Annotated in this window: 51 protein-coding genes (2 of these 51 cut by a window edge); 16 read left to right on the top strand and 35 right to left on the bottom strand. The window is 68.3% G+C overall.

Features of this window, described 5'->3' with window-relative positions; all coding sequences use genetic code 11:
* Together CFB18_RS05920 and CFB18_RS05915 are read right to left on the bottom strand one after the other, a co-directional pair.
* Nucleotides 1–1139: the 5' portion of an adenylosuccinate synthase gene (locus CFB18_RS05920; protein ID WP_088570877.1), read on the bottom strand. The gene continues 178 nt to the left of window position 1, outside the view; 1139 of the gene's 1317 nt are visible here — the first part of the coding sequence; it begins with the start codon at nt 1137–1139; the stop codon falls past the left edge of the window.
* Between the two features lie 112 nt (nt 1140–1251).
* Nucleotides 1252–1722, bottom strand: a complete 471-nt coding sequence (locus CFB18_RS05915) for a bactofilin family protein (protein WP_088570876.1) — start codon at nt 1720–1722, stop codon at nt 1252–1254.
* Between the two features lie 73 nt (nt 1723–1795).
* On the opposite strand from CFB18_RS05915, the gene mobA reads away from it, so the two are divergent.
* The gene (gene mobA / locus CFB18_RS05910; RefSeq protein WP_088570875.1) at nt 1796–2407 is read left to right on the top strand and encodes a molybdenum cofactor guanylyltransferase; all 612 of its coding nucleotides are present in this window, start codon (nt 1796–1798) and stop codon (nt 2405–2407) included.
* On the opposite strand, the gene CFB18_RS05905 is transcribed toward mobA, so the two are convergent.
* From CFB18_RS05905 to CFB18_RS05895, 3 genes are all read right to left on the bottom strand, one after another.
* Complete coding sequence (locus CFB18_RS05905) at nt 2362–3318, bottom strand: ROK family protein (protein WP_088570874.1); 957 nt, start codon at nt 3316–3318, stop codon at nt 2362–2364. The genes mobA and CFB18_RS05905 overlap by 46 nt on opposite strands.
* Before the next feature lie 58 nt (nt 3319–3376).
* Nucleotides 3377–4327 (bottom strand): patatin-like phospholipase family protein, encoded by a 951-nt coding sequence (locus CFB18_RS05900; protein ID WP_088570873.1) that lies wholly within the window; start codon nt 4325–4327, stop codon nt 3377–3379.
* Between the two features lie 83 nt (nt 4328–4410).
* Nucleotides 4411–5562, bottom strand: a complete 1152-nt coding sequence (locus CFB18_RS05895; RefSeq protein WP_088570872.1) for a glycosyltransferase family 4 protein — start codon at nt 5560–5562, stop codon at nt 4411–4413.
* Between the two features lie 254 nt (nt 5563–5816).
* Between CFB18_RS05895 and CFB18_RS05890 the strand changes: the two genes are divergently transcribed.
* Nucleotides 5817–10490: a DUF2298 domain-containing protein gene (locus CFB18_RS05890; protein WP_159461600.1), complete on the top strand. Its 4674-nt coding sequence runs from the start codon at nt 5817–5819 to the stop codon at nt 10488–10490.
* Between the two features lie 41 nt (nt 10491–10531).
* Here the strand turns inward: CFB18_RS05890 and CFB18_RS05885 are convergent, their stop codons facing one another.
* Nucleotides 10532–11089 (bottom strand): Uma2 family endonuclease, encoded by a 558-nt coding sequence (locus CFB18_RS05885; protein WP_088570870.1) that lies wholly within the window; start codon nt 11087–11089, stop codon nt 10532–10534.
* Between the two features lie 78 nt (nt 11090–11167).
* Complete coding sequence (rsgA, locus tag CFB18_RS05880) at nt 11168–12085, bottom strand: ribosome small subunit-dependent GTPase A (RefSeq protein ID WP_088570869.1); 918 nt, start codon at nt 12083–12085, stop codon at nt 11168–11170.
* Between the two features lie 287 nt (nt 12086–12372).
* Between rsgA and CFB18_RS05875 the strand changes: the two genes are divergently transcribed.
* The gene (locus CFB18_RS05875) at nt 12373–14217 is read left to right on the top strand and encodes a glucosyl-3-phosphoglycerate synthase (protein ID WP_159461599.1); all 1845 of its coding nucleotides are present in this window, start codon (nt 12373–12375) and stop codon (nt 14215–14217) included.
* Between the two features lie 80 nt (nt 14218–14297).
* Here the strand turns inward: CFB18_RS05875 and CFB18_RS05870 are convergent, their stop codons facing one another.
* From CFB18_RS05870 to CFB18_RS05860, 3 genes are all read right to left on the bottom strand, one after another.
* A complete protein-coding gene (locus tag CFB18_RS05870; protein WP_088570867.1) occupies nt 14298–15206 on the bottom strand; it encodes a thiamine pyrophosphate-dependent enzyme in 909 nt (302 codons plus the stop codon).
* Nucleotides 15191–17077 (bottom strand): 2-oxoacid:acceptor oxidoreductase subunit alpha, encoded by a 1887-nt coding sequence (locus CFB18_RS05865; RefSeq protein ID WP_088570866.1) that lies wholly within the window; start codon nt 17075–17077, stop codon nt 15191–15193. Before CFB18_RS05865 ends, CFB18_RS05870 begins: the two co-directional genes overlap by 16 nt.
* 192 nt (nt 17078–17269) lie before the next feature.
* Nucleotides 17270–17788: a MaoC/PaaZ C-terminal domain-containing protein gene (locus CFB18_RS05860; protein WP_088570865.1), complete on the bottom strand. Its 519-nt coding sequence runs from the start codon at nt 17786–17788 to the stop codon at nt 17270–17272.
* A 189-nt stretch (nt 17789–17977) separates the two neighbouring features.
* On the opposite strand from CFB18_RS05860, the gene CFB18_RS05855 reads away from it, so the two are divergent.
* From CFB18_RS05855 to CFB18_RS05805, 12 genes are all read left to right on the top strand, one after another.
* Nucleotides 17978–19009, top strand: coding sequence for an SIS domain-containing protein (locus tag CFB18_RS05855; protein ID WP_088570889.1), 1032 nt, complete (start codon nt 17978–17980; stop codon nt 19007–19009).
* Between the two features lie 34 nt (nt 19010–19043).
* On the top strand, nt 19044–20276 hold the full coding sequence (gene xseA / locus CFB18_RS05850; RefSeq protein ID WP_088570864.1) for an exodeoxyribonuclease VII large subunit: 1233 nt from the start codon (nt 19044–19046) through the stop codon (nt 20274–20276).
* Nucleotides 20273–20443, top strand: coding sequence for a pseudouridine-5'-phosphate glycosidase (locus CFB18_RS14985; RefSeq protein ID WP_143597533.1), 171 nt, complete (start codon nt 20273–20275; stop codon nt 20441–20443). The genes xseA and CFB18_RS14985 overlap by 4 nt, the downstream gene beginning before the upstream one ends.
* Nucleotides 20444–20567: 124 nt before the next feature.
* Entirely contained in the window at nt 20568–20774 is a 207-nt protein-coding gene (locus tag CFB18_RS05845) for a hypothetical protein (protein WP_088570863.1), read from the top strand.
* Entirely contained in the window at nt 20771–21238 is a 468-nt protein-coding gene (locus tag CFB18_RS05840) for a type II toxin-antitoxin system VapC family toxin (protein WP_159461598.1), read from the top strand. Before CFB18_RS05845 ends, CFB18_RS05840 begins: the two co-directional genes overlap by 4 nt.
* Before the next feature lie 74 nt (nt 21239–21312).
* On the top strand, nt 21313–22269 hold the full coding sequence (locus CFB18_RS05835; RefSeq protein WP_234977015.1) for a pseudouridine-5'-phosphate glycosidase: 957 nt from the start codon (nt 21313–21315) through the stop codon (nt 22267–22269).
* Between the two features lie 18 nt (nt 22270–22287).
* Nucleotides 22288–22950, top strand: coding sequence for a class I SAM-dependent methyltransferase (locus tag CFB18_RS05830; RefSeq protein WP_088570861.1), 663 nt, complete (start codon nt 22288–22290; stop codon nt 22948–22950).
* A 259-nt stretch (nt 22951–23209) separates the two neighbouring features.
* A complete protein-coding gene (locus CFB18_RS05825) occupies nt 23210–23920 on the top strand; it encodes an FkbM family methyltransferase (protein ID WP_159461597.1) in 711 nt (236 codons plus the stop codon).
* Nucleotides 23920–24867, top strand: a complete 948-nt coding sequence (mvk, locus tag CFB18_RS05820) for a mevalonate kinase (RefSeq protein WP_088570887.1) — start codon at nt 23920–23922, stop codon at nt 24865–24867. The genes CFB18_RS05825 and mvk overlap by 1 nt, the downstream gene beginning before the upstream one ends.
* A 22-nt stretch (nt 24868–24889) precedes the next feature.
* Nucleotides 24890–26275, top strand: a complete 1386-nt coding sequence (rsmB, locus tag CFB18_RS05815) for a 16S rRNA (cytosine(967)-C(5))-methyltransferase RsmB (protein ID WP_159461596.1) — start codon at nt 24890–24892, stop codon at nt 26273–26275.
* A gap of 366 nt (nt 26276–26641) precedes the next feature.
* Nucleotides 26642–26914 (top strand): hypothetical protein, encoded by a 273-nt coding sequence (locus CFB18_RS05810; protein WP_143597532.1) that lies wholly within the window; start codon nt 26642–26644, stop codon nt 26912–26914.
* A 259-nt stretch (nt 26915–27173) separates the two neighbouring features.
* On the top strand, nt 27174–28565 hold the full coding sequence (locus CFB18_RS05805) for an aspartate kinase (protein WP_088570857.1): 1392 nt from the start codon (nt 27174–27176) through the stop codon (nt 28563–28565).
* Between the two features lie 42 nt (nt 28566–28607).
* Here the strand turns inward: CFB18_RS05805 and CFB18_RS05800 are convergent, their stop codons facing one another.
* The 21 genes from CFB18_RS05800 to kamA form a co-directional block, all read right to left on the bottom strand.
* Complete coding sequence (locus CFB18_RS05800; RefSeq protein ID WP_088570856.1) at nt 28608–29432, bottom strand: DUF5656 family protein; 825 nt, start codon at nt 29430–29432, stop codon at nt 28608–28610.
* A 16-nt stretch (nt 29433–29448) separates the two neighbouring features.
* Nucleotides 29449–30075, bottom strand: coding sequence for a GNAT family N-acetyltransferase (locus tag CFB18_RS05795; protein ID WP_088570855.1), 627 nt, complete (start codon nt 30073–30075; stop codon nt 29449–29451).
* A gap of 43 nt (nt 30076–30118) precedes the next feature.
* A complete protein-coding gene (locus CFB18_RS05790; RefSeq protein ID WP_088570854.1) occupies nt 30119–31006 on the bottom strand; it encodes an LLM class F420-dependent oxidoreductase in 888 nt (295 codons plus the stop codon).
* A gap of 78 nt (nt 31007–31084) precedes the next feature.
* Nucleotides 31085–32917, bottom strand: a complete 1833-nt coding sequence (locus CFB18_RS05785) for a glycosyltransferase family 39 protein (protein WP_088570853.1) — start codon at nt 32915–32917, stop codon at nt 31085–31087.
* 91 nt (nt 32918–33008) lie between these two features.
* Complete coding sequence (locus CFB18_RS05780; RefSeq protein WP_088570852.1) at nt 33009–35228, bottom strand: DUF2142 domain-containing protein; 2220 nt, start codon at nt 35226–35228, stop codon at nt 33009–33011.
* 23 nt (nt 35229–35251) lie between these two features.
* The gene (locus CFB18_RS05775) at nt 35252–35704 is read right to left on the bottom strand and encodes a secondary thiamine-phosphate synthase enzyme YjbQ (protein WP_088570886.1); all 453 of its coding nucleotides are present in this window, start codon (nt 35702–35704) and stop codon (nt 35252–35254) included.
* Nucleotides 35705–35805: 101 nt separating this feature from the next.
* Nucleotides 35806–36159, bottom strand: a complete 354-nt coding sequence (locus tag CFB18_RS05770) for a MerR family transcriptional regulator (RefSeq protein ID WP_088570851.1) — start codon at nt 36157–36159, stop codon at nt 35806–35808.
* Nucleotides 36160–36187: 28 nt separating this feature from the next.
* On the bottom strand, nt 36188–37372 hold the full coding sequence (locus tag CFB18_RS05765; protein WP_088570850.1) for a S1C family serine protease: 1185 nt from the start codon (nt 37370–37372) through the stop codon (nt 36188–36190).
* A 21-nt stretch (nt 37373–37393) separates the two neighbouring features.
* On the bottom strand, nt 37394–38566 hold the full coding sequence (locus CFB18_RS05760) for a S1C family serine protease (protein ID WP_088570849.1): 1173 nt from the start codon (nt 38564–38566) through the stop codon (nt 37394–37396).
* Between the two features lie 57 nt (nt 38567–38623).
* A complete protein-coding gene (locus CFB18_RS05755; protein ID WP_088570848.1) occupies nt 38624–39535 on the bottom strand; it encodes a DnaJ C-terminal domain-containing protein in 912 nt (303 codons plus the stop codon).
* Between the two features lie 179 nt (nt 39536–39714).
* Nucleotides 39715–40275 carry a 2-oxoacid:ferredoxin oxidoreductase subunit gamma family protein gene (locus CFB18_RS05750; protein WP_088570847.1) on the bottom strand — a complete coding sequence of 187 codons (561 nt, stop codon included), beginning with the start codon at nt 40273–40275 and terminating at the stop codon, nt 39715–39717.
* 48 nt (nt 40276–40323) lie between these two features.
* A complete protein-coding gene (locus CFB18_RS05745) occupies nt 40324–41112 on the bottom strand; it encodes a thiamine pyrophosphate-dependent enzyme (RefSeq protein WP_088570846.1) in 789 nt (262 codons plus the stop codon).
* Between the two features lie 20 nt (nt 41113–41132).
* The gene (locus CFB18_RS05740) at nt 41133–42293 is read right to left on the bottom strand and encodes a 3-methyl-2-oxobutanoate dehydrogenase subunit VorB (protein ID WP_088570845.1); all 1161 of its coding nucleotides are present in this window, start codon (nt 42291–42293) and stop codon (nt 41133–41135) included.
* Between the two features lie 16 nt (nt 42294–42309).
* Nucleotides 42310–42558: a 4Fe-4S dicluster domain-containing protein gene (locus tag CFB18_RS05735; RefSeq protein WP_088570844.1), complete on the bottom strand. Its 249-nt coding sequence runs from the start codon at nt 42556–42558 to the stop codon at nt 42310–42312.
* Between the two features lie 350 nt (nt 42559–42908).
* On the bottom strand, nt 42909–44492 hold the full coding sequence (locus tag CFB18_RS05730) for a glycosyltransferase family 39 protein (RefSeq protein WP_088570843.1): 1584 nt from the start codon (nt 44490–44492) through the stop codon (nt 42909–42911).
* Nucleotides 44489–45706: an AmmeMemoRadiSam system protein B gene (gene amrB, locus CFB18_RS05725; protein ID WP_200808098.1), complete on the bottom strand. Its 1218-nt coding sequence runs from the start codon at nt 45704–45706 to the stop codon at nt 44489–44491. The genes CFB18_RS05730 and amrB overlap by 4 nt, the downstream gene beginning before the upstream one ends.
* Before the next feature lie 139 nt (nt 45707–45845).
* Nucleotides 45846–46913, bottom strand: a complete 1068-nt coding sequence (locus CFB18_RS05720) for a D-alanine--D-alanine ligase family protein (RefSeq protein WP_088570842.1) — start codon at nt 46911–46913, stop codon at nt 45846–45848.
* Nucleotides 46889–47458, bottom strand: coding sequence for a GNAT family N-acetyltransferase (locus tag CFB18_RS05715; protein ID WP_088570841.1), 570 nt, complete (start codon nt 47456–47458; stop codon nt 46889–46891). Before CFB18_RS05715 ends, CFB18_RS05720 begins: the two co-directional genes overlap by 25 nt.
* Nucleotides 47427–48524 (bottom strand): D-alanine--D-alanine ligase family protein, encoded by a 1098-nt coding sequence (locus CFB18_RS05710; RefSeq protein WP_088570840.1) that lies wholly within the window; start codon nt 48522–48524, stop codon nt 47427–47429. The genes CFB18_RS05715 and CFB18_RS05710 overlap by 32 nt, the downstream gene beginning before the upstream one ends.
* Before the next feature lie 24 nt (nt 48525–48548).
* The gene (locus CFB18_RS05705) at nt 48549–49652 is read right to left on the bottom strand and encodes a D-alanine--D-alanine ligase family protein (RefSeq protein WP_088570839.1); all 1104 of its coding nucleotides are present in this window, start codon (nt 49650–49652) and stop codon (nt 48549–48551) included.
* Complete coding sequence (kamA, locus tag CFB18_RS05700; RefSeq protein ID WP_088570838.1) at nt 49652–51019, bottom strand: lysine 2,3-aminomutase; 1368 nt, start codon at nt 51017–51019, stop codon at nt 49652–49654. The genes CFB18_RS05705 and kamA overlap by 1 nt, the downstream gene beginning before the upstream one ends.
* 308 nt (nt 51020–51327) lie before the next feature.
* Between kamA and CFB18_RS05695 the strand changes: the two genes are divergently transcribed.
* Entirely contained in the window at nt 51328–52026 is a 699-nt protein-coding gene (locus CFB18_RS05695) for a PIG-L deacetylase family protein (protein ID WP_088570837.1), read from the top strand.
* Between the two features lie 24 nt (nt 52027–52050).
* Here the strand turns inward: CFB18_RS05695 and CFB18_RS05690 are convergent, their stop codons facing one another.
* From CFB18_RS05690 to CFB18_RS05675, 4 genes are all read right to left on the bottom strand, one after another.
* Nucleotides 52051–52677, bottom strand: a complete 627-nt coding sequence (locus tag CFB18_RS05690) for a site-2 protease family protein (RefSeq protein WP_088570836.1) — start codon at nt 52675–52677, stop codon at nt 52051–52053.
* 339 nt (nt 52678–53016) lie between these two features.
* Nucleotides 53017–54243, bottom strand: a complete 1227-nt coding sequence (locus CFB18_RS05685) for a class I SAM-dependent RNA methyltransferase (protein ID WP_088570835.1) — start codon at nt 54241–54243, stop codon at nt 53017–53019.
* A 68-nt stretch (nt 54244–54311) separates the two neighbouring features.
* Nucleotides 54312–56111 carry an amylo-alpha-1,6-glucosidase gene (locus tag CFB18_RS05680; protein ID WP_088570834.1) on the bottom strand — a complete coding sequence of 600 codons (1800 nt, stop codon included), beginning with the start codon at nt 56109–56111 and terminating at the stop codon, nt 54312–54314.
* A gap of 425 nt (nt 56112–56536) precedes the next feature.
* Nucleotides 56537–57162, bottom strand: the 3' portion of a protein-coding gene (locus CFB18_RS05675; protein ID WP_088570833.1) for a type II secretion system F family protein. The gene runs 301 nt beyond the window's last position; only the last 626 of its 927 coding nucleotides appear in the window; the start codon falls outside the window, past its right edge — the gene reads right to left on this strand; its stop codon occupies nt 56537–56539.

Below are 57162 nucleotides of genomic sequence, written 5' to 3'. Positions count from 1 at the left end.
GTCCATCCCGGAAGGCGCTCATACACCGGGGAGACCTGCTCGAGGATCGGGGTATCCGGGACGTGGGTGAGGACCTCGCCGGAGGGCAAGCGATAGCCCACGCACAGGGGGATCTCCTCCAGCCCGTCCAGCACATCGAGCTTGGTGACGGCCAGGGCGGTGAAGCCGTTCAGCCAGGCCGCGTGGCGCAGGGCCACGGCGTCCGGCCAGCCGCACCGGCGGGGGCGTCCGGTGGTGGCGCCGAACTCCCAGCCCTCCGGCGGCCCGCCCCGGCGCAGGCGCTCGGCCAGCTCCCCGTGGACCTCGGTGACCAGCGGGCCCTCGCCCACCGCCGTGGCGAAGGCCTTCACCACCCCGATCACCTCCCGGATCGCCTGGGGCGGGATCCCGGCGCCGACCGCCGCGTAGCCGGCCAGGGTGTTGGAGGAGGTCACATAGGGATAAATCCCCCAGTCCAGATCCCGCATGGCGCCCAGCTGGCCCTCGAGGAGGATGCGGGCGTCCCGCCGCAATGCCTCCTGAAGCAGCGGGATCGTGTCGATGATGCGGTCCTTCAGGCGCTCCCGCCATCCCTCGCAGCGGTCCATCAGCTCCTCCAATGAAGGGGGCTCGCCGCCGAGGGCGGCGATCCGGGCAGCGATCGCAGCGTGCGCCTGCCGCAGGCGCCGGTGCAACCAGTCCCGATGGAGCAGGTCGCCCGCGCGCAGGCCGATGCGGGCCGCCTTGTCGCTGTAGGCCGGGCCGATGCCCCGACGGGTGGTGCCCAGGGGGCGATCCCCCCGAACCCGCTCCTCCAGCTCGTCGCGCTGGCGGTGATAAGGGAAGACCAGGTGGGCGCGATCGGAGATCCACACCCGCCCGGTGTCCACCCCCGCCGCCTCCAGCGCTGAGAGCTCCTGGAGCAGCGTGTCCGGGTTCACCACGGTCCCCGCCCCGATGAGGCAGATGGTCCCCGGGTGGAAGACCCCCGCGGGCACCAGATGCAGCCGGAAGGTTCCATATTCGTTGACCACGGTGTGCCCGGCGTTGTCCCCGCCCTGGACCCGGATCACGATCTCGGCCGTGCGGCTGAGGTAATCCACGATGTGGCCCTTCCCTTCATCGCCCCACAGCGCCCCCACGACGGCCACCACGGGCATGCCGACCTCCTCTCCGGCTGGGGAAAGGAATAGAAAATCGGGGCGACCGGCGAGCCGCCCCACGGTTTTCGCAACGCGCAGCGAGGTGGAAAGGGGATCGCTGGGTCCAGACCTATCCTTCGCGGACGTCCGGGCCCGCGCTTATGTCGATGACGCGCTCCTCTCGATCCGGGCGGGGAGCTTCCAGCATGGGGAACTCGGGCTCCGCCCCGGGCATCACCGACTGGCCGCGGAAATATCCGCCCTCATCGATCACCAGGGAGCCCGCCTGGATCTCGCCCCACACCTTCCCGGTGGAGAGGATCTCCACCCGCCCGGTGGCGTGGATCTTGCCGATGACCATCCCGGCCACCGAGACGTTGGTCGCCCGCACCTCCGCGCGCACCCGCGCGTTCTCCCCGATGATGAGATGTCCGCTGATCTCCATCGTGCCCTCGAAGATCCCCTCCACCCGGATGGTCCCGTCCCCTTGCAGCATCCCTTTGACCACGCAGGTGGGGCCCAGCACCGTTTCCGATGACACGCTGGGAACCGCCGGCTTGGGAGCCGCCGGCGCCTTCTCCGGCTTGGGTCGCCCGAACATCGCGCTCCTCCTCACAAAGGGGGATATACTCTATCTTAGGGAAGGGTTTCCCGAAGTGTCAAAGGGGCTCCGCATGTATAGCGTGATCCTCCTGGCCGGCGGCCGGAGCCGCCGGATGGGTCGGGACAAGGCCTTCCTGGAATGGCACGGGCGCCCCCTGATCGCCGAATTGGTGGAGCGTCTCCACGAGGTCTCCGACGATGTGATCGTGGTGGCGCCGCACCCCGAGCGCTTCCATGGCCTGGCGGCCCGTCTCCTGCCGGACCCCTCTCCGCCGGTCGGGCCGCTGGGCGGATTGTGGGCCGGATTGCTGAGCGCCCGGCACGAATGGGCCTTCGCCCTCGCCTGTGACATGCCCCTGGTGGATTCCGCGGTCATCCGCTGGCTGTTCGAGCGCCGCTCCGGCGCGGACGCCATCGTGCCGGTGGACATCGAGGGTCGCCCGGAGCCGCTCCACGCTTTCTATCGCGCCTCCTGTTTGAACCCCATCGCCGCCGCCCTGGCGTGCGGGCAGCGGGCGGTGGTCGCCTTCTACCCGGCGATCCGGGTGCGCTACATCCCGCCGGCCGAATGGCAGGCGGTGGACCCGGAGGGCCGGTCCTGGCGGAACATCAACACGCCGGAGGACTGGGCGCGGCTTCAGCGGGAGGAGGGGAGGATGGAGGCCAGTCGCCATCGGGCGTAGGCCAGGGCGCCCAGCAGCCCGACGTCCTCCCCTAGGGCCGCCCGGACGATGGGCGTGATGTAGGCAGGGGTCATCGCCCGCTCCCGGGCGTGCGCCCGGATCCTCTCCAGAAACCAGTCTCCTGCCTTCATCACCCCGCCGCCCAGGATCACGAGGGTGGGGTTGAAGATGTGCCAGAAGGTGGCGATGCCCACCCCCAGGTAGAAGGCGGCCCGCTCCATGATGGCCGTGGCCACGGGGTCGCCCCGGGCCGCCGCCCCCGCGACGTCGGCGGCGGTGATGGACTCGGGGTCCCGATCCGACCCGGGAAACGGCTCGCCGCGGGCGAGGGCCTCCCGGGCCATGCGGGCGATGGCCGTCCCGGAGGCCAGGGCTTCCAGACAGCCCCGCTGCCCGCAGCCGCATCGGGGCCCCTCTCGGGCCTCCACGACGATATGGCCCAGCTCCGCCCCCAGGCCGTGGGCACCTTCCAGCAGCACCCCATGGGTGATCACCCCGCCCCCGATGCCGGTGCTGATGGTGAGATAGACGAGGTGCTCGTGGCCGCGGCCGGCACCATATTGCCATTCCCCTAAGGCGGCCAGGTTAGCGTCGTTGCCCACGAAACAGGGGACGCCGAACCGCTCTTGCAACCGCTCCGCCAGCGGGACGTTCTCCCAGCCCAGGTTGGGGGCTGTGAGCACCACCCCGGTGCGGGGGTCCAGCGGGCCCGGCGCGCCGACGCCGATCGCCTCCACCGGCTCCTCCGCCGGCCAGACCGCCCAGATCGCCCCGGCGATGCGGGCGATCACCGCCTCCACCCCCTCCTCCGGGCGGGTGGGCTGTTCCGTCCGGGCCTGCACTCGGCCCGCCGCATCGCAGCGCGCGGCCCGGATGCGAGTGCCTCCGAGATCCACGGCTACATAGGCCATCGCGTCCCTCCGGATCGAAACCGACGAACTCTATGCCGCACGTTCTTCTTCCCCAGCCTCATCCTTTTGAAGGCCCCATCTCCAGCAACCGCCGCCGGCGCGGCGGCGCATAGGTTCGGCCCCCGCCGGGGACCATCTGAGCCGTTAGGGCCCGGCGGGCCTCGGCCGTGATCGCGCAGATCTGATCGGGATGCGGGTCCTCCAGATAACGGCGCATCGCCTCGTAGCCCGCCTCCAGCATCTCAGCGGTCCGGGAGAAATCCAGGAAGGAGATCTCCCGGAAGGCGGGGATACACACATGATGGAGCGTCACCGGCGCCTGCAACGCATCGTAAAGGTCGTCTAGGGTCTGCTCGTCCAGGAGGGTCTGATACGCGGTCATGGCGATCTCCACGATGCCCCGGCGGGGCGGCAGGATCTGCGGGCCGAAGCTCAGGTCTACCACATAGATCTCCTCCGCCCCCTTCTCCAGGGCGATGGAGACCGGAACCACCGCCACGACCCCGCCGTCCACCAGCTGCATCCCGCGGAAGCGCACCGGAGGATGGATGACCGGGACGCTGGCGCTGGCCAGCACCGGCTCCAGCACCGGGGTGGAGGGATCCTCGCCGAACAGGATGAGGCGTTGTGTGCGCAGGTCCGCCGCCGTCACGTAGCACGGCCGCCGTAGGTCCCCGAAGGTCCGCACCCCCGGCGGGAGATGGGCCTGCAGCACGCGCCGCATCCCCGAGCTATCGAACAGGCTATCCTGGCGGGTGAGGATGCGCCAGAGGATGGTGAACAGGTTGCCGGGGTAGATATCTGCGCGGCGGACGCCCCGCCAGGCCTGGGCCAGGCGCTCCAGGCCCGGGAGGGTGGGGTCGGCGGCGAAGGCCACGGCGTTGATGGCCCCGGCGGAGGTGCCGACGAGGAAGTCGGGCTCGAGCCCCTGCTCCAGCAGCGCCCGCATCGCCCCCACCTGGAGCGGACCCCGGTTGCCGCCTCCGCTCAACACCCACGCCCGTCGCATCGCATCTGCCTCGCCGTAGAGCAGAATCTGTCGTAATTGTAAATACAAACCGAAGATGCAAAAGGAGCCCGACGCGCCTGCCCTCACGCCTCAAGGTTGAGGAGCCGCAAGACGATCTCGTGCCATTGCCGGGCGGCCGCCTCCCAGGTGAAGCGGCGGGCCCGCCCCAAGCCCGCCTCCCGCAACGCCGCCCGCCGCTCGGGATCCTCCAGGGCCGCTCGCAGCCCCCGCACGATGTCCGCCACGGACTCCGGATCCACCAGCACCCCCGCCTCCCCCACCACCTCCGGCAGGGAGGAGACCCGCGAGGCCACCACCGGCGTCCCGCAGGCCATCGCCTCCAGCGCCGGCAGGCCGAAGCCCTCATACCGCGAGACCAGCGCGAACACCGCAGCGGCGGAATATAGCGCCGGCAGATCCGCGTCGTCCACAAAGCCCAGCCAGTGGATCCGCTCCGCCATCCCCGAGCGCCGGATCGCCTCGAAGGTCCCCTCCGCCTGCCATCCTTTTTCCCCCACGATGACCAGATGGCCCTCGGGGAAGATCCCCTCCCGCACCAGGGCCGCGAAGGCCTCGATCAGGCGCGGGTAGTTCTTGCGCGGCTGCACTGTGCCCACCGTGAGGATGAACGGCCACGGCCCCAGCCCGTAGCGCGCCCGAACCCGCGCGTGAAGCGCCGGGTCCTGAACCGGTCGGAAGCGGGATTCCACCCCGCTGTAGAGCACGGTGATCTTCTCCGCCGGCACGCCCCACAGCCGGATGAGATCCTGCCGCGTGGCCTCGGAGTCCGCCAGGATGTGGGTCGCCCGCCGAACGGCGCGGGGGACGTTCCGGCGCAGGTAGGCCACCAGCGGCGCGGGGAGGGTCTCGGGCATCACCTCGAAGGAAAGATCGTGGACGGTCAGCAGCGTGCGCCGCCCGGGCAGCGTGGGCGGGAGCAGGAAATCCGGGGAATAGATCAGATCCGCCACCCCGGTGAAGAGCTCCAGGGGGACCGGGAGGGACAGGCGATGCCAGAGCCAGACCATGCCCTTCTCGGGCAACGGGGCCGCCCGCAGGCGGAGCCCGGGGGCCTGCGCCCACGTCAGGGAGAAGCGCACCGGGCCGGCGTAGAACAGGGTGTAACGGTGCTCCGGGAACGCCTGCAGGATGGCGCGGGTCAGCTCCCGGGCGTAGCGCCCGATCCCCGCGCCCTGCCGCACCGCCGCGGTGACGTCGATGACGATGCGCGCCATTTCTTCGCCGTTCGCGCCGGATAAGGATCCGATCCATAGGGTCGCCTCATCGCCCCGACGCGGAGGGACCCGCCGTCGGCCCCATTATACCGGACTCGCATGGCGGGAAACGCTTCTTCCTCTGGAGGAGGAAGGTTCGGACCGGGACGGCGCATGGAGCACAGGGTGGGCAGGCTGGCCGGGAATCGAGGCCTGTGACTACAATGGGAGGGACTTGCACAATCCGGTTCAGACGCCACAGACGCATGGGCACGATGCCGCGTGACGAAAAGGGTTGGTGGATCGCTCGGCTCCCCCTCATCCTGATCGCCGCCCTGGCCCTTCGCCTGACAGGGCTGAACTGGGACGAGAACCAGCATCTGCATCCCGACGAGCGCTTCCTCACCATGGTCACGGAGGCCCTGGCCTGGCCCCGGGACCTGGGGGAATACCTGGACTCCGCCCGCTCCCCCCTGAACCCCTACAACCGGGGCTACACCTTCTTCGTCTACGGGGACCTGCCCATCGTCCTCACCCGGGGGATCGGCGAGCTGGTCACGGCGCTCTGCCGGGCAGAGGCATGGCTTTGTCCATTCCCCCGCCGCACGGCCCTTGGCTACGATGAGATCACCCTGCTCGGCCGCACCCTCTCCGCCCTCCTGGACGCCGGGACGGTCGTGTTGACCTTCTTCATCGGCCGGGCGCTGATGGGGATCGAAGGGGGGCTGCTGGCCGCCGCCCTCATGGCCTTCAGCGTGATGAACATCCAGCAGGCCCACTTCTACACCACGGACACGTGGGCGACGTTCTTCAGCACCGCCGCGCTCCTGGGAATGGTCCGGATGCTCCGCCGCCCCACGTGGGCCGCCGCGGTCCTGACCGGGACGATGGCCGGGGCGGCCCTGGCCTCCCGCATCAACCTCTGGCCGCTGCTCGCCCTGATGGCCCTCGCCGCCCTCCTGTCCCTCCGCAGCTCCGGGAAAACCCTGCGCTTCTGGATCGCCGCCGGGCTCGCCGCCGCCCTCGCCTTCCGCCTGGGGATGCCCTACGCCTTCGCCGGATGGTTCCTCCCCGACCCCCGCTGGCTGGCCAACATGCGGGAGATCCAGGCGCTGATCAGCGGGGCCGCCGATTATCCGCCCGGCCATCAATGGACGGATCGGGCACCCATCCTCTTTCCCCTGAAGAACATGGTCCTGTGGGGGATGGGCCTCCCCTTCGGCGCTGCCGCATGGCTCGGATGGCTGGGGCTGGGGCTGGCCCTCCGCCGGCGCCTGCGCCGGGAAGGGATCGGGCTCGATCCCATCCACATGGGCTGGCTGCTCCTCGGGCTGTGGACCGGCGGGTATTTCCTGTATATGGGGACGCAGTGGGTGAAATCCATGCGCTACTTCCTCCCGATCTATCCCACCCTGGCCCTGACCGCCGCCTGGGGGCTCCTGCGCCTGCGACGGCTTCCCCAACCGGCCGGACGATGGCTGGCCCTGGCTGGGATCGGGATCGTGGTCGGGGGGACCTCCCTCTGGGCCTGGGCCTTCACCGGGATCTACCGCCAGCCGGTCTCCCGGGTCGCCGCCTCCCGCTGGCTCTACGCCCACGTCCCCACCGCGGTCACCCTTTTGCGCGCGGATCCCCCCGGCGCCCGCTATCCCTTGCCCTTAAGCAATCGCCTTCTGGTCCAGGAGGAACTCGTCCTGACGATCCCCATCACCCCTGCACAGACGATCTCGGGCCTGGAGATCCCGCATCTACGCGCCCTTGGGGAGAGGCCGGGCCTGCTCCACTTGACCCTGGAAGATCCCGCGGGCGCCGTCCGCCTGCAGCTCCGGATCCCCGCCCCCTCCGCCCCCCGCCATCCGGATGGGGATCCCGTTCGGGCGGGGTGGCCGGAGCCTCTCGTCCTGCCGGCCGGGGATTACCTCCTGCGCCTGCGGGCCGAGGGCGGGCCGCTTCTGCTGGCCTCCTCGGTGATCGCCAACGAGCACTGGGACGACGGCCTGCCGTTGCGGGTGGATGGGAAGGACGGGTTCTCGATCTATCAGGGCCTGGAGATGGCCTGGTATGACGACGACAACGAGGAGAAGCGCCAACGCGCCCTGGAGTGGCTGGAGCGGGCGGACTGGATCGTCCTCTCCAGCCAGCGGCTGGTGTGGTCGATCCCCCGCCTCCCCCTGCGCTATCCGATGACCGTCGCCTACTACCGGGCCCTCTTCGAGGGCCGGCTGGGCTTCGACCTCGTCGCTACTTTCCATGCGAAGCCGAGCTTGGGGCCGTTGGAGATCGACGACATCGGCGGGCGGATCGGCTTCGATCTTCCCCCGTTGGGGTTCGAGGAGCCCTTCTGGGGCGCCGAGGAGGCCTTCAGCGTCTACGACCACCCGCCGGTCTGGATCTTCCGCAAGCGGCCGGATTTCTCCCTCGAGCAGGCCCGCCGGGTGCTGGAATCCGTGGATCTGAGCCAGGTGGTCTGGCAGACGCCGCGCCAGTATACCCAGGCCCGCGGGCTCCTGATGCTGGATCCGGTCGCCTGGGCGCGCCAGCAGGCCGCTTCCACATATCGGGCGATCTTCCCGTCCGAAAACCCGTTGAACCGGTGGCCGGCCCTCGGGGTCCTGGCCTGGTGGCTCTTCTTCACCCTGCTCGGATGGGGAGCATGGCCGCTGACGGCCTGGGCCTTCCCCGGTCTGCGGGATCACGGATACGCGCTCGCGCGCATCCTGGGGCCACTGCTGTTCGCCTTCCTCCCATGGCTGATGGCCAGCCTCGGGGTCATGGATTTCAACCGGACGGCCATGGCCCTCACCCTGCTCGCCGGCCTTGTCGTCGACGTCCTCCTGTGGCCTCGAGTGAAGCCGGCTATCCGGGCCGCCCTACGGGATCCCCTCTGGCGGGTCGAGGAGATGGTGGCCGTGGGGGCCTTCGCCTTCTGGCTGCTGGTCCGCCTGGGCCATCCAGACCTCTGGCATCCGGTGATGGGCGGGGAGAAGCCGATGAACCTCTCGTATCTGCTGGCGACGATCCGCTCGTTGCGCTTCCCGCCCTACGACCCCTGGTTCGCCGGCGGATACATCAACTACTACTACTTCGGCTACGTGATCGTCGGGGCGCCGATCAAGTTCCTGGGCTTTGAGGTCCGCTACGCGTATAACGCGGTGATCCCCACCCTGGCGGCCCTGACCGCCCTGGGGGCCTTCGCCGTCGGCGCGCACCTCGCGGCGGCCAGGTGGCCCCAGGCGCATGGGAAGCCCATCGCCGCCGGCCTGCTCGCCGCCCTGTTCGCGACGGGCGTGGGCAACCTGGGGGAGCTGAAGCTGCTCTCCGACCTCTTCCAGGAGGTGGGGGCTCAGGTTACGGAGGCGGAGTCCCCTTCCCTGCGGGAAACCCTCATCGGGATGCGGGAGGTGCTGACCGGCCGCGCCGCGCTTCCTGCCCGCATCGAGTGGTGGTATTGGAACCCCACCCGCATGATCCCGGATCGCGACGTCACGCCCATCACCGAGTTCCCCTATTTCACGTTCCTGTATGCGGACCTGCACGCGCACATGATGGCGTTCCCCCTGCAGCTGGCTGCCCTGCTGATCGGGCTGGCCTGGCTGCGCCGGTCGCGCTGGGGAGAGCCGTCGGGGATCGCCGCCCTCGCCCTGGGGGCCCTGGTCGTGGGCGCGCTGCGGCCCACCAACACGTGGGATTACCCCGCCCACCTCCTCCTGGGGCTGGCCGCCCTCACCCTCAACGCCTGGACCCGCGGGGATCTCCACACGGGGTCCGGCATCGAGGGATGGCTCGCCCGATGCGCCGCCTTCATCGGGCTGGGGGCCCTTCTCTTCTATCCCTACCTCGCCCATTACGCCACCGCATATACGGAACTTGAAGTGTGGAAAGGGGATCGCACCCCGCTGGGCACCTATCTGCTGCTCCACGGCCTCTTCCTGGGGCCGATCCTCACACTGCTCGTGCGAGAGGCCTGGCGGCTGCGCCGCTGGGTCCTCGCGGGTTGGCGGAGCGATCCCTTGGGGACAGTGGGGTGGATCGTGGCGGGGGCCCTCGGCCTGGGCCTGTGGGTAGGAGGCAGCCGGATCGCTCCGGTGGCCGTTCTCGCGATCCCGATCATCTTGCTGAGCGTCGCCCTCGCCCTGCGCCCCTATCAGGCGCCGGAGCGCCGCCTCCTCTGGATCTGGGTTGCGAGCGCGGCGGCCCTGACCCTGGGGGTGGAGCAGGTGGTGCTGAAGGGCGACATCGGGCGGATGAACACCGTCTTCAAATTCTACCTCCAGGTGTGGTTCCTTTGGGCCCTCGCCGCCGCCATCGCGGTCCTAACAGTGGAGGAAGCCGCCCGCCGCTGGGCGCCGGCCGGGCGCGTCCTCTGGCGGGGCTTCCTTGGCTTTTTGATGTTCTCCGCCCTGCTCTACCCCGTCCTGGCCACCCGGGCCCGACTGTATGACCGCTGGGAGGTCTCCGTAGGCCCCACCCTGGACGGCTTCGCCTTCATGGAGAAAGCCATCGCCGACGAGGCGGGGGTGCGCTACCCGGTGCGGGAGGAATTCGAGGCCCTCCGCTTCCTGTGGGATCGTGTCGAGGGAACGCCCGTGGTCATCGAGTCCATCCGCTCGCCGGCCTATCGGGGGCTGCGCAGCCGGATCGCGATGTTCACCGGGCTGCCGGTGGTCTTCGGGTGGGACTGGCATCAGCGGCAGCAACGGACGGTGGTGCCGGAATCCTTGATCCAGCGCCGCGAGGCGGACGTCAACCGGTTTTATGAGACCCCAGATCCAGACGAGGCGATGGCCATCCTGCACCGCTATCATGTGCGCTATGTGATGGATGGATATGCGGAGCGCCTGTATTACCCGCCTGAGGGCTTTGAGAAGTTCCCGCTCCTGATCGAGCGTGGGGATCTCCGGCTGGTCTTCGCCAACGCGGGGGTGCGGATCTATGAGGTGACCCGCTGAGGCGGCGGTGGACCGCGCCGGGGGAGAGGAAGGGCTTGCGCTCACGGCCCGAAGAGCTCGGTGAGGGGGATGGCCAGGCCGGGCAACACATCTTCCCCCTCCAGCACCTCATGCTCCCGCAGGAACCGCGCCGTCCCGTCCGGCCGATACATCGTCACCGTCCGCGCCTCCGGGGCCACCACCCACACCCGCCGCGCCCCCGCCTCCAGGTAGTCCCGCACTTTCTGCTGCAGATCCACCGGGTTGTCGTTCGGCGACAGCACCTCCACCGCCAGATCTGGCGCCCCCTCGATGAACCCCGCCGGGAGCTTCCCCTCCGGCAATCGCTCCGCCGCAACGAAGGCCACGTCCGGCGCCCGCACCCGCTCCGGATCCCAGGGAAGCCTCAAAACAAACCCCACATCGCCCACCATCACGCGGCCCAGGGAATGCCGCCGGACATGCTCAGCGAGCCGGCGGCCGATCTCCAGGGTGAGCTCTCCATGCACGCCGCCAACCGGTGACATCTCGATGACCTCCCCATCCACGAGCTCGCGACGGACATCCCCCTCCCCCATCCGCCACAGATCCGCCGCCGTCAACCGCACCTTCACGCCCATCATCGCCTCCCCACCCTTTTTGCTTGTAGGAGCGGCTTCAGCCGCGACCCTCTAGGCCCATTTTACGCCATCCATGCCCTATGGGGCGCGGGCCGCCTGTTGCTCGATCAGGATCCGCCGGTAGCTCTCGTAGCGACGCCGGCGGATCTCCCCACGGGCCACCGCCCGGCGGACGGCGCAGCCGGGCTCTTCCAGATGGAGGCAGTCGGAGAACTCACAGCGGCCGATATAGGGGCGCATCTCCGGGAAACACGCCGCCAGGTCCTCCGGCCGGATCCCCCACACACCGATGTCCCGCAAGCCAGGGGTGTCGGCCAGATATCCGCCTTCAAAGGGGATCAGCTCGCTGCGGGTGGTGGTATGACGACCCATCCCGGTCCGCGGGTTGATGGACCCCACGCGCAACCCCAGGCCGGGCTGGAGGGCGTTCAGCAGGCTGGATTTGCCCACCCCGGAGGGGCCGATGAAGGCGCTGATCTTCCCCCGCACCCGCTCCCGCAGCGCTTCGAGGCCGGCCCCGGTGACCGCGCTGGTATACAGCACCGGATAGCCCAGCTCCTCATACTCCGCGAAGCGCTCCCGGAGTGCCGAGAGATCCTCCGCCAGGTCGATCTTGTTGAGGACCAGGAGGGCGGGAAGGCCGCTGGCTTCGGCCACCGCCAGATAGCGGTCGATCTGGAAGAGGTCGGGCTCCGGGACGGCGGCGAAGACCGCCACGATCTGATCCAGGTTGGCGGCAATGACGTGGGCCTTCTCCGGGTCCAGCGGCTCACGGCGGACCAGGGCGGTGCGCCGGGGGAGGATGGCGATGATGGCCCCCTCCTTCGGGGAGACCCGCTCGAATTGCACGCGGTCCCCGATCACCGGCCGCTGGGGACCCTCCGTCTGGCGCCGCAGACGCCCCCGCAGCACGCACCGCACCACTCCATCCGGGCCCTGCACATCATACGCCGCGCCCAGCGTCCGGATCACCAGTCCCTCTTCCAGGATCCGCATCCGCAATCTCCCTCCCGTAGCGTATGGATCCCTCCCACGGCTTCCTGAGTGGACACACCTCTCGAGGCCCCAGCAGGTCCCCAGAGCCTTTCCATCTGCCTCCCTATTTGAAACTATACACGATCCGCGGCCTTCCCCACCTGAAAGCCCGAAGTGGCCTGATGCGTCTCCGCCCTTAGATGGGGAGCCATCGGATTGGATCGGATTTAAAATAGAAGAAGAGAACCCGTTTGCCATCCCTCACAGCCTCCCCGGGTTCGTGTCCAACCCCTGACGGTGAAATGGCGATGTCGTTCGATCAGATCTTGATCCCGGTGGAAGAGGTCGAGGCCGCGCGGGGACTGCTCCCGCTGGCCTCGGCGCTGTGTCCGGCGGAGCGGGGGGAGATCACCTTGCTGGGGCTGGTCGCCCTCCCACCGGAGCGCTCCCTCAGCCATGGGGCGGCGGAGGCCCGGGCGCTGCGCCAGCGGCTGATGGCGCTGGCCGCGGAGTTCCCGGAGCTGCCCCTCCGGGTCCGCCCCCGCATCCGCGTTTCCCATTGCCCATGGGAGGAGGTCCTTCACTTCCTCCAGGCGAACCGGGTCTCGCTGATGCTCCTGCCCTGGAACGGCGATCCGGACGGTCCGGTGCTGGGAGCGCCCCTGGCCCGGGTGCTCCAGGAATCCCCCTGCGATCTCCTCCTGGTCCGCGGTCCGATCCGGGAGAGCTGGCGGCGCATCCTGCTGCCGGTGCGGGGCGGGCCGTATACCCAGCTGGCGGTGGAGGTCGCCTTAGCGCTGGCGGAGGCCTGGGATGGGCAGGTGACCTTGCTCCACGCGGCCTCGGAGGCCCGGCGGGTGGCGGCCGCCTTCCGACCGCTGGCCCGGCAGTTCCCCCGCATCACCCGCCAGATGGTCCTGCACGGCGAGATCGCCCAGGCGGTGCTGGAGGAGCTGCGCCACCACGACGGGGCGGTCCTGGGCGCCCCCACCCGACCGGGCCGGGAGGAGGCTCAGGGTCTGGGGCCGCTGGCCCGTGCCCTGAGCCAGGGGACGGAGAAGCCGTTGATCCTGGCCAAGGCCGCCCGGGCCTTCCTCCCCGGCCAGCCCCGACCGCGGGGCGCGCCCGCCCAGCTCCCCATCTCTGTGTTGGTGGACAAGTGGTTCGCGGAGAACACCTTCGATGCCGAGGAGTTCTCCAACATAGAGGAATTGGTGGCCCTCAAGCGAGCTCAGGGGGTGACCATCAGCTTGGGGCTTCCCACCCTCAACGAGGAGGCCACCATCGGCCCCATCCTGGACATCGCCCGCGAGGCCCTGATGGAGCGCTATCCGCTCCTGGACGAGATCGTGGTGATCGACAGCGCCTCCACCGATCGCACCCGGGAGATCGCGCGGGAGAAGGGCGTCCCGGTATACATCCACTCCGAGATCCTCCCGGAGGTGGGCTCCTATCGGGGCAAAGGGGAGGCGTTGTGGAAGAGCCTCTACGTCCTGCGGGGGGATGTCATCGTCTGGACCGATACGGACATCACCAACTACCATCCCCGCTTCATTTACGGGCTGATCGGCCCGTTGCTGCGCTCCCCGCGCATCGGCCTGGTGAAGGGGTTCTACCGGCGTCCCATCCGGGTGGGGGAGCGGCTGCAAGCGGGGGGCGGCGGGCGGGTGACCGAGCTGGTGGCCCGGCCCCTGATCAACCTGTTCTTCCCGGAGCTCTCCGGGCTGATCCAGCCGCTGTCGGGGGAATACGCCGGCCGCCGGGAGATCCTGGAGCAAGTTCCCTTCTTCACCGGCTACGGGGTGGAGATCGGGCTGCTCATCGACATCCTGGAGCGGTTCGGCCTGTGGTCCATCGCCCAGGTGGATCTGCAGGAGCGAATTCACCGGAACCAGGACCTGGAGGCCCTCTCTAAGATGGCCTTCGCCATCATCCAGGTGGTGATCCGCCGCCTGGAGGACCGGCACAAGATCCAGCTGCTGGAAGAAGTCAACCGCTCCATGAAGCTGATCCGCCATGAGCCGGGCCGCTATTACCTAGAGGTGGAGGAGATCGGGGACGCCGAGCGCCCGCCGATGATCACCCTCCCCGCCTACCGGGACCGGTTTCGGAAACAAGAGCCGGCCCTCCTCGGGTTGCCTCCCGGGTCGTGAGAGAGGACCCAGAGGAAAGCTCGCAAAGCCCATTGTCAAACGCAGGCGGGGCGTCCGAAGACGCCCCGCCCCTTTGCGCCTCAGCTCAGCTCGTCCAGCAGCGGGGTGAGATCCCGCTGGTAAATCGGCTCCAGGTCCGCCAGGGCCTTCCCCCAGTGAGGTAGACGGGTTGCCAGCTCGTCCTCCAGGGTCGGCCGCTCCACCCGATAAAAGATCCCGATAGGGATCCGATCTCCATTCTCATAGGCCTTCAACAGCGCCTGAGCCTTTTTCTCCACGATCTCCTTCTCATCCGCCGGATTATGCACCACCGGGTCGTAGCCCGTTTCCTCCAGTTTGTAGACGCGGGCGTTGTAATACTCCCGCGTGTAGATGTTGTTGTAGGTCGGGCAGGGCTGGAGGACGTCGATGAGGGCGGTGCCCCGGTGCTGGATGGCGGCCACGATCAGGTCCCGCAGGTGCCGCACATCATAGGCGTAGCCGCGGGCGATGAAGGTGTAACCCGCCCCCAGGGCCACGGCGATGGGGTTGAGGGCCTCCATCAGGTTGGGCTCAGGCAGCGACTTGGTCTGCACGCCCTTGGGCAAGGTCGGAGAAGCCTGGCCCTTGGTCAACCCGTAAACCCCGTTGTTGTAGACGATGTAAGTCAGGTCCACGTTGCGCCGCCCGGCGGCCAGGAAATACCCGGCCCCGATCCCATAGCCGTCGCCGTCGCCCCCCACGGCGATCACCGTCATCTCCGGGTGGGCCAGCTTGAAACCGGTGGCCACCGGCAGCACCCGCCCGTGGAGCGTGTGCACCCCATAGGTCCCGATGTAGTGCGGCGTCTTGCCGGAGCAGCCGATCCCGGAGAAGACCGCCACCCGATGCGGGGGCAGCTGCAGGGCCGCCAGGGCCTGGTGGATGGCGTTCAGGATCCCGAAGTCCCCGCACCCCGGGCACCAGTCCACCCAGACCTCGGTCTTGTAGTCCTTCACCGCGTAGGCCATGGAATCACCTCCCGGGCTTCGCTGGAGATCATCACGATCCGCTCCTCGTTGTCCTGCAGCGCCCGGCGCACCCCCTCGATGACCTCGTTCACCGTGAAGGGGCGGCCGTCATACTTCAGGACCCGATGGGGGATCCGGAAGCCGGTCATCTCCCGGATCAGGTTCCCCAGCTGACCGGAGTAATTGTTCTCGATGAGGATCACCCGACGGGCCCGCCGCAGGATCGCCCCTACCGGCTCCGCCGGGAAGGGCCGCATCATCCGGATCTGAAGGAAGTTGAAGGTCAGCCCGTTGAAGGCCGACAGCTCCTCCAGGGCGTCCAGGATCGCCCCCTTGGTCGTCCCCCACCCCACCAGCGTGACCTGGGCGTCCTCCGGCCCGTGCAGGGTGAACTTCTTGCTGTCGGGGATCTCCCGGGCGGCCAGCTCCAGCTTGCGCATGCGCTTGTCCATCTGCTCCACCCGGTGGATCACCCCTTCAGAGATGTGCCCCTTCGGGTTGTGCTCATCGCTGGTCGTCCAGAACACCACCCCCTCCGTCCCCGGGACCACCCATGGGGAGATCCCGTTCTCGGTCACCGCGTGGCGCAGGTAGCCGTCCCGCTGGCCATCGGGCCGATAGCGGACCCCGCGGTCGATGACCAGGTTCCGGGTGTTAAAGCGGGGGACGGTGATGTAGCTGCTGGCGAGGTATTTGTCCACCAGCACGATCACCGGCATCTGGTAGCGGTCCGCCCAGTTGAAGGCCTCGAAGCTGTCGTAGAAGGCCTCCACCACGTCCCCCGGGGCGATGACGATGTGAGGGAACTCCCCGTGGGCCGGGTGCAGAGCGAACCCCAGGTCCGCCTGCTCCGTGCGCGTGGGCAGCCCGGTGCTGGGGCCGCCGCGCTGGTAGAGGAACACCACCAGGCCCGGCGCCTCGGTGATGGCGGCGAACCCGACGCCTTCCGGCATCAGGGCGAACCCGGGCCCGGCGGTGGAGGTGGAGGCCCGGGCGCCCGCATGGGCCGCCCCGACCGCCATGTTGATCGCCGAGATCTCGTCCTCCGTCTGGATCACCACCACGTTGTAGCGGCTCTGGACCGCCTCCAGATACGTGCTCTCGTCGGTGGCCGGGCTGATGGGATAGTAGGTCTGCACCCCCAGCCCCGCCTGGAGCTTGCCCAGGGCCACCGCCTGCACCCCGCGGATCAGGATCTGATCCGGCCGCCGCTCCCGCCGGCGCACCTTCCAGGGGAAGTCGTTCCCGAAGTGCTCATGCACGTAGTCATACGTGACCCGCAGCGCCTGGATGTTGAGATCCGCCAGCCGAGCCCGGCGCCCCTTGAACTGTTCGCGGATGACCTCCGCGACCAGATCGAAATCGTAATCCAGGACGGCCAGGGTCGCCCCCAGGGCCACCGTGTTCCGCATGATGTCATACTGCCGGTATTCCGCCGCCTTTCCGAAGGGCTCCAGCGCCCGGCGGATCATCTCGAAGTACGGCACCGGATACAGACGCAGGTCATCCCGCCCCAGCCGCTCTCGGATGTCCCCCAGGTCCGCGTCGTAAATGATCCCCCCGCCCGGGACCACCTCGTGGACATGGCCGTGGTGGGTGGGGAACTCGGGGTTGTGGTGATGGTCGCCAAAGAGGGTCTCTTCATCGAGGGCCGCCAGCAGGTGGACCTCATCCACCGGGGCATGGACGGGCTCCTCCGAGACGCGGACCCGATAGTAGCTATGTTTGCCCATGATGTTGGAGTGGTATTCGATGTTGGCGAAAACGTGAAGGCCCCCTCGGCTGAAGGCCTTGGCCAGGGTCTCCGCCGCCACGTTGATCCCGCTGCCCTGAGGCCCCCCGATCATCCAGGAGACAAACCGTTTGGGCATGGCACACGCCTCCCCCGATCAGATGGGCGGAACGCCAGCTTTCCAGGCCGGCGATGTCTTTTCCTACCAGTATATCCTTCAAGGCCCCCCTTGTAAAATTTGTAACAGAATGCGGCCGCCAAGGCGTTTGTTTCCCCCAAACGGGTGAGACGCTCCCCCTAAATGGGGGATCAGGCGGTCCGGCGCCTCGCTTCATCCTTCCGAAGGACGCTCTGGGGAAGCCGCCGGAGAGGCCTGAGGCGCCCCGGCACCCCGAGCGCGCACCAGAAGGGTCCACTGGCCCCGCTGAACCACCTCGCCCCGCTGGTTGCGGACCTGGACGTTGAAGACCACGAAGCCCGCGCGGCCGTCGGGCGTGGGGCGTTTCTGGGCCACCTCAATCTCGGCGTAGAGGGTGTCGCCGATGCGGATGGGAGCGCGGAACTTCCACTCCAGGCCGGTGAAGGCCTCCACCGTCTCCTCCAGGAAGCCGAGGCGGGTCGCCAGGCCGGAGGCGATAGCCAGCCCCAGCAGCCCGTGGGCGATCCGTTCCCCAAACATGGTGCCGCGGGCGTATTCCGCGTCGGTGTGCAGCGGCGTGTAATCCCCGGAGAGGCCGGCGAACCCCACGATGTCCGCCTCGGTGACCGTGCGGCCGGGGGTGCGGACTTTCCACCCGACCTCCAGGTCCTCAAAGAACAATCCACGTGGTCCTGCACTCCACGTTGTCATCGGTCTCCCTCCTCCGAGCAAGGTGGACCTCAGGATCAAAGGAGAGCCATGCCTTTCCCGCGAAACCTTGAGGATGGCTGAAGTATAATCGGCTCGGGGGAAAGATCCAAGAGGTGGAAGCCCCTCGCTGTGTCGGACGGCGAGGCCTTTTATGAGTTTCGCGAGATTCCCCAGGAGGTTCGCCAGCGGATGTGGGTGGAAGAGGAGATCCGCCAGCAACCGGAAGTGGCCGACCGCCTGCTCCGGGAAGGATGGCCGGAGGCGGAGCGGATCGCGGCGGAGGCGCGGCGCTTTCAACCGGCCCTCGTGATGCTGGCCGCCCGGGGCAGCTCCGATAACGCCGCCCGCTACGGTCAGTATCTGCTCGGAGCGTTCGCCGGGCTGCCCGCCGCCCTGGCCACCCCCTCCCTGTTCACCTTCTACCGACGTCCGCCCCGGCTGGACCACGCGTGGGTGATCGGCATCTCCCAATCCGGCCGCTCCCCGGACATCGTGGAGGTGATCCGGGAGGCCCGCCGCCAGGGCGGCCTCACCCTCGCCATCACCAACGACCCAGGTTCCCCGCTGGCGGCCGAGGCCCACGCGGTGCTGCCCCTGCGCGCAGGGGCGGAGCGGGCGGTGGCCGCCACCAAAACCTACACGGCCCAGCTCGTCGCCCTGGCCATGCTGACCGCCGCCTGGACGGGGGATCGAACGATGCAGGAGGAGCTGCGCCGGCTGCCGGAAGCTATGGCCCGGGCCCTGGAGAGCAAGGGGCCCGCCCGCGAGGCCGCTGCCTCCTGGTGGCGGGCCTCCCACGGCGTGGTGATCGGCCGGGGCTTCAACTACGCCACCGCCTTCGAGATCGCCCTCAAGCTCAAGGAGCTCACCTACATCGTGGCGGAGCCGTATTCCTCGGCAGATTTCCTCCACGGGCCCATCGCCCTCGTGGAGCCGGGCTTCCCGGTCTTCTTGATCGCGCCAGGGCCCACCTTCCACGCGGAGATGCAGGACCTGGCCCGTCTGTTGCGGGAACGGGCGGCCCATCTCACCCTCTGCAGCGAGGATCCGGAGCGGCTCCGCCATGCAGACGTCGGCATCCCGTTGCCTCCCGTCCCGGAGTGGCTCTCCCCGGCGGTGGCGGTGATCCCCGGCCAGTGGTTCGCCGTCTCCCTCGCCCGATGGAAAGGGCTGGATCCAGACCGGCCGCGAGGCCTGCAGAAGGTCACGGAAACGCGATGAACAAGGGGCGCAGACCTTCCGCTGGAGCGTTTTCATGAGCGAGTGGGAGGAACTTGAACAGGCTCCCATCACTTACCTCACGGTATCCCAGCTGGCCGCCCATCTGAAGGAAGTGATCGAATCCCGCTTCGCCTGGGGGGATCTGTGGGTGGAGGGAGAAGTGGGGGATCTCCGCCCTACGGCGCCAGGCCACATCTTCTTCTCACTAAAAGAAGGGCGGGCCCAGATCACCTGTGTCATCTGGCGGACGCAGGCGGCCCGGATGGCCCATCTGCCGGCGAACGGACAGACCATTGTGGCGCGCGGGCGGATCGGTTACTACGAGGATCGGGGGGATTGCCGTCTATATGTGGATCGCTGGCTTCCCATCGGCCTGGGCCAGCGATTCCTGGCCCTTGAGGCGTTAAAGCGTCGGCTGGAGGCGGAGGGGCTGTTCGACCCCACCCGCAAGCGGACGCTGCCTCCGTTCCCCCGCCGGATCGGCGTGGTGACCTCGCCGGCGGGAGCAGCTCTTCGGGACATCCTGAACATCCTCCGGCGACGATGGCCCCTGGCGGAGGTGATCCTCTCCCCTACGGTTGTCCAGGGAGATGATGCTCCCCTTTCGATCGCCACAGCGTTGGAGACCCTCTGGATGGTGGCAGGGGTGGATCTGGCTATCATCGCACGGGGTGGAGGGTCCAATGAGGAGCTGTGGGCTTTCAACGACGAGCGGGTGGTTCGGGCCGTGGCGTCCTCGCCGTTCCCGGTGGTCTCGGGCGTCGGCCATGCCATCGATCTCACTCTGACGGATGCCGCTGCTGATGTGCACGCGCCCACACCCTCCGCGGCAGCAGAGCTGGCCACCCCGGATCGGGACGCGGTGGCCGCTCAGATCGCCGGATGGCGGGATCGCCTGGAGCAGGCGATACGCGCCCGCCTGGAGCGGGCGGGGCAGGCCCTGACGACCCTGCGCGCGCGCCTGCAGGCCCACGCGCCCGAGCGGGAGCTGCACGCTCGTCTGGAGCGCCTGCACCGGCTGCAGACCCGGCTGAGGAGCGCGATCGATCAGCAGATCCTGCAAGCGGAAGCCCGGTGGGGCTACCACCAGGCCCGACTGGAGGCGCTGAACCCCCACGCCGTCCTGGCCCGAGGCTACGCCCTGGTCCGCCGGGCCGATGGCCGCCTGGTCACCCGGGCGGATCAGGTCCAGCCCGGCGAGCCGCTCACCGTGCAGTGGATCGACGGAGAGGTCCCCGTGCGGGTGGAAGGAGGTTCCCCCGGATGAACGCCTATTTCCGCTTCGGCCCCCACGTGAAGGAAGCCCGGGCGCGCCGCCAGCCGATCGTCGCCTTGGAGACGGTGGTGGTCGCCTTCGGCCTTCCCCGACCGGCCAACCTCTCGATCGTTAGCAAAATCCTCCAACCCCTGGTGGAACCCGGGGCTTTATGCTAAAGTGGAAATTCGGGAAAATAGGGAAGGGAGCTCTCCCCCCTGAGCATCGGCCAACGGCATACGCCATGGCCGAAACGCCGCGCAGGCAGGGACCCGGCCCGGCTATCGAAACCGGAGGTGAATTATGACGCTCGAAGATTTCTCCGAATATCTGAAAGGAAAATCGTTCGATGAGATCCTTCATGAAGGACGCAAGGAAAGCGCTGAGCGCATTTTCTCTGAGGCCATTGTGCCTCTGGCTTTGCTGCTATCCCAGGAGTTGTTGAAGATTCTCTTGTTGCCTCCCGCAGTGGAAACTGGAACACCCGCTTCGACGGAGAGGACCCGGTGATCTATCTGGATACCTCTGTGCTGCTGGTCTTCACGCTGGCCCGGAAGCTGGAGCCCACACGATTTGAGGCGGTTTCGAAGTTATTCCAGCTCATCAACCAGGGTGCGGTTAAAGCAGCAACTTCTTTCTATGCGCTCCATGAGCTACTGGTCATCGCGATCACCCGCACGGAGCCAAACTGGGAAGCAGGCAGCGAATTTGCCCGTCAGGCCTTCCTCACGCTTTTGAGCACCCGCTTGCTTTATGTGCCGATCCCTCGCCGCGAGGAGAAGTTGCTCCGGGCCAGGCTCTTCGCAGCGCTGAGAGATCCGACGGATCTTCCTCATGCGATTGCCGCCCACATCGCAGGCTGCACGGCGATCGTGGCCTACGATGATCATTTCCGGGCGATCGAGAATGTAATTCCCTATAAAACGCCGGAGGTCATCGTCGCGGAGCTGGAAGCACGATCATCCCGCTTATAGCCGGCTGGCCGCTGTTTGCCGCCCCTTCCCCGTTCGGGTTGCAGGTTTCGGGAACCAGCTCCTGGAGGCGAGGGATGTCCACGCCTGGATCGGCAGTTGATTTTGAGTTTGGGGCGATGGGTTTTTCCACTAAGAACGCCTATTTCCGCTTCGGCCCCCACGTGAAGGAAGCCCGGGCGCGCCGCCAGCCGATCGTTGCCCTGGAGACGGTGGTGGTCGCCTTCGGCCTTCCCCGACCGGCCAACCTCCAGGTCGCCCATGAGATGGAGGAAACCATCCGCGCTGAGGGAGTGGTCCCGGCGACCATCGGGCTCCTGGATGGACAGATCGTCGTTGGCCTGACGCCGGCTGAGCTGGAGCGATTCGCGGGAGATGAGGGCGTCCGGAAGGTGAGCCGGCGCGATCTCCCGATCGCCCTGGCACGTCGCCAGATCGGCGCCACCACGGTGGCGACCACCGTCTGGGCCGCCGCCCGCGCGGGGATCCGCGTGGTGGCCACGGGTGGGATCGGCGGGGTGCATCGGGGCGCCCCCTTCGATGTCTCCAATGACCTGCCCACCCTGGCCACCGAGCCGGTGCTGGTGGTCTGCGCCGGCCCCAAGGCCATCCTGGATCTGCGGGCGACGCGGGAGTGGCTGGAAACGCATGGGATCCCGATCCTGGGGTGGGGGATGGAAACTATGCCCGCTTTCTACAGCGCCTCCAGCGGGCTGCCGGTGGACGCCCGGGTGGACTCGGCGGAGGAAGCCGCCGCCATCGCCCGGGTCCACTGGACCCTGGGGGGCAAGGGGATCCTGGTGACGGTCCCGCCCCCGGCGGACTTCGCCCTCCCGAGGGAGCGTCTGGAGACCATCTTGGAGGAGGCGATGGCCGAGGCGGAGCGGGCGGGCGTGCAGGGATGGGCCCTCACGCCCTTCCTGCTGGCCCGGGTGGCCGAACGGACGGGCGGGGAGAGCGTGGCCCTGAACCGGGCGCTGCTGATCGAAAACGCCCGCATCGCCGCCCGCATCGCCCGAGCGCTGGAGGCATAACGAACGGAGAACTTCGCGATGGCGCGCGCTTCAGTGTTCGAACGCTACGCAGCCCGTTACGATGCCTGGTATGAAGGGCCGGTGGGCCGGGGAGCCTACCGCTCGGAGGTGCGGGCGTTGGCCCCTCTGCTGACCCGCTGCCCGCCCCCCTATCTGGAGATCGGCGTGGGATCCGGGCGCTTCGCTCAGGCCCTCGGCGTCGGTTTTGGGATCGATCCCGCGCGAGAGCCGCTCCGGATGGCGGCTGCCCGGGGGATCCGGGTGGCTCAGGCCGTAGGGGAACGGCTTCCATTCCGTGACAACGCCTTCGGCGGAGTCCTCCTGGTGGTCACCCTGTGCTTTGTGGAGGATCCCCTCGGGGTTTTGCGGGAAGCTCATCGGGTGCTGCGGGCGGACGGAGGGCTGGTGCTGGGGATGATCCTGGCGGAGAGCCCGTGGGCGGCCCACTATCAAGAGAAAGGCCGCCAGGGACATCCCTTTTATTCCATCGCGCGGTTCTACTCCCGCCAGGAGCTGGAAGCATGGCTGGAGCAGGCAGGGTTTCGGGTGGTTGAATATCGCTCCACTCTCTTCCAGGCTCCGGATGCTCCGGAGATCCGGGAGGAAGAGGCCCGCCCGGGCTTTTACCCGAAGGCCGGCTTCACCGGGATCCTGGCGCGGCGGGTTGAAGGTGTCGGATGAATTCGACCGGACAGGCCTTCGGCCACCGGCCGGCGTGAGGGTCGAATGAATTCGACCTCCAGAGGCCTTCAGCCAGCGGCCGGCCTGCGCCGGCCAGAAAGCATTTTCGCGTCGGCGAAAGACCCAGCGGGCAATGCGCGATCTGGGAAAGGACCGGATGGGGGACAAACTCACAAAAGCACGAGAGGTTTTCCAGAAGGAAGGGTTTCGCGGCTTCGCCCGGGAGGCCTTCTGGTTCCCCTATCGAAGAGCAATCTCCATGCTCGCCGCAATCCGCGGACAGCAACGCTTGAGGATTGGCAAAGTCGCTCTCCTCTTCCATATTCAATCCTACGCGGAGGCCCTCCATCTGATCCAGACCTTTCAAACCGAGAACGAATGCCTGCGATATCTGGCGAGCCGCCTGCATGAAGGAGATGTGTTCTGGGATGTGGGAGCCTATCACGGCCTTTATGCCATGCTCGCCGCCCGCCTCGGTGGCAAGGTCATCGCCTTCGAACCATACGGGCCCAATGCCCAACGGATCCGGGAGAACGCCCGACTTAACCGGTGCGAAGATCACATCCAGGTTATGACGCTGGCACTCTCCGATCGACATGGCATGGCCTCCTTCGATGTCCGGGGCGGGCAGCGATCGTTCATGATGGGGCACATCACCGCCGGCCCTCGATCCGCCCTGAACGTTCGAACGGTCCCGGGGGACAGCCTCGTGGCTTCCGGGATCCCGGCGCCGGACATCGTCAAGATCGATGTGGAGGGCCATGAGCTTCATGTGCTGTGGGGGATGCGGGAGACCCTGCGTCGTCACGTGCACGCCATGATCTGTGAGGTTCACGCGGAATATCTGGCCCGACATGGCAAGTCCGGATCCGTGGAGCGCTTTTTGCAAAGCCTGGGGTTCAGGGTCTTCCGCATCCGCGATCGATGGACCGAGTATTTCCTCGCTGCAGAAAGGGTTGCCGGGCCATGATGGCAGAGACCCGCCTTCCGGTGGAAGCTTCCGCCTGCGGCAAGGTGATCCTGCTGGGGGAGCATGCGGTGGTCTACGGCCGGCCCGCCCTCGCCGCCCCGGTGTGCGGGTTGCGGGCCCGGGCGCGGGCGGAGCCCCTTCCACCTGGGGCCGGCTGCTGGATCGAAGCGCCGGACACCGGGGAAAGGCTCCGGCTCTCCGAGGCGCCGGATCACCCCCTGGCCCGGACGGTTCGTCTGGCTCTGGAGCATCTCGGGCTCCCGGAGCCAGACCTCCGGCTTGTCCTGCGCTCCGAGCTCCCCGTCGCCGGGGGGCTCGGCAGCAGCGCGGCGGCCTCCGCCGCGCTGGTGCGGGCCCTTTTCCGCTGGGCCGACCGGACACCGGAGCCGGAGATCGTGTCCGCCCTGGTCTACGAGATCGAGAAACTGCACCACGGCACCCCCAGCGGGATCGACAACACGGTCATCGCCTACGAGCGCCCCATCCGCTTCGTTCGGGGCCGGCCTCCCGTGCTTCTGCGGATCGCCCGCCCGTTCACCCTGGTGATCGCCGATTCCGGGGTCCCCAGCCCCACCCGGGAGACCGTGGCCGCGGTCCGCGCGGGCTGGGAGCGGGAACCGGCCCGCTACGAGGCCCTGTTCGACGCCATCGCGGATTTGGTTCAGGAGGCGGAGGCATGCCTGCAGGCCGGGGCCATCGAAGCCCTGGGGCCCCTCCTGGACGCCAACCATCGGATCCTGCAGGAGCTGGGCGTCTCCTCGCCCCTTCTGGATCATCTGGTCGAAGCCGCCCGGATGGCGGGGGCGCTGGGGGCCAAGCTCACCGGCGGGGGACGAGGTGGGAACGTGATCGCCCTGGTGCGTCCGGAAGATGTGGAGGTTGTCACCCGCGCCCTCCGTGCCGCCGGCGCGCGAGGGGCCTTCGCGACCGAAGTGCGGGCGGATTAACCCGGATCCCGGAGGTCGAGGGGTGCCCTCGAAAACGCCCATCCGATCGCCGGCTCGGTATCACGCCCTGCGGGCCCTCCATCGCATCGAGACGCGGGCCGCCTACGCCGATTACGTGCTCCAGGCGCTCCGCCGGGAGGTGGCGCTCTCCCCCCGGGATCAGGATCTCCTCACCACCCTGGTGGACGGCGTGACGATCTGGCGGAAGACCCTGGACTGGGTGCTGGCCCGCTATGTGCGAGGCGGCCTGGAGCGGCTGGACCCCTGGACGCGGAACGCCCTGCGGATGGGCCTGTATCAGCTGATGTTCCTGGATCGCATCCCGCGCTGGGCGGCGGTCCACGAGACGGTGGAGGTGACCCGGGCCCTGGCCGGGGAGGGGGCCGCCGCCCTGGTGAACGCCGTGCTGCGTCGCATCTCCGCGCGGCTGGAGCAGGGACGGCCTCCCGCTCCCTTCCCTTCCCTAGCGGAGGATCCGGTGGCTCACCTGGCGGTGCGCTACTCGTATCCGGAATGGCTGGTGCGCCGGTGGATCGCCCGCTACGGGGTGGAGGGCGCGCGCGCCCTCTGTCGCTTCCACAACACCCCGCGGCCGTTGAGCCTGCGGGTCAACCGCCTGCGGGCCACCCGCGAGGAGATCCTCGCCGACCTGGAGGCGCGGGGCCTGCGGGCCCGGCCGGGAGCCTATCACCCCTACATCGTTCTGGTGGAAGGCGGGCTCGATCTCACAACGTGGCCCCCTTATCAGGAGGGCAAGGTCATCGCCCAGGATGAGTCGGCGGCCATGGTGCCCTACCTGATGGACCTGCGACCCGGCCTGCGGGTCCTGGACCTCTGCGCGGCCCCTGGGGGGAAGACCACGGCCATCGCGGAAGGCATGGGGGATCACGGTTGGCTGATCGCGGCGGACGCCCACTTCGGCCGTCTGCGGCGGCTGCGGGAGCACGCCCTCCGGATGGGGTTCACCATCATCCGGGTGGTCCAGGCGGACGGACGGAGGCCCTTCCTCCCGGAATGGGCGGACCGCATCCTGATCGACGCCCCATGTCTGGGGACCGGCGTGCTGGCCCGGCGCAGCGACGCGCGATGGCACAAACAGGAGTCGGACCTCATCGGACTGGTGGCGGTGCAGCGAGCCCTGCTGGAGTCGGCCGCCCGGATGCTCCGCCCCGGCGGGCGCATCGTCTACAGCACCTGCTCCCTGGAGCCGGAGGAGAACGAAGAACAAATCCGCGCCTTCCTGCGGGATCATCCGGAGTTCCGCCTCCTCTCCGCCCAGGGGAAGGTCCCCAGCCCCTTCGTGGACGCCGAGGGCTTCTACCGGGTCCTCCCCCATGTCCACCACATGGACGGGGCTTTCGGGGCCATCCTCGAGAAACTCCCCGCCCCACCGGCCGGATTCGGATGATCCCCCTCACAGAAAAATTGTGACATTTGTCACTACTTTGGGGAAGGAAGATCGAGGATGATGAAGGCGCAAGCAGCGCCATCGCCGCCCACTCCACTGGCGTTCGCTTGCCCTGGCCCCTCCTTTCCTGCTGCGGCCCGGCTCGGACCCCAGACCGAGACCGGGCCGCATGCATTTTCGGAAGAAACCCACCCACCCTGACGGATCGGATCCGTGGGATCCCCCAGAGCGCCGGGCGGCGCGCCTCGAGGAGCCCCATGGTCAGGCCCATAGGCGACGTGGGCCAGGGTGAAGGAGCTGCAGTCTACGTAGCGGGCCACGATTGGGTTGAAAAGAGAAGGCCCTCCCCCAAGGTTGCGGCCCGTCTTGACGTCCCATGCGGAGCTGGGTCGGATCGCCGAGCTCCTCTCCCGCCCTGTAGTGGTTTACGAAATGGAGGGAGAGATCATCCCGATCACCGAGGAAGATCTTGCGGTTGTGCGCGCTCAGCTGGTGAAGCCTCGTTCCGAGGAAGTTGTGCGGGAGCTGGCCCTCGCTTACAAGATCGCCGAACGGGAGAGCATGGTCGCCATGGGAAAGAGCCGCGCCGGGCTCTCGTTCCCGTCCGGGTTGACAGATCGAGCGATGCGCATACAATAAAAGACAACCCCGCAGGCTCACGGGAGGAGCGACGCGATGCCGAAGCAGATGGGCATCCCCTCGATGGCGATGACCATGACCGGGATGATGACCACCGGTCTTCCGGGCGGCCGGGGGGATGTCCGGGCTTTCGCAGGATGAACGGCTGACCTCAACGTCGACGCACATCCTAACCCCCCGGCCCGAAGGCAGGCCGGGGGGTTGCTTTTTCTCGGGGCGCAACGGGAGCGGCCCCCTACCCTTCACCGAGGAGGCGACCATGCGGGTGATGAAGTTCGGTGGGACTTCGGTGGGCGATGCGGCGCGCCTGCGCCACGTGGCCGACCTGATCGCGGGCCAACGGGCCGCTCACCCCCAGCTGGTCGTGGTGGTCTCCGCCATGGCCGGGGTAACCGACGCCCTCATCCGGATGAGCCAGCAGGCTCGGGAAGGGAACCCGGAGTGGAGGCAGACCCTGGCGGACCTCCGGGAGCGCCATCGGGAGGCTGTGGATGAGCTGGAGTTGCCGGAGGAGGAAGCCCGGGCCCTCTGCGAGGAGCTGGAACAGGGGTTCGGCCGGGCGGAGCAGCTGGCGCAGGCGGTGGCGGCCCTCCGGGAGCTTTCCCCCTCTATCGCCGATTTGCTGGCGGGGATGGGGGAGCGCTGGAGCGCCCGCATGCTGGCGGCGGTCCTGCGGGCCCGGGGCATCCCCGCCCGCGCAGTGGACGCGGATGCCTTCTTGATCACCGACGATCATTTCGGGGAAGCCTCCCCCAACCTGGAAGAGACGCGAGCCCGCGCGCGAGCGGCCCTCCTCCCTCTGGTGGAGGCCGGGGTCGTCCCGGTGGTGACCGGCTTCATCGGCGCCACCCCGGAGGGCCGCCCCACCACCCTGGGCCGCGGCGGCTCCGACTTCTCCGCAACGATCCTGGGCTACGCCCTGGACGCGGAATCCGTGTGGATCTGGACGGATGTGAATGGGGTGATGAGCGCGGACCCCAAGATCGTCCCTGAGGCCCGCACCATCCCGGAGCTTTCCTACATCGAAGCGGCCGAGATGGCCTATTTCGGCGCAAAGGTCCTCCACCCGCGCACCCTCCTCCCTTGCATCGACCGTCGCATCCCGGTGCGGATCCTGAACACCTTCCATCCCCAACACCCCGGCACCTGGATCGTCCCGGAGCCCCGGGGCAACGGCCAGGTGAAGGCGGTCACCCTGATCAAGAACATGAGCCTGATCACGGTGGAAGGGCGGGGGATGCTGGGCGTGCCGGGGGTGGCCGCCCGGGCCTTCGCGGCCGTGGCCGAGCTGGGGGTGAGCATCCTGATGATCTCCCAGTCCTCCTCGGAGCAGAACATCTGCTTCGTGATCCCTTCCCCGGCCGCCGCCCGGGTGGTGAGGGCGCTGCGGTCGGCCTTCGAGCGGGAGATGGCCCGGCGGGACATCGAGGATATCTGGGCGATGGATCGGGTGGCCATCATCGCCGTGGTGGGCGCCGGCCTGCGGGCGACGCCGGGGATCGCCGCGCGGGTCTTCAGCGCCCTGGGCGCCGGGCGCATCAACGTTCTCTCCATCGCCCAGGGCTCCTCCGAATACAACCTCTCTCTGGTGGTCGCGGAGAGCGACGCGGAGGAGGCCGTCCGCCGCATCCACGCCGCGTTCTATACGTAAGGGCGGGGTCGCCGCCTTCCCGCCGGCCGCGGCCCGGAGCGGTCATCCGGCCAGCCAGCGGGCCAGCAGGGCCACCAGAAAGCCCAGGCTGCCGAACTCCACGGCCACCCGCGGCGAGAGGGCACGCCCCTGCAGATGCCAGAGGCTCATCTCGACCAGCTCGTAGAGCATGATCAGCCACCAGAGCCCCAGGGTGACCGGGGAGAGAGTCCAGTAACGAAAGGCCGCGGCCACCGCCGCCATGCTCCACCCGATCAGGGCGACATAGAGCCACCGCCGGCGCTCCGGGACTTCGGCCTCCACCAGGCGGGTGGCGGCGAGGCCGGCCGCGATGAGCCCCCCGAGGATCATATGGGAGAGGGTTCGCCATCCGCTCTGGAAGACCCCCACGATGGCCGCCAGGGCGATCAGGTAGCCCAGGGCCTGAACCAGAAGCGGGGTCGCCAGGGCGGGGATCCCGCGGGTCTCCAGCCGGTAACGCTCCCCGAGCATGGCGACCGCGAGGGCCATTCCCCCGAGCCCCAGCCCGATCCACCAGATCGGGCTGACCGGGAACCCCAGGGTGAAGAGCATCCCGCCCAGCGCCACCCCCGCCGGCGTGATCAAGCGGCTGAGCTGGCGCCCCCAGCTCTCCTCCTGAAAGCGGGGATGGGACCTCAGGAAGGACTCCGTCCCGGCCGCTGCCAGGGCAGCGCTGAACAGCCCGATCCCCAGGGCCGGGGTCCACCGCAACCCCAGCGGAGAGCCCAGGATCCGCACCGCGATCTCCGGCCCCTCGGGAGGGGTCATCCGGGCGATCACCCATCCCAGGATCACCAGGCTCACCGTGATCGGGATCGGGAGCCACGATGGCGCTCGCGTTTCCATCTTCGCCCTTGCCTCGTCATAAGGGGGATCCGGGGGAGGCGTCTGGCCCCACCTTCTCCCCTCGGAAGAACTGTTCCCTCACCCTTTCGCGGGCCGTCTGCCATTCCCGATCCAGGATCGCGTAGATGAGGAGATCTCCCCATCCTTCCCCATAGCGGGCGACTTCACGAAGCCGCCCCTCCATCCGGAAGCCCAGGCGTTCTGGAATCGCGCGGCTGCGATGGTTCTCTGGGGCCACTCGGATCTCCACACGGTGCAGACGGCGGGTGAGGAACAGATCGTCCAGCACCGCCGTCACCGCCCGGGTCATGATCCCCCGGCCCTGATGGCCGGCGTCCAGCCAGTAGCCGATGGAGGTGTCCGCCGTGAAATCGGTGGGGGAATGGATGCCACGCACGCCCACCACGCCAACCAGCTCCTCCCCCTCCCAGATCCCCAGCTCATATCCGGTTCCCCGGGCGAACCGTCCCAGAGCGTCCTCGATGAAGGCCAGGCTATCCGCGACTGACCGCACCCCGTCCACCCAGGGCAGCCAGGGGCGCAGATGGTCCCGGTTGCGATCGGTCAGGGCGAACAGGGTTTCCGCGTGGTGGCGCTCCAGCAGGCGCAGCCGGAGCCCTCCCCCCAGTTCGGTTCCCCACATCTCCGATCTCCGCGGATCTGTCCTCATGACCTCCCGCGGCGCCTCAGCCCAGGTGCGGGCGGAGGGCCGCGATGCGTCGCATTTGTTCGATCTGGGCTTCCAGCGCAGGAGCCTCGAAGGTGAGGATCACCCCTTCTGCTCCGGCCGCCCGGAGGGCCTGCAACCCCTCCAGCACCTGTTCGGAGGATCCGGTCAGCCGCATCCGCCGCTCGCCGGTAGGTGAGGTGTAAATCGGTGGAAGAGTGGAATCCAGCGCCACATACATGCGGCAGATCACGGGAATGGAGCGCCCACCGGCCCACTCCCGCAGCCGGGCGATCCGCTCCCGCAGGGTCTCCGGGTCCAGGCCCACGGGGTGCCATGCGTCCCCCAGCCGGGCGGCCCGCCGCACCGCAGCCTCGGTGTTGCCGCCGATCCAGATGGGCGGCCCGCCGGGCTGGACCGGCAGCGGCTCGAAGACGGCGTCTTCGATGCGGAAGAAACGGCCGTGGAAGCGCGGGCGCGGGCTGGCCCACAGGGTTCGCATCAGTGGGATGCCCTCCTCCAGGAAGCGGATGCGGCGCCGGAAGGAGACGCCCAGGTTCTCGAACTCCCGGGCCAGCCAGCCTGCCCCGATGCCCAGGATCAACCGGCCGCCGGAGAGCTGATCCAGCGTGGCCGCCTGCTTGGCCACCAGCACCGGGTTGCGCAGCCCCAGCAGCAGAATGGAGGTCCCCAGCCGGACGCGTCGGGTCTGCCCGGCGATGTAGGCCAGGGTCGTCCAGGTCTCGAAGATACGGCCGTAGGGCTCATCATAGGCCTCCGGGACCAGGACGTGGTCCGTGGTCCAGATCGAATCGAAGCCCAGGTCCTCGGCGGCCCGCGCGACCTGGCGGAGGGCCTCCGGCGAGGAGGCCCGCCCGTAGTTCGGCAAGCAAACCCCAAGGTGCATTTGCGCGCTCCTGGTTTCACCTCCTTGTTTAGCCTTTCGATTTTAATCCGATGATGGCACTCGGAGCCATCCCTTCCCCTACCTTTGGCCCCCCGCATCCGCTGGCGCTGAGAGATGCAGAGCGCCGGCGGCGTCCACCCACAGGTCGGCCAGGGGGACTGCGTCGGCGGGGAACCTGCGCCCGTCCCGATCATAAGCGGGAAGCCGCTCCATCGTCGGCAGATCGTACAATCCGGTCACCACCGTTCCCGAGAAAACGCTCTCGGGTGGGGGAAGCGGGAGGGCCAAGCGATCGATGAAGATCCAGTCCCGGCGCCACGCGGATGTCGGATGGGCCCCATATCCGGGATATGTGTCCACCTGGGTTAGCAGGACAAGATGTCCATCACGCCGGGTCTGAAGGTGGATGAAGACGCTGAAGCTGCGGGAGGTTTCCCGAAGGGTGCGCCAGTAATAAGTAATAGCGAGGGCCGGGCGGCCAGCGATCTGAGTGAGCTGTAAGTCATAGCCGATCAGCTCGAAATATCCATCTCCAAAGGAGATCCCTGACGGATGTGTCGGAGGATGCTCCAGCGTCCGGACCAGGTGAGGCCTGGGATAGGCCGGATGGATGTAACGGATCGGGGCTGACGCGGCGTAAACGGCCAGAAGGACGGCGAAACCAGCCGGCACAAAAGGGAAGCGACGGAACAGCTCCGTGAGGCCGACGGCCAGCGTGGCCCCGAGGGCGATGGCCGCAGGGAAGAGCAATCGTCCCCCGCCGATGAAAATCGGCGTGCTTCGGGTCAGAATCAGAAAGGAAGCAAAAACCAGCAAAAACCATCCCCACACCAGCGCAAACAGAAGGCGGATGGATCGGTTCCGATGGAGGGCCTTGAGCAAGCCGAAGAGGGCTAAGAGGCAAATCAGGCCGATCCCTCCATACACCGGGGGCTCTGCGAACAGGAGATCCCCGGGGCTGAAGGCAAGCCAGTAGGATCTCCACACATATACAAGGAAGTCCCGAAGATCTTCCAGCGTCCATGGAGACGAACGCCGTCCGAGCAATATCGTCAGGAGATGGGTGGCGAAAGGGTTCCCGTAAAGGCGCCAGTTCCTCCAGAACCACCAGGATCCCCCGACGGCCACGACCAAGGCAGCCAGACCTGCATCCAGCAAGGGTTGCCCACGGCGGGTTCGCCATGCCTGCCAAAAGGCGATCCCTCCCAGGGGGATCAGCAGTCCCAAGCCGGTCAGCTTCGTGAGGGTTGCCCCGGCGACGATCCCACCCAGGACGAAGGCCTGCCTCCGATCAAGGCCGATTTGAATCGCCCGGCCAAGCCGCCATAGACCCAGGTGGACCAGGGCGGTCACTGGCATGTCATTGCTGAACGAGGTGGCGATGAAGAGATACTGAGGGTTGAATCCCATGAAGGCAGCGCTTAAGAGGGCCACAGGCCATGGCAAGAACGCCCGACACAGCAGATAAGCGAAAAGCAACGCCATGGCCCCGCAAACCAAGGATACCAATCGCCCGGTGAAAAAGATGGGGCTCTCGGGAAAGGTGGAATAGAGCGGAGTCGTCAAGCAACGATTGCCTTCCAGAGTGCCTAATAGGTAGGGATTTACGGATGGGATAATGCGCTCCTGCATGTTCAAGAGTGCGGCGATCCCTGCGACCCCGGCATAGTAGAGAGGCGGCTGATGAGCCTCCATCTCCACCGGGGTGAACTGGGTCCGCCCAGGGATCACCCGAATCACAGGGAGCCCGTGGCCGGAACGGAGATGAAACGCATAAGCATAATGATAGGCTTCATCCGGCTTGCATAATGGGTTGTCCAGGGCATAGTAGATCCCCAGGATCAGGAAAACGCCTAAAAGCAAGGCCAGCGCTCCCCTTTCCGTCCATGTGAGGCGCGGCGCGTCACGCATGCTCCCTGACCCTCCTTCAGCCAGGATGCCGACCCCGGAATGTTTGATTCAAGCATAGGGATCTCGCCAGCATGGCTGCCAGGGGTCTTCCTCAAGGCTCCACTCGGATGCGGCTGAGGAGCACGAAGTCACGGCCGTCAGGGAGGCGCAGTCGCTCGCCGGTCTCGGGGCGGTAGAGGCCAACCTCGATCTCATAGAAACCCGGAGGCGTCTCGGGCTTCACCCGCAGGGTGTAAGATTCCCGATACACGACCCCTACCTGCCATCGGGAGGTCGGCGGATCCGGCGGGCGGTCCTCCTGTCCCCAGAGGGTTTGTGGAGGCTCCAGAATGTGGGTGAAGACCGTGTAGTCCTGCTCCACGGGGCCAAGGGCCTGCCAGTAGAGAACAAGCCGCAGAGACTCTCCGGGCCGCACCCGCCGGGGGGCGATCTCGAATCCCACCAGCTCGATCCGCCCGCCGAACCGATAGGAGACCGGATTCGGATACTCCCCGGGCCGAGGCCGGAGGACCAAGTCTCCAAACCGAACATGATCCCCCAATGGGACGCCGTTGGGGCCCCGGGCGGGCAGACGCTCCCACGTGCGTCGGTCATAAAAGCCCACTACGAACGAAAGCCGGGCGGGGGCGACGACGGCATCCGGCACCCTCAGGCGCACCAGCTCCGCCCAGCGCTCCCCCGGCCGCAAGGCCGTTGCCCGCACCAGCCCCTGACGGGGATAGCGATCCTCCTGCGTCAGGATGATGTCCAGATCATCCACGAGATGGACGAAGAGGCTCCAATCGCGAGTCGGAGCTTGCAGCGTTTCCAGATAAAGGGTGAGCTCCAACGTTCCGCCGGGCCTCAGCTCAGCAGGGCGAAGATCATATCCCCACACACGGAAAACATCCCCGAACGCGGCCTCCAGGGGTTGCGGAGGAACCCGCGGGATCGGGAAATCCGGGGGACGATAGGCGGGGGCGATCCACAGGAGGGGCGCCCACAGCGCCAGGGATCCCAGGAAGGCCGCGGGGAGGGGGATCCACCATCGGTGGCCACGGCCGATCCTCACCGCGATCTCCTCCCAGCCCGCCCAGAGGGCCAAGGCGATGGGTCCGATGGCGGGGAACATCAACCGTCCCTGCGAGGCCATCGTCTGGGAGGTCCAGCGCAGGAAGGCCCCGAACAACAGGATCCCATAAGCCAGCAGCCACAACCCGATAGCCCACGGCTCCTCCCAGCGACGCGCGCGGCGCGCCTCCCGGGCCGCGCACCCGACCCGGAGGGCCAGACCAAGGATCGCCAGGGCTGTCCCTAAGTCGAGGGCCTCGTAGGCCCAGGCGGGCATCAGCACATTCATCCCGCCGAAGACCCCCCAGAACGAGTAGCGGAAACCCTCAAACTCCCCCGCCAGATCCGCCCATGTGGCCGACCGCCGCCCGGCGATGTCCAGCATCACCGAGAGGCCGGTGGGATCGCGATAGAGGATCATGTTACGTATGAACCACCATGCGCAGAGGGAGAGGGCAATGCCGAACGCCCCAGCGATCTCCCACAGCCCCCGGGCCCACCGGCGCTCCCGCGTGGCGATGCCCAGCAGGAAAACCGCCGTGAGCGGCCAGAGGACGAGACCGCTGAGCTTGGCCAGGGCCGCTGCCCCCAGGGCGAGCCCAAGCCCCACGACGCGCCACACGGCGAAGCCGCCGCGGAGGCGGAGGGCCAGGAGCCACAACGTCAGGGCGACCATCGCGTTGACCAGATTGTCGTTGTTGATCGAGCCGCTGATGAACAGAAACATCGGGTTGAGGGCGATCAGGAGGCCGGCCCCCAGGGCGAGGGAGGGATGCCCCGGAAAGAGAATGGCGATCGCCTGCACGGTGGCGAAGACGGTCAAGGCGCTTAGCAGGACAGAAACCGCACGCCAGAGGTGGAGGGTGAGGGTTGCTCCCCGCCAGGGGAAGGATTCCATCGGGCCGTGGAGAGCCAGGTTGCGATTGGCGACCCGGGAAGCATCGCCGGGTGCCGCATGGGGGTTCGGATGGTAAAGGATCTCAAAATCATCGAGGGGGAGGCCCAGGCCGCGGGTGAGGGCCGCCAGCAACATATAGTAGAGCGGCGGCTGGCTCCCCTCCTGCTGCCAGAGGGTCTCCCGGCCCGGGACCTGGACCGGGAGGCTCCCGGTCCGCACCAGGTGGACCACAACGCCGATATGGAATCTCTCGTCCGAGGACTCAAAGAGCGGATTGACGACGCTATGCCAGAGGGCCAGCGCCAGGTAAAGGGCCAGCAGCCCTGCAAGCCGGAGGCGCGGGATGAGCGGGGACCGCTCCACCAGCTTCCTCCCCCGAGGAGGCTTCAAGCCACCCCCACCACCTTCACCAGGACCCGTTTGCGGCGCTGGCCGTCGAACTCCGCGTAGAAGATCTCCTGCCAAGGCCCCAGGTCCAGGTCCCCATCGGTGACCGGGATGATCACCTCGTGATGCAGGAGCAGGCTCTTGAGATGGGCGTCGGCGTTATCCTCGCCGGTGCGGTGATGCCGGTAGTCGGGCCGGAAGGGAGCCAGGCGGTCCAGGAGCTCCATCATGTCCTGCATGATGCCCTCTTCGTGATCGTTGACATACACGGCGGCGGTGATGTGCATGGCGCTCACCAGAGCGAAGCCCTCCCGAACCCCACTTTCCCGCACGGCCCGGCGGACGAGGTCGGTCAGGCGGAGGATGGCCCGCCGCTCCCGCGTTTGGAACCAGAGATAACGGGTCAGGGACCGATACGGCCCGTTCTCGTAGCGGCGCGTCTCTTCCTTCACCAGGTTCTCCGAAAGCGGGGCGTCCAGCTCCACCGGCCGGTTGTCGCTGAGGATGCGCACGGCACTTCCTCCTCACGGTTCAGGATGCCAGCGGACAGGTTTCAGGGTCCCGGATGCTCTTCTGGATCCCGTGGAACGGAGGCGGCGAGCATGGCGCGGAGCCGCTCCACCTCCGCCTGCAGGGCCTCGATCTGCTCCTGCAAGCGCAGGATGATCTCCACCCCGGCCAGGTTCACCCCCAGACGGGTCAGCTCCACGATGCGGCGCAGCCGGGCCACATCCCGCTCGGAATACAGGCGGGTCCGGCCGCGGGGCCGGCGCGGGGTGATCAGCCCGATGGACTCGTAATACCGGATGGTCTGCGGATGCAGCTGCACCATCGCCGCCACCGCTCCGATCCGGTAGCGCGGCTCATCCTCGTCGACCACCTCCACCGCGTAGGCCCGGACCTCCATGGTCGCCTCCACCTCCTTCCGGAAGCGCTCATTCCGCGGGGCGCTCCCCCAGGGTTACGGTGAGGGTCAGGGGCTGTCCGTCCCGCAGGACGGAGAGGGTCACCGTCTCCCCCACCCGCTTATAGTTCTCCAGGTAGATCACCAAATCGTCCACCCTCCGCAGCGGCCGGCCGTCGATGGCCGTGACCAGATCCCCGCCCAGGAACACATCCCCCAGGCGGGTGCGCACCCGCTGGGTCGCCCCCCGCAACCCCGCCCGGTCCGCCGGCCCGCCCGGCACCACCCGGACGGTGAGCAGGCCGTAATCGGCCGGGAGGTTGAACGCCTGGGCGAAGGCTGGCGTTACCTCGAAGAACGAGGCCCCCAGCCAGGGGTGCGGGTAACGGCCCCGGGCGATCAGCTCGGGGACCACCCGCTTGATGGTGTTCACAGGGACGGCGAAGCCAATGCCGACGGATCCCCCGCTGGGGGAGCGAATGGCCGTGTTGATCCCGATCACCCGCCCCTCCAGGTCCACCAGGGGGCCGCCGGAGTTGCCCGGGTTGATGGCCGCGTCGGTCTGGATCACCTCGCCCAGGGGACGATCCGAGAGCTCCAGGGTGCGCCCCAGGGCGCTGATCACCCCCACGGTCATCGTGCGATCCAGCCCGAAGGGGTTGCCGATGGCAATCACCCACTGCCCCACCCGCAGGGAGGCGGAATCCCCCAGGGTCACCGGGACCAGCTTCTCCGGCGGCACCTGAACCCGTAAGACGGCCAGGTCGTTGTAGGCGTCGGCGCCCACCAGAGCGGCCGGGACGGTGGTGCCGTCGGCGAAGATCACCTCGATCTGCTCCGCCCCCTCCACCACGTGGTTGTTCGTCACGATGTGCCCCTCCTCATCCCACACGAACCCCGAACCGGTGCCCTCCTGATAGATCGGCCCCCGGAACAGATCGAAGGCCGTAGCCCGGGTGGTGATGTGCACCACCGAGGGGCTGACCCGCTCGTAAACGGCGATGAAGGCCGCCTCCAGCGCCCGGGCCTCGGAGAGGACGCCGGGCGGGAGCGGCGTGGGGGTCGCCGCCCGAGGCGGAGGGGAAGCCGGAGCGGCAGGGCCGCTCCTCGGGCTCACCGTCGCCCGCACCCAGAAGACCGCCCCGGCGGTCGCCGCCGCACAAACCCCGATCACCAGAATCGCTCCCACCACCGGCAGCCAGCGCGCGGTGCGCATCCCTTCTCCCTCCGGATGAGATCACGGGGACGGGCGCTCCCCCAGGGTGACCTGGACCTGCTGTTCCTGACCATCGCGCAGGATGGTCAGGGTGACCGTCTGGCCGACCTCTGTGCGGTTGACGAGATAGGAGACCAGCTCGTCGAAGGAGGCGACGGGATGCCCATCGATGGCCGTGATGATGTCACCTCCGAGCCGGACGGAGGCCCTGCGGACCTGCACCTCGCGGGTGCCGCCCCGCAGGCCCGCCCGAGCCGCCGGGCCGTCGGGCTGGACCTCCTGGATCAGAACGCCGCGGACGTCCGGGACGTCATACCCGCGCGCCCGCAGTTCGGCCAGGGAGATGCCGGCGGTGGCGCTGATCCCCAGATACGGGTAACGGGCCCGCCCCTCGCGGATCAGCTGGGGCACCACCCGCTTGACGGCGTTCACCGGGATGGCGAACCCGATGCCGATGTTGGCCGGTATCCCCATCGCACTGGAATCCGTGCGGATGGCCGAGTTCACGCCGATCACTCGCCCTTCCAGATCCACCAGGGGCCCGCCGGAGTTGCCCGGGTTGATGGCCGCGTCGGTCTGGATCACGTCCGGGATCTGGAAGCGGGTGGGCGTCTCCAGGGCCCGACCGAGGGCGCTGATGATCCCCAGGGTCATCGTCCCCCGCAAGCCGAAGGGGTTGCCGATGGCCACCACCTTCTGACCCACCCGCAGCGTCTCCGAATCCCCCAGCTCCGCCGGCCGGAGCAACTCCGGCGGCACGTCCACCCGGATCACAGCCAGGTCGCTGTAGACGTCGCGGCCCACCACCCGCGCCCGGGCCACCGTGCCGTCGTAGAACGTCACCCAGATCTCCTCAGCCTGCTCCACCACGTGGTTGTTGGTGACGATGTGGCCCTGGGTGTCGTAAACGAAGCCGGACCCGCTCCCGAACGCAGAGATCTCCACACCCTCTACGTCAATGTTGACGACGGAGGGGAGGACCTTCTGGTAGATGGCGATCAGGCGCTGCTCCTCCTCATCGAGGCCAGCGGGCAACGGGGGGAGCGTCGGCGTCGGCCCGGCCGGCCGCGCCACCGCGCCTCCAGGGCGCGGGGTGGGGGTGACGAAAATCAGCTCCCGCAACGGGAGCGAGCGACACCCGCTGAGCAACACGCCGAGGCCCAGCCACAGCCAGAAGCCGTTCTTCCAGCGCATCGGTTCTCACCTCTGCAGGTTTCAGGATGGGGGAGGCACTCGCGTAACCCCTCGCCCTCAACGCCCCTGGCGCATGCGGGCCAGCTCGGCGAAGAGCTCCCGCTCCCGGGGGGTCAGGTTCCGTGGGATCTCCACCGTGACGCGGAGATACAGATCGCCCCGCTCCCCCGGCCGGTTCGGGGAAGGCATGCCCTCCCCACGCAGGCGGATCAGCGCCCCGTTCTGGGTCTCCGGCGGGATCCGCACCATCAGGGTCCGTCCGTCCAGGTGGCGGAAGGGGACCTCGCCGCCTAAGACTGCCGTGTAGAGATCCACCGACAGCGGGGCGTAAAGGTCCTGATCCCGGCGCTCAAACAGGGGATGGGGGGCGACCTCGATCACTAAGTAGAGATCCCCCGGTGGGCCGCCGTAGCCGGGCTCCCCGGCCCCCGGGACCCGCACCCGAGATCCGGTGCGCACCCCGGGCGGGATGCGAACCTCCAGCCGCCGCCCGTCCTGCGTCCGGACGATGCGGGTGGTCCCCCGGAAGGCCTCCTCCAGGGTGAGGGTGAGGGGCTGCTCCACATCCCGCCCCCGGCGCCGCGTGGCCGTCCATCCCCGGGTCCGCCGGGGCATCCCGCCGAACAGCATTTCGAAGAAGTCGGAGAAAAGATCCTCCAGGTCCCCGACCTCCACCCGCACCCCGCCGGGCTGGACCCAGGGGGACCAATCGAACTGGCCGGGATCGTAGCCGGCCCGGCGCCAGGCCTCATACTGGCGGCGGAGCTCATCGTATTTGCGCCGCTTCTCGGGGTCCGAGAGCACCTCGTAGGCCTCGTTGATCTCCTTGAATTTCTCCTCCGCCGCCTTATCCCCCGGGTTCACATCGGGGTGGTATTGGCGGGCCAGCTTGCGGTAGGCCCGCTTGATCTCCTCCTCACTGGCATCCGGGCTTACGCCGAGGATGGCATAGTAGTCCTTGAACTCCATCGCGCCGCTCCGGTCTCCCACACGCTCGATTCGTTCTGGGATCCGCGCAGGGATGCCCTGTGCTCAATCCGGGATTTTAATCCATTTGCCGGAGGAGAGATCAACAACAGGGAAACCATCCCGGCACGGGGAGGCCCCAGAAGGGCCTCCCCGTCCCCGATGCGTGAAGGGGGATCCGCTTAACGCGGGAGGACGGCGAGGGCTTCCTGAGCGGCGCGGGCCCCTTCCCGCAGGGCCCGGATGTTCTGCTCGATGAGATGCCGATGGCGGCCCGGCATATGCTCCCGCAACGCCTGCTCCACCTGGTCCAGCGTCAGCACCGGGAGCCGGGCGAGCAGAGCCCCCACCAGCACCATGTTGGCCAGCCGCCGATCCCCCAGGGCCTCCGCCATCTCGCTGGCCGGGAGCGCCACCACCTCCAGATCCGTCCGCTCCACCGCCCGCCCGGCCATGGAGGCGTTCACCACCAGGAGCCCTCCCGGCCGGACCAGCGGCTCGTATTTGTCCAGGGAGGGTCGGTTCATCACGATGGCGGCGCGGGGATGCTGCACCAGGGGCGATCCGATCTCCTCGTCGGAGATGATCACCGTGCAGTGGGCGGTCCCCCCGCGCATCTCCGGCCCGTAGGAGGGGAACCAGGTCACCTCCTTGCCGGCGTCCATGGCCGCGTAAGCCAGCACCTGCCCGGCGAACAGGATACCCTGGCCGCCGAACCCGGCGATGACGATCTCGACCTGCATCCGCACCTCCCGGATCTCTCAGGATCGATCGGCTCTCCTGCGCCACCCTCAGACTCGCAGGGCCTTCAGCTCAGGGGCCACCTTGAAATCCCCCAGGGGGAAGACCGGGATCATCATCTCCTCCACCCAGTGCATCGCCTCGATGGGCGAGAGCCCCCAGTTGGTCGGGCAGGTGGAGAGCAGCTCCACGAAGGAGAAGCCGAGGCCGCGCCGCTGGGCTTCGAAGGCCAGCCGGATCGCCTTCTTCGCCAGGCGGATGTTCTTCGGATCGTGGAGGCTGCGACGCACCACATAGCTGGGCCCCTCCAGGCCGGCCAGCAGCTCCGCCATGCGGATGGGATAGCCCGAGCGGCGCACGTCCCGACCCTGGGGCGTGGTGGTCGTCCGCTGGCCGGGGACGGTGGTCGGCGCCATCTGCCCGCCGGTCATCCCGTAGTTGGCGTTGTTGATGAAGATGACGGTGATGTTCTCCCCGCGGGCCGCCGTGTGGATGATCTCCCCCATCCCGATGGAGGCCAGGTCCCCATCCCCCTGGTAGGTGAAGACGATGCGGTCCGGCAGCATCCGTTTGATGCCGGTGGCCATCGCCGGCGCCCGGCCGTGGGGGGCTTCCACGAAATCCACATCGAAGTAGTTGTAGGCGAAGACGGAGCAGCCCACGGAAGCCACCCCGATGGTGATCTCCCGCAGGCCCATCTCCTCCAGGACCTCGGCGATCAGGCGATGGGCCACGCCGTGGGTGCACCCCGGGCAGTAATGCGTGTGCACCTCGAGGAGGACGCGCGGCCGCTCGTAGACTTTCTCGTAAGTCCGCTCCAGCGGGATCGTCGCCACCATGTCGGATCTCCCTCCTTCCCTCAGGGGTTCGCCGCTTCCCGCATGCCGGATGGGCCGCTTCCGTTGCCCGCCCCCCACATCCCCATGCGGCGGAACCAGGCCTCACGGGGATCGGCCTCAGGGGGCGGCGGCTCCCGGACCAGGCGGCGGATCTCCTCCAGGATCTCCTCGGGGAACGGCACCACGCCGCCCATCCGCCCGTAGAAGGCCACCGGGACGCGCCGGGCCACCGCCAGCATGACGTCGTCCAGCATCTGGCCGGCGTTCATCTCCACCACCAAGAAGGCCTCCACCTGACGGCTCAGGGCCTCGATGGCCGCATAGGGGAAGGGGCTGAGGGTCAGCGGACGGAGCAGCCCCACCCGGATGCCCTCGGCTCGGGCGGCCCGCACCGCCGAGAGGGCCACCCGCCCCGCGATGCCGAAGCTCACCACCACCTGCTCGGCGTCGTCCAGGTAATATTCCCGATAGCGCACCTCCCGGGCCTGGATCTGCCGCCAGCGCTCCAGCAGACGCCGGTTGGTCTTCTCCTCCTCATAGGGGTCGAGGTAAATGGAAGTCAGGACACGCCGGGGGCGGCCCTGAGCGCCGGTCACCGCCCACTCCGGGCGGGTCCGTGGGGGCTCGCGCATCGGCGGCAGCTCGGCGGGCTCCATCATCTGGCCGATGCTCCCATCCGTCAGCACCACGGCGATGGTGCGGTAGCGCTCGGCCAAATCGAAGGCCAGGACCGTGAGGTCGATGGCCTCCTGCACCGTCGCCGGGGCCAGAGTGATCACCCGGTAATCCCCGTGGCCGCCGCCGCGGACAATCTGGTTGTAATCCCCCTGGGAGGGCGCGATGTTCCCCAGGCCGGGGCCGCCGCGCATCACGTCGATGATCACACAGGGCACCTCCGTGCCCGCGATGTAGGAAAGGCCCTCCATCATCAAGCTGATGCCCGGACCGGAGGAGGAGGTCATCACCCGGGCGCCGGTGCAGGCCGCGCCGTAGACCATGTTGATGGCCGCGATCTCGCTCTCCGCCTGCACGAACACCCGCCCCAGCTCCGGCATGCGCCGGGCCATATACTCCAGCAGCTCGGTCTGTGGGGTGATGGGATACCCGAAATACGCCTCGACGCCGGCCCGGATGGCCGCCTCCGCCATCGCCTCGTTGCCCTTCAGCAGCTCCCGCGCCATGCTCGCCTCCTTATCCTCACGCCACCGCCTCGGGCACCCGCGGGCGAACCTGACGGTAAACCGTGATCGCCCCCTCCGGGCACACCACCGCGCACACCTCACACCCGGTGCACCGCTCCGGATCGAGGAGCTGCGCCGGGTGATAGCCCTTGAGGGTCAGACGATCCGATGCCAGCCCCAGGACCTGCTGCGGGCAGAAATGCACGCACAGCTCACAGCCCTTGCAGAACCGCTCGTCCACCTGGATCCAGCCTTTGACCGCCATGGGGAGCCTCCCGGAAGGATCTGGGATTCTTGCAGGGAGAGGAGAAAGGAGAAGGGGCTCCGAAAACGGGAGGAGGAGGAGGGGGAACTTCACCGGCGCGGGATATAAAAGGAGGCCCTCGCTCGATCGCCCGCCGCCCTTCCCCCAGCGCCCCGGGCGGCGGAGGATCCAGCCCCCACGGAGAATCCTGGGCTCATCCCTGCGCCGCACGCCGCTCATGGGAGATCGAGGAGATGAACACCTCCTTCACCTCTCATTATAAACCGAATCGCCAGGATGTCGAGCCTGTCTGATCGAAAATCAGATCTTTTCGATCATGTTATTGATCCAAAATCTGAGCGCCCGACAGGCTATGGGAGATGGAACCCTTCGTAGCGGCGCACCTCCACCAGGGTGAAGACCCAGCGCGCCTGGAGCTGGCCGTGGGCGTCCAGCCAGCGGCGGACCAGGTCGCGGTCATCCCACATGGCGGCTTCGGAGTAGATCAGCCAGACGACCTCGTGGCCCCGGATCAGGGCCCGCATCCGGGCGTCGACCTCCGCCTCTCCCATTGCATACGTTCCCTCGGGGGTCCGGTAGATCGTGGCCGGCGCCCAGGCGCCTTCATAGGGCCGGCGGAAGTAGTAATCGAAGACATGCTGGACATACCCGATGTGGAAGAGGATGAGATCCCCCGGGCGATAGCCCTCGGCCACCACCCGGGCGGCCGATCGGAAGTCCGATTTCAGTGGGAGCGCCGTCTGGGCCCAGAGGCCGACGGCCATCGGCGTCAGGACGCAGGCCAGGGCCATGGCGCGCGGGAGCCGCCCCGGGATCCGGGCCCAGCCCGCCGCGGCGAGGGCGAGCCAGGCCGGCGCCGCGGCGATCAGATAGCGCTCGACGAAGAGGGGACGACACAGTGAGATCAACGCGAGGAAGGCCCACGGGCTCAGGGCCCAGATCCCCAACGCGGCGCGGAACCGCCCGCCCGCGCGCCCGGCCATCAGCCCCAGGGCGACCAAGGCGGAGAGGGGGATCCAGCCCCAATCCGGGAAGCCTCCCCACACCCCCACGCTGAACCCCCAGGCCAGCATCCCCAGGCCCTGCAACGGCGGGACGCGGGGGAACCCGGTCTCGCCGCAGGCCGCGCGGAGGCCCCCACCCCACTGAACGATTTGAGGGACCTGCCAGGCCAGGAGGGGGAGATCGACGAGGAGCACCAGGCCGAGAACCAGGACGAGGAGGCGCAGGGACCTTCGATCCGCCCGATGGATCCCCAAGGCGAGCAGGGCCGGCACGAAGAGGACGAACAGGATGTGGCTGTAGAGGCCCAGGGCGACCCAGAGGACGGCCTCCAGCCATCCGCCGGGATCCCGGCGGGCGGTCTCCACCGCCCCCCATGCGGCCAGGAAGAGGGTCACCAGCAGGGCATACATCTTCGCCTCCTGGCCATACCAGACCAGGAAGGGGGAGAAGGCCAGCCCGAGGGCGGCCATCCGGGCGACCGGCTGCGGCAGATGCCGGCGGAACAGGGCGAAGCCCAGGGCGACGCTCAGGACCCCCAGGGCGGCGGAGGGGAAGCGGAGGGCGAACTCGGAGTCGCCCGCCAGGCGGACCCACTGGAACAGCCCCAGGAAATAGAGCGGCCCGTTGAACCCGGGGCGGGCGAGGAGCTCCGCCAGCCGCGTCCATCCGGCCCCTGCCCCGACCCGGAAGGCCGCCGCGACCTCGGCGGTGAGATCGCGGCCGAAGCGCAGGGCGTCGACCTCATCCCGCCAGAGGGATTGGGCGGTGAGCCCGCTGACGCGGAGGGCGAAGGCGGCCAGCAGCAGGAGCAGGATCCGGGAATCCGGGCGCCGGGGGCGCCATCGCCGCAGCCCCGCGAGGGCGCGGCCGAGGCCAAAGCTCAGGCTCCATCCGGTGAAGAAGGCGAGGAGCGCGCCCGTCCCGCTCATCGCCAGAGGATCCCGCAGATCGAGACCACGGAGGTCCCTGCCTCATCGGCGGGGCAGAGCTCATAATCCACTAGCTCCCCGGTGGTCGGCTCCAGGAGGCGGAGGGCCAGGTAGATGGGGGAGACCCCACAGACGTTGTTCCGATCGCGAGTCTCCCGGATCCGGGCGAAGAAGCCGGCGGCGTCCCCGGCGACCATGTGGGCGATGAGGGATTCGTCCTCCGCCTTCAGGCGCGCCCGCCCGCGCAGATCCAGCGGACGCCCTCCGAAGGCCGGGCCCACGTGGGAGAGATCCCCCGCGGCGACGACCACGGCCCGTCGTCCGGCGACGGCCGCCCGCAAGGTCTCCAGGAAGCGCGCGATGCGGGGATCGTCCATCGGATCGAGATCGCCCTCGATGAAGGAGACGAAGGGGCCGCACAGGATGGGCACCAGCTCCACCGGTTTCTCCTCGCGGATCGCATGGAGCCACACGGCAGCCAGCTCGATGGAGTGCTCGCCGCGGTGGCGGAGCTCGCCGGCGAAGGCGGCCTCCTCCCCCAGGGCCCGGGCCAGGGCGTCCACGATGGGCTGGGCGGTGGGCAACACCCCGAAGGGCGTGGCGTAATGCTGTCGGGTCAGGGTGATGGCGCCGTCCTCCCCGTAATGATCCGTCCCCAGGAGGATCACCAGGTCCGCCTCCCGGACGAAGGGGGCGGCCCGGGCCCAGGCCCGGGCGTAGGTTCGGCCGCCCCGGGCGTAATCGATGTGGGGGCTGAGCAGCCCGCGCCCTTCGGAGACGGGGTCGTCCGGCGCCGCCGCTTCGTGGAAGCGGCGGATCATCCGGCGCAGGTCCTCCGGGTCGGCGGGGTAAACCTCTCCGGCGAGCATCGGCGGGCGGAAGGGGGCGCGGCGGTAGTCCTCCAGAGCGCGGGCCTGGGCCTCGGCGAAGCGGGAGTTGTCCAAGAGATACAGCTCGTCCAGCGTGGCGATCAGGGCGCGCAGCGCCTCCTCGTCGACCCGGACGCCGTAGCGCACCATCAGGGCGGCCCGGATGGCCCGCAGATCCCGGGTGCCATCGCATAGGGCGAGGACGGGGGCCAGGGGTTGGGGGATGAGGACCATCTGGTCCGAGAGGCGGAGGGGATCCCGGACCAGGATGTAAGAGCGGCCGTTCCGGTTCATCGGCCGCAGATCCACCGGCCGCAGCTTCGGATACCGCACCGCCTCGCCCACCGCACTCCTCCCCAGGATGGTATCGCCGGATGGATATTGTAACCCAGCGGTTTCCCTCTTAAAGAAACCTTGGGGGACTGGAGATTTCTCCAGTCCCCCAAGGGCGAGGCTTGAGGATCCGCATCCACCCACTCGAGTCTCATGTCCTCACCCCATCCCCAGGCGGGCGAAGGGGGGGGGAGACGGAGACCGGGGCCCGCCGGCGGCGCCGGGCCAGGGCGATGCGCAAGATATGCACCGCCATCCGCCCGTAGTCATACCCCGCCGCCGCCGCCGACCGCACAAACCCTGCATCCGGCGATAGATCCGGATTCGGGTTCACATCGATCACATAAGGCGTCCCATCCGGCGCCAGCCGGATGTCCACCCGACCGTAATCCCGCACCCGCAACGCCCGATACGCCAGGGCCGCCACGTGCACCACCTCCGCCTCCGTCCGCTCGTCCAGCGGCGCCGGCACCACCGGAACCGTCCGTCGATACCGCTCGCTCCCCCGATCCCACTTGGCGGACTGATCGACGATCCGCTCCTCCCCGGACAGGCCGTCGAAATGGATCTCCGAGATCGGCAACGGCTCCGGATCCCCGTTCCCCCACAGGCTGACGTTCAGCTCCCGACCCGGGATAAAGGCTTCCACCAGGGCCGGCTGCCGGAGGACCTCCAGCACATACTCCACCCGCTCCCGCAGCGCCCGGGGAGATGAGGCCACCGCCTCCGGGGTGATCCCGATGCTGCCGTGCTCCCGCGCCGGCTTGACGATGGCCGGAAAGACCTCCCACCCCTCCAGGTCCGCCAGCCGATGACACACCCGCCAGGCCGGCGTCGGGATCCCGTTCAGCGTGAGGAAAGCCTTCATCAGGGCCTTGTTGCCTGCCACGGTCAGCGCCCATGGGCCGGACCCCGTATACAAGAAGCCCTGCGCCTCCAGGGCGCGGGCCACCCGGGGCTCCCCATAGGGATCCCCCTCTAAGGCCTCGCACCAGTTGAACACCACCCACTCCTCGGGATCAAAGCCCTGCAACGCGCCCCGCACATCCCGACGGACCTCGACGGGACGGACGGTGAGGCCATGGGCTTCCATCCCCTCCTGCATTCTACGCGCGCACTCCCGGGCATACTCCTGATCTTCCGGAGGCCATGCGCCATCCATGTTGTAGAGCAGGATCACCTGACGCACGGTCCTCAGGCTCCATGGACGCCGGGACATCCTCCCTCCTCCGGAGACCGGGTCCTCGCCTCCGCCGCCGGCGCGCTCGCCTCCGACGAAGGCCCCAGACCCTTCAGATACAGGGCCAGCCCCTCGCCGGCCTCGTAGAAATCCTCCACCACCGCGAGGAGCCGGAACCCATGCCGCTCATAGAAACAACGGGCCGGCGCATAGGCCGGGGTGGTCGCCGTCTCCACCAGGATCCACCGCCCGCCCTCCCGCCCCACGTGCGCCTCCATCGCGCGCAGCAGAGCCGTCCCGATCCCCCGCCGCTGGGCCGAGGGGTCCACCAGCAGCCAGTAGAGATCCCAGGACCAGCGGGTGAGGGGCCGCCGCCCGTAGCAGATCAGCCCCCGGATCTCACCGTCCCGCTCCTCCGCCCACACCCGGAAGTGATAACCGCTCTCCTCGAAGCCTCTGCGGCAGGCTTCCCGAAAGATCTCGATTAACGTCTCGATTTCCTCCGGCCGGAACACCCCACACCGCTCGGCCAACGCCCGGATGGCCGCCTCCTCATCCGCTCGGGGCCAGCGAATAAGCGACATCGATCGCTCCCATCGGGACAGGATGAAGTTGCGGCGCCTCCCGTCGGCGGGCGCGCCGCTCCCACGCCAGGCGGATCAACCGCTCGGCCAGCATGCCGTAGGAGTAGCCCGCCGCCCGCGCGGCGTTCACGAAGCCGCTGTTCGGCGCCAGGCTGGGGTTCGGGTTGACCTCCAGCACATACGGCGTCTCCCCCTGCAGCCGGATGTCCACCCGGGCGTAATCCCGACAGCGGACCGCCCGGAAGGCCCGCAGGGCCGCCTCCCGCACCCGGGCCGCCCGTTCCTCCTCCAGCTCCGCCGGACAGCGCACGGGGGTCAGCTCGTATTCCTCCGAGCCCGGCAGCCACTTGGCGGCATAGGTGCACACCCGCCAAAGGGGGTTGGGGATGCGGGAGTAATCCACCTCCGCCAGGGGGAGGACCTCGAGGTTCCGCCCGCCCCACAGGGCCACGTTGAACTCCCGCCCGTCGATGAAGGTTTCCACCAGGGCAGGCTGGCGGTAGACCCCCAGGACGTACGCCACCCGCGCCCGCAAGGTCCCCTCCTCCGTCACCACCGCCTCCCGATCGATCCCGTGGCTGGCGTCCTCCATCAGGGGCTTCACGATGGCCGGGAGGGGGATCCGGAGGGGCTCGTCGGGGGTGTGGAACACCTGAGCCGGGGGCGTCGGCAGGCCGGCCGCCCGCAGGCGGGCCTTCGCCCGCGCCTTGTCCAGACAGAGGGAAAGCGTCGCCCCTGAGGATCCGGTGTAAACGAAACCCCGGGCCTCCAGGGCCACCGGCACGGCCGCCTCCCCCTGGGGGCGGCCTTCCAGGGTCTCGCACAGGTTGATCACCAGGGTTTCCCGGGGATCGAAGGAATCCAGCGCCCGGTGAAGGGACTCCAGGTCCCGGATCCCCCGCGCCTCCACGGGCCATCCGCGCTCGGCGAGGGCCTCCGCCATCGCCTGCGCCGTCCAAAGCACCTCCTCGTCCGCGATCCCATCGCGAGGCTCCCCCCGCGGGAGCCGCTCCACCACGCTATACAGGATCAGCACGCGACCCGGCATGGTCGAACGACGGCGCATTGGTCGCTCCCTTAACCGGCGGATTCACGCCGCGCCCGCCGCCACGGCCGTGGGGACCACCGGCTTCGGGGACAGGCCGTAGCGACGGCAGGCCGCCTCCAGGATCCGAAGGATCAGGAGCTCGTAAGACATCCCATCGGCCCGGGCGTTGAGCACCATGTCGCTGTAATGCGGGTTCAGCCCGGGCAGCGTGTTGATCTCCAGCAAATAGATCCGCCCCGTGGCCGCGTCGATCCGCATGTCCACCCGACTCATGTCGCAGGCCCCGATGGCCCGGAAGGCCTCGAAAGCCAGCCGCTGGGCCTCACGTAGCAGCGCCCGGTCCAGCGGCGCCGGGCAAAGATAGCGGGGTCCCAGGGGCATCTCGGATTTGATGTACGACGTGTAAAGCCCCCGCTGATCCGGAGGGCATACGCTGAGATCCACCATCATCGGCGGGAAGACGTGAACGCCCCCCAGGTCCAGTCCCTCCTCGGTGGCCCATCCTCCCGGAGGCCGGAGCCACGCCGCATCCCCCTCCACGTTCCCGATGAGGCCTACGGTGAGCTCCGGGCCGTCAATGAAGGCCTCCACCAGGGCCTCCTGCCGGTAGGTCCGCAGGATGTAGGCCACCTGCTCCCGCAACTCCGCCTCGGTCGTCACCACCGACTTCGCCGAGATCCCCATCCCGCTCCCCTCCCGGTTCGGCTTGACGAAGAGCGGGAAGGAGAGGCGGGGATCCAGGGGCTCATCGGGGCGACGGAAGACCTGGAAGGGCGGCGTGGGCAGGCCCTCCGCAGCCCACACCCGCTTGGTCATCGCCTTGTCCAGGGAGATGGCCAGGGCCAGGACCCGGGAGCCCGTGTAGGGGATGCGCATCATCTCCAGCATGGCCGGGATGTGGGCCTCCCGGGAATCCCCCCAGTAGCCCTCGCAGATGTTAAAGCAGATGTCCGGCCGGAACCGACGGAGGGCCTCCGGGAGCTCCAGGTTGCCCTCGAAGATGGCCGTGGTGTGGCCCGCGGCCTCCAGGGCCCGGGCGATCCCCTCCACCGTCTCCTCCGAGTCCAGCTCCGCCCAGGCGTCCGGCGGATCGTCCGGCCCCTTCGGGGCGTTCCGCTTGAGGTTGGCCAGGACCGCCACGCGCATCACAGCACCTCCCCGTTGACGACCGGGAGGGGCTCCCCGATGATCAGGGGCATGGTTTCGGTGCCTCCCGTCTGGAGCCGCCGGTGCACCGCCTGGAAGCCCTCTGGGGCGATGGTCATGGCGTCGCCCTGGAGCAGCCCGAAGATCCCGCGCTGGCCGGGCTCCGGGCGCTGGTTCCGGCAGTACTCGCACCGGCTCGGGTCGTGGGGCGTGTAATCCGTGGGCTGCTCGTAGGTGCTGATGAAGCCCTCGAAGTTGCGCAGCACCACCCGGCGCTCGTTCATGGCCAGCAGGTAGTTAGGCATCACCGGCACCTTGCCGCCCCCGCCCGGCAGGTCGATCACATACGTGGGGATGGCGTAGCCGCTGGTGTGGCCCCGCAGGGCCTCCATGATCTCCAGCCCCTTCGAGACCGGCGTGCGGAAGTGCCCGGCCCCCTCCACCAGATCGCATTGATAGAGGTAATAGGGCCGGACCCGGCGTTTGACCAGCTCGTGGACCAGGGCGCGGATGATGTGAGGGCAGTCGTTGACCCCGGCCAGGAGCACCGTCTGGCTGCCCAGGGGGATGCCCGCGTCAGCCAGCTTCGCCAGGGCCTCGGTGACCTCCGGGGTGAGCTCCTTGGGATGGTTGACGTGGATGTTCATCCAGAGCGGATGATATTTGCGCAGCATGGCCACCAGCTCATCGGTGATCCGCTGCGGCAGGAAGATGGGCACCCGCGTCCCGATGCGGATGATCTCCACATGGGGGATCTCCCGCAGCCGGCGCAACAGGTCCTCCAGGATCGGCTGGGGGAGGATCAGCGGGTCGCCCCCGGAGAGCAGCACGTCCCGGATCTGGGGCGTGCGGGCGATGTATTCGATCTGCCGGTCGTAATCCCGCCGCCCGAAGTTGGCATGGGGATCGCCCACGATGCGGCTGCGGGTGCAGAACCGGCAGTAGCTGGCGCACTGGGTGGTCACCAACATCAGGACCCGGTCGGGATAACGATGGACCAGCCCGGGGACTGGGGAGTGCTGGTCCTCGGCGAGGGAGTCGGCCATCAGGCCCGGCGTCGGCTCCAGCTCCCTGGCTGTGGGGATCACCTGACGCCGGATGGGGCAGTTCGGGTCCTCCGGGTCGATCAGGGAGGCGAAATAGGGAGTGATGTCCATGCGGAACCGGTGGGTGGCCGCCGCACCGGCCTCCTCTTCCGGGGTGAGCCGGATGATCTGCTTGAGCTGTTCTACCGAGTTCAAGCGATGAGTGAGCTGCCAGCGCCAGTCATCCCAGAGCGCATCGGGCACATCCCGCCAGATCGGCGCCCGCGGGCTGCGCCGCTTCCCACCAGGGGGCTCCTCCTCCAGGCGCTTCCGCTCCTCCATCTCCTCCCGCCTCCGGATACAGGATGATCCGGGAAAGGCCAGACCAGCCCTCCCACGAGCGGGATTTTACTCTATACCTGCCCTCCCATGCGTTAAGAAAACGTGTAGGTTCCGTGAGATTTCGGTGAACATTATTCATCTACGAATTTCGATAAATCGATAGTCGTCAATGAATAGATCTTGGGTAGATCGAGGGAGATCGCCGGAGAGGGGTCTTTCGCCGCGTGGAGGAACGGGGTATAGTCGGGCTCTTGAAGGAAGCGGGCGCCTTCAGGCTCGCTCGAACCCGTGGTCTTCAGGAGGGATCTATGGAGGAGCCGGCGACGCCGGAGCGTGCGCTGGTGGTGGCGGCGCATCCCGATGATGTGGAGTTCACCTGCGCGGGCACGCTGGCCAAGTGGGCCCGTCGGGGATGTCGGATCGCCCTGGTGCTGTGCACCAGCGGCGACGCCGGGACGGAGGAAGCGGGCCGCTCCCGGGAGGAGGTGGCGCGCATCCGGGAGGAGGAACAACGAGCAGCGGCCCGCGTCCTGGGCCTGGAGGAGGTGATCTTCCTTCGTCACCCGGATGGCCTGCTGCAGCCGACGCTGGAGCTGCGGCGGGAGCTGGTGCGAGAGATCCGCCGCTTCCGCCCCCAGGTTCTGGTCTGCGGAGATCCTTCGGTTTATTTCTACGGAGAGGACTACATCAACCATCCGGATCACCGCGCCGCGGCGCAGGCGGCCTTGGAGGCGGTCTTCCCGGCCGCCGGGATGCCGCTGGTCTTCCCCGAGCTGGGCCTGCCGCCCCATCGGGTGCAGGAGGTCTACATCTACGGGGCCGCCCAGCCCAACCTGTGGATCGACATCGAGGAGACCTTGGAGATCAAGATTGAAGCCCTGCGCTGCCACCGCTCCCAGATCGGGGATTGGGACCCCGGCCCCATGTTGCAGGCCTGGGCGGCCGAGGAGGGGCGCGCCGTCGGCCTGCGTTACGCCGAGGCCTTCCGGCGCATGCGCCTGGGGTAGAAACGACCGCTGTGGGGGCTCCCCTCAGAAATACATCAGCAGGAGGACCAAGCGATACACCGGCTGAAGAATGGAGGAAAGGAGTCCCAGCTGGCGCTCCAGGATGAGGAAGAGGAGGAGGGGGAGCGGGCCGTAGGCCTCCAGCCGAGCGTAAGCGTAGGCCATATCAGGAGGCAGCAACCCCTGTAGCACGCGGAAGCCGTCCAAGGGCGGCAGCGGCAGCATGTTGAACACCGCGAGCCCGACGTTGATGAAGATCCAGGCCCGCAAGAAGGCGAAGGCCAGAGGGCCCGCCAGCAGGGGCTCCGGAGCCGCCCGATAGACCAGGATCCCCAGGCCGGCCAGGAGGAGGTTGGCCGCCGGCCCCGCGCCGCCCACCAGGGCCATCCCAACCCGCGGCCCATACCGGAGATAGAAGGAGTTCACCGGCACCGGACGGGCCCACCCGAACCCGGCCAGCACCAGCATCAGGGCGCCGATGGGATCCAGATGGGCCATGGGATTGAGGGTGACCCGACCGGCGCGCCGGGGGGTGGGATCCCCCAGGCGCTCCGCCACCCAGGCGTGGGCGAGCTCGTGGAACGGCAGGGCGAACAGGAAGATCACCGCCAGGGCCAGCAGGTAACCCGCATCCAGTCGCAGGAACGGCATGAAACCTCCTTTTCACGCTGATTGAAATCAGCCTCCCCAGGCGCTCCGCGCCGGGCGTCGGCCTCCGCCGACGCAACGGTATCGGTCGGCGCAGGCCGACCGTCGGCCACAGGCCCTCCGAGGCCGAATTCATTCGGCGCCCAGGCCGACCATCGCTCTCACGCCGATTGAAATCGGCCTCCCCAGGCGCTGCGCGCCAAGCGTCGGCCTTCGCCGACGCAACGGTATCGGTCGGCGCAGGCCGACCGTCGGCCGAAGGCCCTCCGAGGCCGAATTCATTCGACGCTCAAGGCCGACCGTCGGCCACAGGCCCTCCGAGGCCGAATTCATTCAGCGTCGCTACGACCGCACGAACAGCGAGACCGTCTCGATGTGATAGGTCTGCGGGAACATATCGAACGGCTGGACCTCCACCAGGCGATACCCGGCATCGATCAGGCGCCGGGCGTCCCGGGCCAGGGTGGCCGGGTCGCAGGAGACGTAAATCCAGCGAGCGGGGCGCAGGGCCCGCAGCGCCTCCAGGGCCTCCGGCGAACACCCGGTCCGGGGCGGGTCCACCACGACCACATCGAAAGGGCCCTCCAGCCCGGGCGCCACCTCCTCCACCGTCCCCATCCGGATCTCCACGTGGGGGAAGCTCGAGAGATTATGAAGGGCGTCGGCGGCGGCCGCGGGGTGCGCCTCGATCAGCACCACCCGCCGGGCGAAGGGCGCCAGATGCGCCGCGAACAGCCCGACCCCGCCATAGGCATCCAAGACGGCCTCCGTCCCGTGCAGGTCCGCCCACTCCCGAACCCGGCGAACGAGGGCTTCCGCCACCGCGGTGTTCGTCTGGAAGAAACTGGGCGCGGAGATGCGGAAACGGAACCCGTCCACCTCCTCCGTAAGGTAATCCAGGCCGATGAGCGGGACAGCCTTCTCCTCCTGCGTGAGCAGGACGAGGGAGACCCGCAGATCGGTCTCCAGGAGAGGGGGTTCGTCCCCTTCCGTCTCGAAGATCACCATGCGGTCCCCGGTGCGGACGCCGCAACGAAGGGTGAGGCGGCGCAGGGGCAGCCCCTCGATCTCCAGGGCCTCGTAGAGCTCCTGGAGCATCGGATGGGCGATCCAGCATCGGGTGATCGGGATCACCCGGTGGGAGCGCATGGCCTGGAAGCCCAGGTGGCCATCTGCGGAGACGGAGAACTGGACCTGGTTCCGGTAGCCGAAGGGATCAGGGCTGGGGATCATCGGACGCACCGGCGGGTCCTCGATCTTCCCGATGCGGCGCAAGGCATCCCGGACGACGGCCTCTTTGAGGCGCAGCTGGGCCTCATAGGCGATGTGCTGAAAATGGCATCCCCCGCAGGTCCCGAAATGGGGGCACGGCGGATCGACCCGCTCCGGCGCCGGGCGGAGCACCCGGAGGATCCGTCCCCGGGCATACGAGCGGTGGTCCTCGGCCACCTCGATCTCCACCTGCTCCCCGGGGATCCCGAAGGGGACGAAGATCACCTTGCCCTCATGGCGGCCGATGGCCTCGCCGCCGTGGGCGATCTGTTCCAGGGTCAACTGGATCCGCGTCATCCCCAGGTTCCCCGCCGTAGGTGCGATCCCTCCGCCCCCGCATGGCGCTGTTCCCGGAATCGCGGGGATCAAAGTTCCAGGTCGGGCTCCCGGCTGGCCTCGATGGCCAGCTCGATGAACACCGCCGAGGTCCAGCCGAAGATGGGAGCGGCGCGGGGCGGCCGTCCCCCGGTCTCCGGATGGTAATACTCGTAGAGATCGCGATGGCCCATGGCCAGCCGGAGGGTGCGCCGCCGCAGCTCTCGGGCCAGCTCCGGGTATCCACACCGGAGCAGCCCCTCGATGAAGAGGCGATTGATGTTCAGCCAGGTGGGGCCGCGCCACATCTGCTCCGGATTATAGTGCGGATCGTCCAGGGCCACGGTGGGGATGGGATAGCGCGGCCAGAAGGCGTGCGGATCCTGCAGATGGGCCACCAGCCGCTCCACGATGGGCCGGGGGAGGCGTCCGGTGAGCAGTGGGTAGAGGCTGAGGGGGGTCTTGATGCGCACCGGCTGCTCCCGCCGCAACGGCCAGAACAGGCCGGCCTCCCCATCCCACATCGCCGCGATCATGCGTCGGGTGAGGGCCTCCGCCTCGGCCCGCCAGCGCGCCGCGTCCTCCGTCTCCCCGATCACCTCGGCGATGCAGGCCAGATGCTCCATCTGGATCACCAAATAGGTGTTCAGGTCCGGCGACTCCACCGGCATCCCCTCATCCCACACCGGGGAATCGTCCCAGCCTGAGGAATAAGGGTGGTTATACTGACACAGGCCGTCCCGGTCGTCATCGTTCCGTTCGAACCACCACTGATTCCAACGCACCAGGGGCTCGTAGATCTCGTCCAGGAAATCCCGATCGCCCCCCATCTCGTAGAGCTTCCAGGCCGCCCAGGCGGTGATCGGCGGCTTGGTCACATCCGCGTCCACCGGCAGCGGAAGATGGGTGACCCGGCCTTCATCGTGCACCGCATCGGGGATCATCCCGTCCTCCCGCTGGTGATCCAGGATCAGGCGGATCTGATCCTCCGCCAGCTTGAGGTCCACATAGCGATAAGCCAGGGCGTGGAAGCAGGCGTCCCACTGCCAGACGCCCACGTAGTGGATCTTGCTGGGGGTCATCCCCTCGCGGGTCATGTAGAAGCGGGGGGAGATCAGCCCGGCCCGCATCACCCACCAGGCGTAGTAATACTGGGGGGCCAGGGCTTCGTGGACCGGCGGGGCGGCGGCGAACCACTCGTGCCAGCGGGCCTCGGCCTCCTGAAAAACGGGGAGGGCCGGCCGCAGGCTGCGGTTGAATCCGAGGCGAGGGGTGATGTTCAGCAGGACGGCAGCGTCCGGGGTGGGCTCGACCAGGAACGTGACCCGGAAGAGGCCGGGGCCGGCGGACTCGATTTGATTGAGGCGCAGGCGGGCGTTCGTCGTATAGGCGAGGTTGCGCACCCCTCGCAGGATCCCGCCCCGGCGATCGGCGCGGGCGGTCTCTGCCTGGGCGACGAACTGGAAGCCGATGGGCTCTGGAGGAAGCGAGAAGTAGAGGGCCTCCGGATCGTTGAAGGTCATCCCGATGGTCCCGCGGGGGGTGTGGAAGAACACGGCGTGGGGGTAGGCGGTGAAGGAGGCGGGCAACGGCTCGCCATCGGGGCCGATGAAGACCATGCGCTCCACGATGGGACGGCGCTGGCGGTAGTCGCCGAACTTCTCCTGCTGCTTCTCCCACCGCTCCGCCAGCTTGATGAACAATCCCGGCACCCCCGGGCGCAGGTCCTCGGCGAACACCATCATACGCGAGGACCGTTCGCTGAAGGGCACGTGATGGAGATCGATCCGATCCTTCAGCAGCCGGCAGAACGGACTCCTGGGCTCCTCCCAGCCCATCGGGAACGCCATCGCCGACAACACCCCCTTTCGGGTTTCGTGGGGCCCTTCGGCCCCCCTCCCCCGGATTATAGGGAGGCCCGGACCGCAGGCAACATTTCGCAGGGCTCACGCATGGGGTCCGGGCGAAAGCCCTCCCGACAAAGACCGATGTTTGTAGGAGCCGCGACCCCTTGCGGGATCAAAGATGAAGGGTTCGGGGCTGAAGCCCCTCCCACGTAAAACCGAAATTCATTTCGGCCTCCATGCCGTAGGAGCGGCTTCCACCGCGACCTTTTCTTCCGCTGCGATCGGTTATGGCGAGGGGGAGGAACCGCCCACGAGCGGAGGCACAGATACCCAAATGAGGGCGCACGGAGATCCCGCGGGGTGGATGCGTGGACCGCCGACAGGGCGCTTGAGCGGAAGCCCTTTCTGCCACCCACCGCCCCGACCCATCACACGGAGAGCCGGGTCATGCGGCGGATGACCAGAAAGCCCAGCAAGACCAGAAGGAGCATCAGGCCCAGCAGGGCGTAGCCGGCGACCCCGCTGGTGAAGAAACGCATCATATACCGGCGGTTGAGGGGGAAGAGGATCAGCCAGAGGACCAGCGGGAGCGCCGCGAGGATCTGGGCGCTGAGCCGATAGGCCGCGGTGAGGGTCCGGATCTCGTTCTGGAGATAAACCCGCTCCTGGATCCGCATCGCCACCCGCTCCAGGAACTCGGCGAGGTTCCCGCCCACCTGCTGGTTGATCTGGATGGCGGTGAGGGCCAGGGCGAGCTCCTCGCTGGGCACCCGCGTCCGCATGTGCTCCAAGGCCTCCGAGAGGGAGAAACCCAGCCGGACCTCGATCAGGACCCGGCGGAACTCGTCGGCGAGGGGCGGAGGGAGCTTCCCGGCGGCCTCCTCGAGGGCCCGATACAGGCTCCCGCCCGTCCGCAGGATCCCGGCGATGAGGAAGAGGGCGTCCGCCAGCTGGCCCTCCAGACGGTGGCGTCGGGCCTCCCGGCGGTGGCGGAGGAACAGGAGCGGGAGGGCCGCTCCCGCGGCCGCGCTCAGGAGGACCAGCCCGGGCAGCC

The sequence above is a fragment of the Thermoflexus hugenholtzii JAD2 genome (assembly GCF_900187885.1).
GTDB lineage: Bacteria > Chloroflexota > Anaerolineae > Thermoflexales > Thermoflexaceae > Thermoflexus > Thermoflexus hugenholtzii.
Note: the sequence above shows the minus strand (reverse complement) of the source record. Positions and strands in the feature narration are given on the sequence as shown.

Coding starts and splice junctions, on each gene's coding strand:
- CFB18_RS05690 (WP_088570836.1), bottom strand. CDS start 52,677: ATGCCGTTCCTGCGACTGGATGCGGGTTACCTGCTGGCCCTGGCGGTG.
- CFB18_RS05770 (WP_088570851.1), bottom strand. CDS start 36,159: ATGGAGGTCCGGGCCTACGCGGTGGAGGTGGTCGACGAGGATGAGCCG.
- CFB18_RS05860 (WP_088570865.1), bottom strand. CDS start 17,788: ATGACAACGTGGAGTGCAGGACCACGTGGATTGTTCTTTGAGGACCTG.
- CFB18_RS05785 (WP_088570853.1), bottom strand. CDS start 32,917: ATGCGTGACGCGCCGCGCCTCACATGGACGGAAAGGGGAGCGCTGGCC.
- rsgA (WP_088570869.1), bottom strand. CDS start 12,085: ATGCGGATCCTGGAAGAGGGACTGGTGATCCGGACGCTGGGCGCGGCG.
- xseA (WP_088570864.1), top strand. CDS start 19,044: ATGAGCGAGTGGGAGGAACTTGAACAGGCTCCCATCACTTACCTCACG.
- CFB18_RS05745 (WP_088570846.1), bottom strand. CDS start 41,112: ATGGTGGCGACGATCCCGCTGGAGCGGACTTACGAGAAAGTCTACGAG.
- CFB18_RS05870 (WP_088570867.1), bottom strand. CDS start 15,206: ATGGCCTACGCGGTGAAGGACTACAAGACCGAGGTCTGGGTGGACTGG.
- mobA (WP_088570875.1), top strand. CDS start 1,796: ATGTATAGCGTGATCCTCCTGGCCGGCGGCCGGAGCCGCCGGATGGGT.
- CFB18_RS05915 (WP_088570876.1), bottom strand. CDS start 1,722: ATGTTCGGGCGACCCAAGCCGGAGAAGGCGCCGGCGGCTCCCAAGCCG.
- CFB18_RS05855 (WP_088570889.1), top strand. CDS start 17,978: ATGTGGGTGGAAGAGGAGATCCGCCAGCAACCGGAAGTGGCCGACCGC.
- CFB18_RS05900 (WP_088570873.1), bottom strand. CDS start 4,327: ATGCGACGGGCGTGGGTGTTGAGCGGAGGCGGCAACCGGGGTCCGCTC.
- CFB18_RS05825 (WP_159461597.1), top strand. CDS start 23,210: ATGCTCGCCGCAATCCGCGGACAGCAACGCTTGAGGATTGGCAAAGTC.
- CFB18_RS05895 (WP_088570872.1), bottom strand. CDS start 5,562: ATGGCGCGCATCGTCATCGACGTCACCGCGGCGGTGCGGCAGGGCGCG.
- mvk (WP_088570887.1), top strand. CDS start 23,920: ATGGCAGAGACCCGCCTTCCGGTGGAAGCTTCCGCCTGCGGCAAGGTG.
- kamA (WP_088570838.1), bottom strand. CDS start 51,019: ATGGAGGAGCGGAAGCGCCTGGAGGAGGAGCCCCCTGGTGGGAAGCGG.
- CFB18_RS05680 (WP_088570834.1), bottom strand. CDS start 56,111: ATGGCGTTCCCGATGGGCTGGGAGGAGCCCAGGAGTCCGTTCTGCCGG.
- CFB18_RS05710 (WP_088570840.1), bottom strand. CDS start 48,524: ATGCGCCGTCGTTCGACCATGCCGGGTCGCGTGCTGATCCTGTATAGC.
- CFB18_RS05720 (WP_088570842.1), bottom strand. CDS start 46,913: ATGTCCCGGCGTCCATGGAGCCTGAGGACCGTGCGTCAGGTGATCCTG.
- CFB18_RS05765 (WP_088570850.1), bottom strand. CDS start 37,372: ATGCGCACCGCGCGCTGGCTGCCGGTGGTGGGAGCGATTCTGGTGATC.
- CFB18_RS05685 (WP_088570835.1), bottom strand. CDS start 54,243: ATGACGCGGATCCAGTTGACCCTGGAACAGATCGCCCACGGCGGCGAG.
- CFB18_RS05695 (WP_088570837.1), top strand. CDS start 51,328: ATGGAGGAGCCGGCGACGCCGGAGCGTGCGCTGGTGGTGGCGGCGCAT.
- CFB18_RS05705 (WP_088570839.1), bottom strand. CDS start 49,652: ATGCGCGTGGCGGTCCTGGCCAACCTCAAGCGGAACGCCCCGAAGGGG.
- CFB18_RS05845 (WP_088570863.1), top strand. CDS start 20,568: ATGACGCTCGAAGATTTCTCCGAATATCTGAAAGGAAAATCGTTCGAT.
- CFB18_RS05795 (WP_088570855.1), bottom strand. CDS start 30,075: ATGTGGGGAACCGAACTGGGGGGAGGGCTCCGGCTGCGCCTGCTGGAG.
- CFB18_RS05885 (WP_088570870.1), bottom strand. CDS start 11,089: ATGGGCGTGAAGGTGCGGTTGACGGCGGCGGATCTGTGGCGGATGGGG.
- CFB18_RS05830 (WP_088570861.1), top strand. CDS start 22,288: ATGGCGCGCGCTTCAGTGTTCGAACGCTACGCAGCCCGTTACGATGCC.
- CFB18_RS05755 (WP_088570848.1), bottom strand. CDS start 39,535: ATGGAGTTCAAGGACTACTATGCCATCCTCGGCGTAAGCCCGGATGCC.
- CFB18_RS05800 (WP_088570856.1), bottom strand. CDS start 29,432: ATGGAAACGCGAGCGCCATCGTGGCTCCCGATCCCGATCACGGTGAGC.
- CFB18_RS05740 (WP_088570845.1), bottom strand. CDS start 42,293: ATGGCGCGGGAGCTGCTGAAGGGCAACGAGGCGATGGCGGAGGCGGCC.
- CFB18_RS05875 (WP_159461599.1), top strand. CDS start 12,373: ATGTCGTTCGATCAGATCTTGATCCCGGTGGAAGAGGTCGAGGCCGCG.
- CFB18_RS05760 (WP_088570849.1), bottom strand. CDS start 38,566: ATGCGCTGGAAGAACGGCTTCTGGCTGTGGCTGGGCCTCGGCGTGTTG.
- CFB18_RS05805 (WP_088570857.1), top strand. CDS start 27,174: ATGCGGGTGATGAAGTTCGGTGGGACTTCGGTGGGCGATGCGGCGCGC.
- CFB18_RS05790 (WP_088570854.1), bottom strand. CDS start 31,006: ATGCACCTTGGGGTTTGCTTGCCGAACTACGGGCGGGCCTCCTCGCCG.
- CFB18_RS05730 (WP_088570843.1), bottom strand. CDS start 44,492: ATGAGCGGGACGGGCGCGCTCCTCGCCTTCTTCACCGGATGGAGCCTG.
- CFB18_RS05905 (WP_088570874.1), bottom strand. CDS start 3,318: ATGGCCTATGTAGCCGTGGATCTCGGAGGCACTCGCATCCGGGCCGCG.
- CFB18_RS05715 (WP_088570841.1), bottom strand. CDS start 47,458: ATGTCGCTTATTCGCTGGCCCCGAGCGGATGAGGAGGCGGCCATCCGG.
- CFB18_RS05735 (WP_088570844.1), bottom strand. CDS start 42,558: ATGGCGGTCAAAGGCTGGATCCAGGTGGACGAGCGGTTCTGCAAGGGC.
- CFB18_RS05865 (WP_088570866.1), bottom strand. CDS start 17,077: ATGCCCAAACGGTTTGTCTCCTGGATGATCGGGGGGCCTCAGGGCAGC.
- CFB18_RS05750 (WP_088570847.1), bottom strand. CDS start 40,275: ATGCAGGTCGAGATCGTCATCGCCGGGTTCGGCGGCCAGGGTATCCTG.
- CFB18_RS14985 (WP_143597533.1), top strand. CDS start 20,273: ATGAACGCCTATTTCCGCTTCGGCCCCCACGTGAAGGAAGCCCGGGCG.
- CFB18_RS05890 (WP_159461600.1), top strand. CDS start 5,817: ATGCCGCGTGACGAAAAGGGTTGGTGGATCGCTCGGCTCCCCCTCATC.
- CFB18_RS05835 (WP_234977015.1), top strand. CDS start 21,313: ATGTCCACGCCTGGATCGGCAGTTGATTTTGAGTTTGGGGCGATGGGT.